Here is a 57,671-nt window from a genome sequence, read left to right as displayed (position 1 = left end):
CTTCACGCATGATCTGCCTTCTCATCAATGAGGCATTGCATGAATTGCAAGAAGGCGTCGCTTCTGCAGAAGATATCGACAGCGCAATGAGAATCGGATATAATTTCCAATACGGGCCGCTTGAAATGGCTGACCGTTTCGGCTTGGATTCCATACTTGCAGCGTTGGAGCGCATGTTCCGCGAGTTCGGCGATATTAAATATCGTCCGTCCGTATTGTTGAAAAAAATGGTGCGCGCAGGCCACCTCGGCGTGAAATCGGGCGTCGGATTTTTCAAGTATGATAAGGATGGGGATAGACTATGAAAATACTCGTAATCAATGCAGGCAGCTCCTCACTTAAATATCAGCTGTATGATATGCAGGAAGAATCGGTACTGGCAGCAGGCCGTGTAGAACGTATCGGAATGGATTCCTCCATTCTCATTCACGAACCGCATCACACGGATGAAATTACAGAAGTAAGCGAAATTCTTGACCATACGATTGCGATTCGTAAAGTATTGGACAAGCTGACAGATGCTAAGGTTGGCGTAGTTAAGACGATCAATGAGATTGAAGCTGTTGGACACCGTGTCGTTCACGGCGGTGAATCGTTCAGCAATTCCGTATTGGTTGACTCCGAAGTCAAAGCGGAAATCCGTCGTCTGTTCGATTTGGCTCCGCTGCATAACCCTGCTCACATGATGGGAATTAAGGCAGTAGAAACGAACTTGCCGGACGTACCGCAAGCCGTTGTATTCGATACTGCTTTCCATCAAACGATGCCTAAGAAGGCATACATGTACGCGATCCCGAAGGTGCTCTATAAGAAGCACAAAGTTCGTCGCTACGGCTTCCACGGGACTTCCCACAACTATGTAAGCCAACGTGCGGCCGAAGTTGTTGGACGCCCGCTCGAAGACTTGAAGATCATTACTTGCCATATCGGTAATGGCGGCAGCTTGACAGCGGTTGAAGGCGGCAAATCGATCGATACTTCGATGGGGATGACTCCGCTTGAAGGCTTGATGATGGGTACGCGCAGCGGTGACTTGGATCCAGCTGTCGTACCATTCACAATGATGAAGGAAGACTTGACGGTCAACGAAGTCAACTCCATGTTGAACAAGCATAGCGGCTTGCTTGCAATCTCTGGCTTGTCCAGCGACATGCGTGAAATTACGGATGCAATGGCTGAGGGCGAACCAAATGCTACTTTGGCATTCGAAATGTATGTATATCGCCTGCGCAAGTACATCGGTTCATATGCTGCAGCGATGGACGGCGTAGATGTGATCGTATTTACGGCAGGTGTGGGTGAGAACTCCATCGTAATCCGTGAAGCAACATGCGAGAAGCTGACGTTCTTGGGCGTTGAAATTGATCCGGAGCTGAATAAGATTCGTTCGAAAGAGCCGCGTCTCATTTCGACTCCGAATTCCAAGGTTCAAGTTCTTGTCGTTCCTACGAACGAGGAGCTTATGATTGCACGGGATACTTACCGCCTTGTACAAGAATCGAAATAATTAATGCGTAAGGGAGAGAGCGATCGATGACGACGACTTGTGTCATCCGCGAAGTTAGCCGTCATGTGGGCGAAGAAGTCCGCATGGGGTGCTGGCTGCACAACAAGCGTTCCAGTGGCAAGATTCAATTCCTGCAGCTGCGTGACGGTACTGGATTTATCCAGGGTGTTGTAGTAAAAAGTGAAGTGCCGGAGGAAGTCTGGGAAGCGGCGAAGAGCTTAACACAAGAGAGTTCCTTGTATGTAACCGGGACAGTTCGTGAAGAGCCACGTTCCAAGTCCGGTTTTGAAATGACTGTAACGAATGTGGAAATCATTCAGATTACAGAGAATTATCCAATTACACCGAAGGAACACGGTGTTGATTTCTTGATGGATCACCGTCATTTGTGGCTGCGTGCACCGAAGCAGCATGCCATCTTGACGATCCGTGGAGAAATCATTCGCGCGGTACAGCAATTCTTCGATGAGAAGGGCTTCACACTGGTGGATCCTCCGATCCTGACGCCTTCTTCTTGTGAAGGGACGACAGAGTTGTTCCATACCAAATACTTCGAAGAAGATGCATTCTTGACACAGAGTGGTCAGCTGTACATGGAAGCTGCTGCAATGGCACTCGGTAAGGTATACTCGTTCGGACCAACGTTCCGTGCTGAGAAGTCGAAGACGCGCCGTCACCTGATCGAGTTCTGGATGATCGAGCCGGAAATGGCGTTCGTCGATCATGAACAGAACCTGAAGGTACAGGAGCAATTCGTATCGCATATCGTACAATCTGTGCTGAAGAACTGCCGTCCAGAGCTGGAAACGCTTGGCCGCGACACTTCCAAGCTGGAGAAATGTGTAGCGCCATTCCCACGCATTACGTATGATGAAGCAATCAAATTCTTGCAAGAGCAAGGATACGATATTCCTTGGGGTGAGGACTTCGGTGCACCGCATGAAACGGCAATCGCTGAGAAGTATGAGACGCCTGTATTCATCACGCATTACCCAACGAACATCAAGGCCTTCTATATGAAACCAGATCCGAACCGTCCAGAAGTTGTTCTGTGTGCGGATATGATCGCTCCAGAAGGTTACGGAGAGATCATTGGTGGATCTCAGCGTATTGATGATCCTGCCTTAATGGAAGAGCGCTTCAAGGAGCATGAACTGTCTCCAGAAGCGTACCAATGGTATATGGACTTGCGCAAATACGGTACAGTTCCACATTCCGGATTTGGACTCGGGTTGGAACGTACAGTAGCTTGGATCTGTGGGTTGGATCATGTCCGTGAGACAATTCCGTTCCCTCGCTTGCTGTATCGCTTGTACCCATAAGCATATTGCTTGGTTTTACAGTTTATGAAGATCGTCCCGTATCGCAACAGCGATGCGGGGCGTTTTTTTCACTAGTGACAAAGCCCTATTTCTACTGTTTGAAAACGTTGCCAATTTAGTGCTTATCAAATAGCCGTTCGTATGAGACAATAGAGGGGTAGTGAAGCGGAGAGGGGATTTATTGTATGAGTGGAGACGCTTTTCGCACCTTTGCTAAAGGGATGGCGCTAGGCATGCAATCAGGCAGCATCAGTGTGCCGTACCATCTGCTGCGCTGTTATCGACAGTTGAAGCTGAACGATACGGAGGCTATGCTGCTCATTCAGCTTATAGGCTTTAAGCAGCAGGAAATGAAGGACTTTCCGACGATTGATGAGCTGCAGGAACGAATGGGAACAGCCCCAGAACTTGTGATCAAATCACTTCAGCGCCTGTTGAAAGATGGCTTTATCAGCATTGATGAGGAGATCGATGCGGCTACGGATATTCAATATGAGCGTTATAATCTGACTGGATTATGGGAGAAAATGGCTGTGCTCGTGACGGAAGAGATACGAACGGAACGTCAGCGACTCAGACAATCATCTGCCTTAACGGATTCGGATCAGCCGAATCTGTTCAATATATTCGAGAAGGAATTCGGTCGTCCTCTTTCACCAATGGAATGTGAGACGATAGCTGGGTGGATTGATCAGGATCACTATCCAGAGGAACTGATCTTATTGGCGTTGAAGGAAGCCGTCTTTGCAGGCAAGGTGCACTTCCGCTATGTGGATCGCATCCTGCTGGAATGGAGCCGCAACCGCGTTCGTTCGATTGAAGATGCGAAGGCTTATACACAGAAATTCCGTTCTAGTGGAAGATGAGGTATGAGCTCCTGTAAGTTTGCATGGGAAAATAATTTTGAGGTTGCTGCAGAGAGGCTGTAATGGTGTTTCGGCGGCAATCTCAGATAATAATCTTATTCGGTTCTGGTTCTACGATCATGTATCAATGGACGAACACTGATAGCTTGATATTGACCTTGATATGGAAATGTTTAAAAAATCTCCGCCTTTTACTTCTCATTTGATATAGCCTCTACATATATTGTTCTTATCTGGATCTTTACCTTTATTTGTTGACTTTCCTTTAGTAATTCGTAACGACGATATATTCAATCTGGAGCTCTCATTCAGCTTATATGTGAGTTTTGTTAGATCGCTATGGAGGAACAACGCATGATTTATTTTCAAAATAGTGCAGAAGGATCAGAAGGACTTTGCAATCAGTTAATGTCCGTTTTTCGTGCTGTTGGTGAAGCGCTATATCATGCGAGCGAGGGCTCTCCTGCAGGAATCCTATTACAAAATGTTCAAACGAGAACCTCGATTGATTTTGATGTTACTCCGTATTTTCGAAGCATAGCAATCGATTGCTTCGTTGATGTACATGCGTTGCGGCAATTACTGTCAAGTCGACAGATTGATGTGAAACGCGCTGAAGAAGTACATGCAGAAGTACGTAATCAAGCGGTTAACTGTAAAAGGTATGCCATCCGCCAGATGTCTGCAATCGAAAATAAAAATAGCGGATTGTTCATTGCCAATGCCTTTCCTTTCGCTAAGCATATCGTAGAATTATCTAATTTCATTATCGCTTCCGTGTCCGAGAAGCATCAGTGGATAGCGGCTCATCTAAGAATTGAAAAAGATTTATTGCTAATTTCCGATATAAAAAGTATGGGCCTAGAACATTATGCGGAAAGTCAGCTTCACTGTATTTATGCTTGTATGGAGGCTAAGCAAAAGGTATCAGCCATATATTTAGCATCCGGTTTATTGGATGAAGAGTATGCAGCTATAGCAAAAGGGACACAGGAAAAAAACGGGGATATTATGATTTATAATAAAAAAATAGTGTTAAAAGGATGCCCTGATCTGAAGCAGAAATTTGACTCCTTATGTTTAGAGGAACAAGCTTTGGTCGATTGGCTCGTATGTATTCATGCTCCTTATTTTATTGGCCCACATTCCTCATCCTTTTCTTATTTAGCGGGCTACATGCGTCATTATCGTGGTTATCAACCAGATACGCTGGAGTTATTTCCAACGTATCAACCCTATTGGGATATGTGGTTTCCTTGCATATAGGTGTTGTATTCCTACACATGAATTTTAAAGCCCTCTGTCTATTGTGACTGAGGGCCTTATTCAGTTTTATGGAACAATAGCTAGAATTTATTGATGAAGTGCTTGTTTGCGGTATACATATTCGAACAAAAATTCGAATGCCTCCAAATGACGTTTGGCCTCAAAGGCATTGGCACCCCAAGCATATATACCGTGCTTCCGCAGCAGAATACCCGGAATACGGGGGTTAAGAGACGCTGTAACACAGGGTACGATACGGGGGATATCAGCGTAGTTAGGTACAACAGGGATGTGAATTTTTGCGTCTTCCTCCCAAATATTAAACGCTTTAATTAATTCCACGCCTTCGACGGGTACAGCACCACGATCCCCATATAAATCAGATACGATCGTGTTGAATACCGTATGTACGTGGAAGATGGCACCACATCCAGTGAGTCGATAGATTTCACAATGAATTAAGGTCTCGGCACTAGGTTTGAGATGAGTGGCTTCCGTTGCACGGCCATTCTCATCGACGAACAGGAAATCTTCGGGAGTATGAACCGATTTGTCTTTGCCGCTGGCTGTGATGGCAAATTGGAAGTGTTCTTCCTGTATGTCGCCAACACGAACGGAGAGGTTACCGCTTGTTCCTGGGAACCAGTGGCGGCTGGCAAATTGCTCTTTGATTGTTCGCAGCTCGGCAAGTGCCCACTGCTTCTGCTCTAAAGTGAGCGTATGCGTATTCATTCTATAGGTTGGCTCCCTTCACTTATCCACTTTCTCAGCCGATCTACGGATGAGTTATATGTGTATTGGAATGACTCAAATGTTCAATAATATCATAAAACGTCTGGAACGGCGCATATGGGAGCTGAAGCTCATCGCATCGTTCGATTAATTGAGCTCTGGCAAACACGAAATCAGCTAACTTGGCTGCTGTAAAATCAGTGACGCTGTCGCCAATGACAATACGCTCATACTGATCCTTAGGGAAGCGGCGCACGATAGTTGTTTTGCACATCCCGCAATCATTCGTACATGGCGGCTGACAATAATGCGGCCATGTAATCTGAATCTTATCACCACGAAAGTCACTGCCATTGCAATAGATGTGATCGATAGATATTTGATAAGGCTTCAGCAGCGGATACACGAAGAAATCGATGCCGCCGCTTGTAATATATAATTCGATCCCTTCTGCTTGGCAGAACTGAACAAATTGCTCGAAACCAGGGCGAATACGTGCCTGTGTTACGGCGTATTGAATAACCTCTTCTTGCAATGAAGAAGGGAGCAGGGCGAACATTTCACCGACCCCTTGACGAATCGACTTGCGTTCATGGATGACGTCCTGCACGATTTTGTCCCATCCAGGCGGTTCGAAATGTCTTATAATCGACACGATGTTATCATTTTCAGTTATCGTTCCGTCGAAATCACAAAAGACAACTCGAAGCTTCTTCTCGATGCTCACTTCTTCACACCCCACAATCCAATTGCGGCAGCCAATGGTTCAGAAATAGCAGCTCGTGCTTCTAAGGTGTCACCCTTCAAGACGGCATCAATGGCATCGACAAACGCATACCCGCCTGCAGCTGTTCCCATTGGATGGCCGTGAATACCGCCTCCGGCATTGACAACAACATCGTTGCCGAAATCTTGAATAATAAACGGAACCAAGCCAGGATGTATACCCGCGGAAGGCACAGGGAAGCTTCTCTTATGTATCGCTCCAAATGAATCATTTACACTGGTAAGAGCGTGACGGATTCCTTGCGTCTCTTCTTTCGGCATTGTGACCGAACCATATGGGGAAGGGAAGAGTACGAGATCAGCACCAGCTAATCGCATGAGTTTGCCAAGCAGAAGTGGGGCGGCAATTCCATGCTCCTTCGCTGGGTAGTAGGCACCGGCAAGTGCAGGATGAGCGGCAATTGGAACTGTAATATCAGGATCTTGGCTCAATCCATGCAGGACATCGTATCCGTAGCTTAATACGTTGAAGAGCAAGGCATTTGCTCCAGCTTCGATTGCACGGAGTGCTTGTTCACGAAGGGAGAACGTAGACCCTGTTAGGTTTACGGCATATAGCAATTTCTTGCCCGTCACTTGTTCGGCACGAGCGGCAGCTTCCATACATGCGCGGACACGCATGTCGATCGGTGTGAGGGGATTTTCAAATAAAATCTCGTCATCCTTGATCAAATCAACTCCGCCAAGTGCTTGCTGGTAGAACTGCTCCTTCAATGCTGCTAGATCATGACCGATGACAGACTTGAAAATGCTCATTAACAGTGGACGGTCTTGGACGCCCAGCAGTTCGCGAACTCCATCGATTCCATACTTAGGCCCTTGAAATGAAGCTGTAAATGTATCGGAAAAATCAAGATCCAGAAGCTTAATCCGACCATCCATGGACAGCTTGCCGAAGGCCGTAACGAGCAGGGCAGGAATGTCAGGGCTAAAGTTAATGTCCGGATAAGCAATTGCAATATCCGCGTAGCGTTCCCCAAGGACATCTGATGGATGTTCCTCAATCGAGATTACCTTGCCGAGATGCTTCGACATCTCGGCCTTTCTCGCCTCAGGGAGCTCGGTCCAGCTCCCGACCGTCAATCCAACGGCAATTCCTTCGGCCTTCTTATGAAAGTCTGCACGATCATCGAACAGCCGATAGGTGGCGACGCAGTGATCTTTCATTCGATTTCCCTCCCAATTTGGTGTTCCATTTCCTGAGATCGTTCTGCAGCGCGGTGCACAGCAGAAACGATGGTTCTGCCTACATGATGGGTATTCATGACGTCTATTGCAGCTTGTGTCGTGCCGCCAGGGGAGGTCACCTTGCGGCGCAGCTCAGCAGGTTCTTCCTGTGTTAGCCGTACCATTTCAGCCGCACCTAGAACAGTCTGGACGGTTAAATCCCGCGCATCCTCTTTTGTAAGTCCCCCATCTACAGCTGCTTGTATCATCGCTTCCATGACGTAGTACAAATAAGCAGGGCCGCTGCCAGATAATCCGGTCACGATATTCATGTGCTGCTCTTCAACTTCAACTGCGATGCCGACTGCTTCGAACATCGCCATCGCGATGGCGCGCTGTGTGTCATTGACCGCATCCGAACAGCAGATTGCAGTCGCACCGAGACCAATCGTGCTCGATGTGTTCGGCATGGTGCGAACAGCGGCAACTGGACCAAGAATATGCGCAATGGCATGAAGCGATAGACCAGCAATCACAGAAATGATAAGCGTTCCGGGGCGGAGAAGCGGCTTCAACTCATGAAGTGCTCCTGCGGTATCCTTCGGCTTCATGCACAATACAATGACATCTGCTTCCTGCAAGAGCTGCTGTTTGCCTTCTGATGAGAGCTCAATCGTGACGCCATACTTCTGCTTCAACTGCAGAAGCCGTTCGTTATTGCTGCGATTGATCATGGAGATTTGCGAAGGCTCAGTCAGCTGCTTCGCAAGTACTCCTCTCACAATCGCTTCGGCAATTGATCCTGCACCGAAAATACTAAAGTGAAGAGACCGGAATGTGTCCTTCTCTTGTGTTTTTATTTCATTCATGATGTCCATTCCTCTCCCTTCTTGCCAACACTTAAATGGAAAATAGTACTGGCGTGCGATGTTACTCGCGAATTTGACCTTTGCCATATATCCGATACTTCGTGGACGTTAGGGCAGGTAGGCCCATTGGACCTCTTGCGTGTAGTTTCTGTGTGCTAATGCCGATCTCAGCACCAAATCCGAATTCAAACCCATCTGTGAACCGCGTTGATGCATTATGGTAGACAGCAGCAGCATCAACTTCCCTTAAGAAACGGCTGGCACGGTCTTTGTTCTCGGTCACAATACATTCGGAGTGCTTCGTGCCATAGCGAGCGATATGCTCAAGTGCTTCATCAAGCGAGTCAATGACGCGCACGTTCAGTACATAGTCGTTATATTCTGTTGCATAATCCTGTTCGGATGCTTTCTTAGCCCATGGCGCATAGGCGATTGTTCGCTCGCAGCCGCGCAGTTCAACACGATGTGTGTCAAATCCTTCAAGCAATCCTGTCAGATGGCGCTCTGCAAATTGTTCATGTACGAGCAGTGTCTCCATAGAGTTGCATACGGAAGGGCGCTGCACTTTCGCGTTGAATGCAATTGCTTCGGCCATCTCCGGATCAGCGGACTGGTCAATATAGGTGTGACAAATACCTGCTCCGGTCTCGATAACGGGTACAGTTGCATTTTGAACGACATTCTGAATGAGCGATGCACCACCGCGCGGAATGACGACATCCAGCAAGCCGTTACATTTCAACATCTCGTCAACAGAAGCACGATCCGCATCTTCGATTAGCTGCAAGGCTTCAACCGGAACAGAAGTGAGCTTTAGCGCTTCATGCAGCACAGCGACAATGCGCTTGTTAGATTCCAGCGCAGAAGAGCCTCCGCGCAGTACGACCGCATTGCCTGTCTTAAGACACAGGCCAGCCGCATCCACGGTGACATTCGGACGCGCTTCATAGATCATGCCAATTACACCTAGTGGCACACGGATTTTCTCAATATGCAAGCCGTTGGGACGGTCAATTTTCTCAAGAACATCTCCAACAGGATCTGTCAGTTCGGCGATCTGGCGCAATCCTTCTGCCATATCTTCAATTCTTGCCTCATTTAGTGCAAGGCGATCCAATAGAGAATCTGATGTTCCCTGCTGCTTCCCTCGTTCTAGATCTTTTGCGTTTGCTTCAATAATCGAATCTGCATGTTGGACAAGCAGATCCGCCATTCTCAATAATGCTTCATTCTTCTGATCGGTTGTCAGTCGGTTCATAACTGCGGCTGCTTCTTTCGCTAACGTAGCCTTGGAAAGTACTTCACTCATCGTACATGCCTCCCTCTATGATCGTAGTGTGACCCATTCATCTCGATGTATCACTTCAATGCGCGGAACCTCGATGCGATTGAGAACCTCATCCGTAGACCAGCCCGCTGCAATCTTTAATTGATCGGCTTCGTAATTGACGATGCCTCTGCCAATCACACGTCCATCCTCACCAGACACCTCAACCACATCTCCAGGGTGGAAGTCGCCTTCGACTCCTCGAATACCAGCAGGCAGCAGACTTGATCCTCGTGATATCAATGCCCGTTCAGCGCCTTCATCGACAATAATTTGTCCATGTGGGGTAGAGTGGAAGCCAAGCCATTGCTTCTTCATCGGCAATGCGTGCAGGTGAGTATCGAAATAGGTACCCTTGCCAATACCGTCCACAGCAAGGAGCAAATCACCTGGCTCATTGACCCGGCCAACAAAGGCAGGTACACCGCCACGCATGGCGATACGTGCTGCATCTAGCTTCGAACGCATGCCGCCCGTACCGACAGATGAGCCGGCTCCTCCAGCATATGCGTAGATTTCCTCGTTAATTTCCTCGACTCTGTCGAATCGCTTTGCATTCGGATTGGAACGGGGATCGGCAGTATACAACCCGTCCGTATCTGTAATAATCACTAGCCGATCAGCATGAACAAGATTCGCAACCAGTGCTGAGAGCGTATCGTTATCACCAAACTTGAGTTCCTCAACAGATACGGTGTCATTCTCATTAATGATAGGGACGACACGCTGCTTCAGCAGTTCCTCCATTGTCATCTGGGCATTATGGCCGCGCTTGCGATTGGCGAAGTCTGGCCGAGTTAACAGCAGCTGTGCTGAAGGAATGCTGTACTTCTGGAATTGTTCTTGGTAGGCCTGCATTAGCAGCGCCTGACCGACTGCAGCAGCAGCCTGCTTCTCATGGAGAAGCTTCGGACGAGTCATATATCCAATATGTCGAAATCCGGCTGCAACGGCACCTGAGGTGACGAGCACGACATGTGCACCACGTTCCATAAGAGAGACGAGCTCGTGTACGTAGAATTCAATATGTTCTCGATTTAAGCCGCCATGCTCAGAGGTAAGCGAGCTGCTTCCAATTTTCACTACAATTCGTTGACACTGTTCCATCATTCATTCACTTCCTGATTCTTTGACTCTCATGAGTATAAGTATCATACATCTCACGATTGCCGGTACCAGATTGTAATACGATGATGTGAATGGATCAAGGGAATGCCGAACAGTGATGTCGCGAAAACGGATTATGGGTATAAAAAAAGACCCTCGTCCTCTAAAGGACGAAAGTCACACTTCCGCGGTACCACCTTCATTGAGGGTTCCTAGAGCATATACCTGAACTGCGTTGATCGCAGATTCATGATCATGCAGAAACCATCCCACTTGATCGCCTATAACGGAGGCAGCCGTTCAGCTTCACGCGTAACGCTTATGCTGACCGCTCAAGGATAGGTTCTGTAATGGCTCTGCGGCGGATGCTTGCAGCCTATGGCATTCCGCTCTCTGAACGCGACCTTCATTACGTACTGGTCCTGTCATCACGATAAGGGTATTCACTCTGGCACCCGCTGCTCCATGAGAGCAATGAGTGTATTACGAATAGAATACCATGTGATTCCAATGGAGTAAAGAAGGCGAATCCTGTATAAAGGCAGGTGACAGAAGATTCCTTTAGTTAGAAACACAATGAAATTGTTGATAAGCCCGATCATGAACCGGGACAGCATCATTGCACTGATCTAGCTTAGAATAGCGATAGTCTTCCAATTCGCTCGGCAGCTTCGCATAATCGCTCCTCTGGCGCGAGTAGTCCGACCCGGACGTAGCCCTCTCCATGCTCGCCAAATCCGATGCCTGGCGCGGTTACAACATTGGAACGCTCCAGAAGCAAGTCTGCGAATTGGGCAGAGGTGAAATTCTTAGGCACTGGGAGCCAAGCGAAGAAGGATCCTGCCGATGGAACGGCTTCCCAGCCAATGCGATGAAGCTCCTTGAAGAATACATTCCTGCGCTGTTCATATGTCGCACACAGTTCATGAACTGGTTGCTGCGAACCGGTCAATGCGGCGGCAGCGGCAGCCTGAACAGCACCGAACAGGCTAACATACATGTGATCCTGCATCAGATTGATAAGGCGGATAAGTTCTTTATTGCCAACAGCAAATGCAACTCGCCACCCGGCCATGTTGTAAGTCTTAGACATCGTGTAGAATTCGATACCGACTTCCTTCGCGCCAGGCGTCTGTAGGAAGCTCACAGGCCGTTTTCCGTCAAATCCAATCGATCCATATGCGAAATCACTGGCAACGACGATATTATACTTCGCTGCAAATTGCACGGTGTCCGCATAGAAATCAGAACTTGCAGTCGCTGCCGTTGGATTGTTCGGATAGTTCAGGAACATTAGCTTAGCCCGTTCTAGCTGCTGCTTCGTAATCCGTTCATAATCTGGAAGGAATTGATTTTCTTCCAACAATGGCATCATGACCATGTCAGCACCAGCAAGGGCAACGCCAGACCAATAATCAGGATAGCCTGGATCTGGAACGAGGCAGACGTCGCCTGCGTTAAGCAGAATTTGACTGATTTCAACGAGTCCCGTCTTGCCTCCGAACAATACGGCTACTTCTGTATCGGGATCGAGATCCACATTATAGTCTTCCTTATACCGCTTGGCTATCGCTTCCTTCAAGTAGCGATGTCCACTGAATGGAGGGTATTTATGATTGATTGGGTCAGTTGCTGCTTCCTGCAGCGCAGTCACAATATGAGGAGCAGTTGGCAAGTCAGGATTGCCCTGACCAAGATTGATGACATCATGACCGTCAGCGATGCGAGCGTTCGTCCGCTGCACAAGCTGGGCAAAGAATTGCTTCGGAAGCCGGTTCATGCGTGCGGCCGGCTTGATCGAGATAGAACGGTATGTTTCTTCTAACATGTCTTATCCACTCCAGCAACCGGATTCGTTATCGGTTATCAAAATAATAACGATAATTTAGCATGTTTCCACTGAAGTGTATACCCTTTTTTTTCATCGATTTCCGTAGCTTACATACGGTTTTTCTTTAAATACAACTTATCCGCTCGATTTTTCAGCCTTTCCTGTCGGTTCTGTTGTCAATAGCTGCTGCATAAATGGTTTGACATCTAAATTTAATCGCAGCAAATAGGGCTTGCGTTCCTTCGAGAATACGAGCAGCAGCGGATCTTTATCTGGGCAATAGATAAGAAATACGTCTTTTATCTGCACCGTCTCTCTTGGAAGAACCACATCAGCCACTGATGTTAATGGGATACGTACGATATATCCACATTGATGCCCAATCGTGAGCTGAGGGGACAGTCCAGTTATCGACTTGAGCCAAGAAGCAGCGACTGCTTGGAACTCCTTGCTGTTAGGGAACGTCTTCACAATCCGTTGTGCCTTAATATCGAACAGTTGGATCTGAGGACTTGCAGCCGAATCGCTGCCTTCACTCGGTGCCCATGCGGATACAGAATTCGTCATCAGTGTACTTGTGCTGCATACAAGTAAGAGAGCAATAGCTACGACCCATTTGACCATACAACAACTGCGCATGCTACTTTTCATCCTTTCAAGACCGCGGTGGGTGATTATTCGTTGTTTATTTTTGATTCCGCTTGCTTCCTTAACGTACCCATCTTGACTCCAATCCATGAAAAGGTATGATGGATGGTAGAAAGTGCTACCGAAGAACAAATGCATGCTGAAAGCCGAGAGAAGGAGTGTATACGATGGAACAATTATGGAATGTGTGTGCGATTCAAATGGATGTTGCAATCGGCGAACCGGACAAAAATATGGAGAACGTTATTCAATGGATCGGCAAAGCAATGGAGAGAGATTCGAAGCCGGACGTCATTGTGCTTCCAGAAATGTGGAATACAGGTTATGCACTTGAGCGGATTCACGAAATAGCAGATGTAAATGGACAGCAGACGAAGCAAATGCTCACGATGCTTGCTGCACGATATGGTGTAAACATTGTAGGTGGATCCGTATCGGTTCGTGAAGGCGACCAGATCTACAACCGGGTGTATGCAGCAAATCGTAACGGCGACATTGTTGGCGCCTATGACAAGGTTCATTTGTTCCAGTTGATGGATGAACATGTTTATTTATCTTCCGGAAATGCGCTCGGGACGTTTACCCTAGATGGTGTGAAGTGTGGAGTTATTATTTGTTATGATCTCCGTTTCCCGGAATGGACCCGAACAATGGCGCTCCAAGGTACAGAAGTTCTATTTGTTCCAGCTGAGTGGCCGCATCCACGGCTTCATCATTGGAAGACGCTGTTGACTGCGAGAGCCATTGAAAATCAAATGTATGTGGTAGCCTGCAATCGAGTCGGTACGAGCAAGGGCGCTTCCGGACAAGAGACAGCTTTCTTCGGACATTCGGCAATTATTGATCCATGGGGGGATACACTTGCTTCATCAGGGGAACAGGAGGCATTTGTGCAGGCACCGATCTCTCTGTCGCTCGTACAAGAGGTGCGGGGGCGAATTCCTGTGTTCGCTGATCGTAGAGAATCGCTTTATCAATCTGCTACGGCTTCCTATGCTTCTGCTCCATTGCTTGATCGTGTATGATGTCGAGAAAAGAGCGGCATAAGCGGGCAGACACATCTCGTAAACGTCGTCAAGCACGTCTTCTTTTTCTCATTCTTGGATGTACAATAGGTGTGCTCCTTCTAGTCTGGTCTAGATATGGCGCTCATGTGGTAGATTGGGTGCTGGGTATAGATGGTGATGGTAGAGTCCTTCATCAAAACGGTACGGATGCGATCCAATTGAAGGGTTCGGATTTTTCATTTGACCAGAAAATTGTAAACGGCTCTGCAGAAGACAACATTCAAGTGGAAAAATGGCTGCAAGCACTCACCTTAGACGAGAAAATTGGCCAAATGTTTTTGGTTCACTTATCTGCGCTTACTGCTGAGAAGCCTAACCAAGCGCTGTCGAATATCCTTCATGAACTGGCTCCTGGAGGCGTTATTTTATTCAAAGATGACATCAAGACTGTGGGGCAAACGATTGAAGACAATGTCCAAATGCTCCGCTCATCCCGTATCCCACTCTGGATTGGCGTAGATCAGGAGGGGGGAGTAGTAAATCGTATCCTGTTCACTGGCGATTGGAATGGAAATATGGCGATTGCTGCGACTGGACAACCCCAGCTTGCGAAGGAAACGGCTATTGAAACGGGCAGCCTCATGCAGTTGCTCTCCTTCAACCTAAATTTTGCCCCTGTTGCTGATGTAAATGATGATCCGTACAATCCCGTCATCGGACTTCGCTCATTTGGCTCTGAGCCTAAACAGGTGTCTGCGTACGTACGCGCCTATGTACAGGGAGCACATTATAGCGGCATGCCCGCCATTGTGAAACACTTCCCTGGGCACGGCTCGACACGTACTGATTCGCATGTGGGACTACCTCAGTTGACTCATGACTTGAAGCGGTTCGAGCAAGTAGAATGGTTGCCCTTCAAGGCAGCCATTGAAGAAGGAGTGGATATGGTTATGTCCGCTCACATTCAGGTTCCTCAACTTGAGCCGAAGACAACCTCCTCTCAAAAAGATGGCTCACTCATCACGATTCCAGCTACACTATCTTCCCGTGTCCTTACAGATATTTTGCGTGATCAATTGCATTTTCAGGGGGCCATTATTACGGATGCATTGAATATGAAGGCGATCGCGGATCATTTTGGTTCGGATAAAGCTGCTGTAATGTCCATCCAAGCAGGTGCAGATGTGCTCTTGATGCCCCCTAAGCCGCATCAGGCAATAGCTGCGATTCATAAAGCGATAGAAGAGGGGACATTGACCGAGCAGCGCATTGATGAGAGTGTGCGTCGCATCTTGCACTTAAAGTTGAAGTATAAGGTGACGAATGCAAAGCAGGCTTCTCAATTAAATGTGGAACAAGCGATTGGGAAAGCCCAATCATTTATTGCTTCCAATCAGGCGCAGGGATTAATGAAGCGCATAGCGGAACAGGCTGCTACACGTTGGGGGACAGATTCTATTGTTAATCAGCCCAGTGAGCTGATTACATCCAGTATGAACCAAGTACTTCTGGTCGGTCATGATAGTGCCAGCTTGGAAGCGATGCAGCGTGCATTAGTAGCTGAGGTGAAGGGAAGACGAGATGTTGGGGCGGAGGAGAAGGAAGCTCATGCAGCAGCTAATCGCAACAAGGTGCGTTCGGCTGTGACAGACGTTCGAGTGAGTAAGCTTGAAGATACAGGATTGACCGATGCAATCAGAGCCGCAGATGCCGTCGTTATCGTGACGAACGATGTATACCGACAGCCTCGTAGAATCAAACTGCTTGAAAAGCTGGTAGCTCAGCTTGAACAAATAAAGAAGCCTGTTGCAGTCGTTGCAGCAGGACTTCCCTATGATGCTCAGGCTTTGGCTAACATACCAATCGGCTATGCGATTTATGGGCTGACGGATAGCAATGTGCGGGCTGCAGCACGAGTATTGCTTGGACGCGCAGCTGCATTAGGTCAATTCCCTGTTGCGGTTGCAGGATTGCCATAGTGCGAATCGATGAGCTGATTCGTACATAGAGATACGATCTCATTCAGACTTCTTAGGTTGATTCATCATTCCTCCGGCGCGAACTCGCGAGCCGAAGCGGGCTGTGATCGTATCTTGCAGTGTCTGCATGAAGGCTTCTGCCGCATGGGACATATAGCGGCCTTCACGATACGCGATAACAAGCGTACGGGAAGGTCTTCCTGTCAGAGGAAGATATAACGGAACAAATTCGCTTCGAGGAGCAGTCGCAATAAATGAAGGAACTAAGGCAACCCCCATACCAGCTGCTACGAGAGACTGGACGGTCTCAATGTTCGTGCTCTCGAATACGACATTCGGGGTAAAACCGGCTTCCTGGCACAATTGTACGGTAATTTGCCGGAATCCTTGACCACGCTTCAAGAGAATGAAGGGCTCGTCTCGGAGGTCTGATAAGGACACCGGACTTGGCTCAGAACATTCGCAATGCTGCTTGGCAAGAGAATGCTGAGGGGGGATTGCCAGCAGAATCTCCTCTCCCACGACAGGTCGATAGGTAAGAGTATCATCCGTTAAGGGCAGAGATAGCAGGCATAGATCATTTTTGCCTTGGGCCGTCATTCGCTCCAGGTTGGACGTCGAAGTATCCTCTACGAGTACCAGATCGATGGCTGGATAGCGTTTATGGAATTGAGGAAGGACATGGGGGAGGATATGGGATCCCGTAATCGGCATTGTCCCGATAACCACCTTTCCCCTCTTCGTTTGGCTGATATCGGCCATTTCGTTCTTCAACTGTTCCATCGCATCGAGCATCTTCTGCGCGCGGTCGACGAATATCTCTCCTGCATGTGTGAGTTCCACTGAATTGGTCGTCCGTTGAAATAAGAGGACGCCAATTTCCTTCTCTAGCTTCGACAACTGCTGGCTTAATGAAGGCTGTGCGATGTGCAGCTTCTCAGCAGCCCGGGAGAAGTTCCTCTCCTGTGCAATTTGGACGGCATAGAGCAGCTGTCTAAATTCCATGTCCGTTCATCCTTCCTCTGGATAGCTTATAGGTTAAACCTATTGTAATTATAGATATTATATCTTGGATCAATGAAGAAAGAAATGCTATATTTGGTGGCAAGAGAAATAGAGAGAGAAGCGTAAAATCGCGGAGAGGTGAAGGAAATGACGATAAAGAAGACCATGTACGAGAAGATTTGGGATCGGCACGTCATCGTGCAAGAAGAAGGCAAACCAAGCATTTTATACATTGATTTGCATTTGGTGCACGAGGTAACATCCCCGCAAGCTTTTGAAGGATTGCGCTTGAGCGGCCGCAAGGTAAGACGTCCGGATCTTACATTTGCAACAATGGATCATAATGTACCGACGAAGGATCGGTTCAACATAACAGATCCAATCTCGAAGCAGCAGATCGATACATTATCACAGAACTGTGCAGACTTTGGTGTTACGCTGTTCGACCTGGACAGCATTGATCAAGGCGTGGTGCACGTTATGGGGCCTGAGCTTGGTCTTACTCATCCAGGGAAGACGATTGTCTGTGGGGATAGCCATACGTCGACGCACGGTGCATTCGGCGCCCTTGCGTTCGGAATTGGCACAAGCGAAGTTGAGCATGTAATGGCTACACAATGCTTGCAGCAAGCGAAGTCGAAGACGATGGAAGTGCGCTTCGTTGGCAAGCGCAAGCCAGGCGTTACTGCGAAGGATATGATCTTGGGCTTCATTGCGCAGAACGGCACTGATTTTGCAACTGGGTATGTCATTGAATACACAGGCGAATCAATCCGCGAATTGACGATGGAAGAGAGAATGACTGTGTGCAATATGTCCATTGAAGCGGGTGCACGTGCTGGTCTAATCGCACCAGACGAGACAACATTCCAATACTTGCGTGATCGTCAGTATGTGCCTCAAGGCGAAGCTTTCGATGCTGCTGTTGCAGAGTGGAAGAGCTATGTAACCGATGAGGGCGCTGCTTATGATGTTGTTGTTGAAGTGGATATGGATCAGCTTATCCCACAGGTGACTTGGGGAACGAGCCCAGGTATGGGTACCGATATTACGTCGAATGTACCGAACCCTGCTGATTTTACAACCGAAAATGAACGTAAGGCTGCTGAGAAAGCGCTTGAATATATGGATCTGACACCTGGTACGCCGATGACTGAAATTGCTGTCGACTATGTATTTATCGGCTCCTGCACAAATGGTCGTATTGAGGATTTGCGTGCAGCGGCTGAGGTAGCTAGAGGCTACAAGGTGAGCGATAAGGTAACGGCTATCGTCGTTCCAGGCTCTGGCCGGGTTAAGCTTCAGGCGGAGAAAGAAGGATTGGATCAAGTATTCGTGGAAGCGGGCTTCGAATGGCGTGATGCTGGATGCAGTATGTGTCTTGCCATGAACCCGGATGTGCTCCAGCCAGGACAACGATGTGCCTCGACTTCCAACCGTAACTTCGAAGGACGTCAAGGCCGCGGTGGACGTACGCATTTGGTATCGCCAGCAATGGCAGCAGCAGCGGCAATCAAGGGGCATTTCGTTGATGTGCGCAACTGGGAAATCAAAGCGGAAGTATTGAACTAAGGGAGGAACGAATCATGCAACCATTTACATCATTGAACGGTCTTGTTGCCCCAGTTGATCGGGTCAACGTGGATACAGATGCAATCATTCCTAAGCAATTTTTGAAGCGTATTGAACGGAGCGGATTCGGCCAGTTCTTGTTCTACGAGTGGAGATTCGACGAGGCGGGCAACGTTATTCCTTCCTTCACCTTAAACCAGCCGCAATATGAAGGAGCTTCCGTATTACTGTCCCGTGCGAATTTCGGTTGCGGTTCTTCACGTGAGCATGCACCATGGGCGATTCTTGATTATGGCTTCCGCTGTGTTATCGCTCCATCATTCGCAGATATTTTCTACAATAACTGCTTCAAGAATGGTATTCTTCCTATTAAGCTGTCAGAAGAGCAGGTTGATGAACTATTCCGTCGTGCAGCGGAGAAGGACGGCTATCGTCTGGACGTGAATTTGGAAGAGAAGACAATTACGGATGAGTACGGATTGAACTACACTTTCGATCTGGATGAGCACCGTCGCCAATTTTTGCTGCAAGGTCTCGATGATATCGGATTGACGCTGAAGCATGAAGATGCAATTACTGCATACGAAGCTGCGAATGCGGGGCGTGTCGCTTACCCAGTCGTATAAGCACAGTTGATAATAAAAGGTATTACAATCCCTGGATTCGCTTCGGCGTTCCAGGGATTTTATTGTATAAGCGTCGAGTAGCAGATTAAGATTAGTAAGTAGCATGCGGCACATAACGGACTTTTTCCTATTTGAGAAGAAATACATATTGTAAAATAGAAAAGAAAATGGATTCCGGATTTCGTCCATGACAACGCATGGATATAGGAGATGAATAATAAATGAAGCAAAACAAATACGATGATGCGAATTTCTTTGCCGCATATGAGAATATGCCACGTTCTATCCATGGGCTAGAAGGAGCGGGAGAATGGCATGTATTACAGTCACTAATTCCAGATTTGCGCTACAAGAGTGTGCTAGATCTGGGCTGCGGCTTCGGCTGGCATTGTAGATATGCCCGAGAACAGCATGCCGACTCTGTAATAGGGGTTGATATTTCAGAGAAAATGCTGCAGAAAGCACGTGAATTGACAAATGATTCGTCAATCTCCTATTTACAAATGCCAATTGAAGACATTCAGTTTGCAGATGAGCAATTTGATGTGGTGATTAGTTCGTTAGCCTTTCATTATATTGAGTCGTTCGATACGATTTGTGACAAAGTCTATCACAGCTTAAAACCAGGGGGCGTGTTTCTGTTCTCGGTCGAGCATCCGATCTTCACTTCGCGCAATGAACAAGATTGGGTCTACGATGAGCAAGGGAATATCCTCCATTGGGCAGTGGATGGCTATCAGGATGAAGGGAAGCGTGAAACGGCCTTCTTAACGGAGGATGTCGTTAAGTATCATCGAACGTTCGCTACGTATATGAGTAACTTGATCGATGCGGGATTTACGATACGTGCAGTGAAGGAGCCGACTCCATCTGAGAAAATGCTGCGAGAAATACCCGGGATGACTGATGAGCTGCGCAGACCCATGTTCTTGATTATTTCTGCTACTAGAAGTTGATACTTTTAATGACGTGGAGACCGTTTTCTATTTGCACTTTTTGTATGATCAGGTGCGAAATAGAGAACGGTCTTTTTTTTATTGTTACGAATCATGTCAATATTTATGTTCAGATGTGCAATTTTTGTCTTGCCATGTGGGAGTAGGTGATTTACAGTGAAAACAAGGGATATTTTAGCAGGTTTATTTTAGCCAAAAAATGTAGAAACTACGCAACTTTTGTACTTTTTATACGTCTAATATTACGTCCGTTCTTAATAGACAAATAGAATAGTGCGGAACATGACGAAAGGATGTAGAGGTGAAGATGCAGAAAAAACAAAAATTTGCGGTTGGATTGCTATTAATGCTGTTGTGTTTAGTGTTTCCTACGCTGGGACAAGCTGCACCTAATACGAGCTTGTACTTGAATGGAAATTCTTTGGCGATGTCAGAGAATATTTTGATGCTGAACAATTCGGTCATGGTCCCGATTCGCGTCGTTTCTGAAGAGTTGGGTTATAAGGTTGATTGGAATCAGAAGGCGAAGACGGTAGCTATAAATGATAATAGCAGAAGCATGAATCTCACCGTCAATCAGAAGACGGCGACAGTTGACAACAAGAGTGTTACACTCGTTGCACCACCGGTTATTAAAGGCGAGACTACACTAGTCCCACTTCGTTTTATCGGGGAGAATATGGGATTGAAAGTGGATTGGGATAACTCAACCAAATCTGTGTACATGTTCACTTCTGACGAAGTAACGCCCCCAACACCTGATAAAGGCAATGAGGACAAGCCGACAAAGCCGGACAACGGCAATGGAGATAATGGCAGTAATGGTGGAGACCAAGCAAAGCCAGATAACAATGCTTCAGTCGTTACGAACTTTTCTTTTGACAATAATCAATTACATATTGCTTTAGATCGTAATGTAAGACCGAGCATTATGACGATGGACAGCCCTAACCGGGTAGTTATTGATTTGCCGAATGCAGTGTTCTCGGACGAGTTCTATGAAAAATATAGTTTCAATAAAGATGGGCAAGGGGAATATGTAGTATCAGATTACCCAGATGTTCAGCGCATTCGCTTTGCAATGTTCAGCGATAAGCCGAATACAGCGCGCTTCGTTATTGATTTGAACTACCCGTTGAATGGTGAAGTCACACTGAATGATCAAGGTTTGACGACCATTTCGCTGAATCAAAAGAGTGGAAATGACGATGGGAACGGCAATGGCGGAACAACGAAACCACCTGTAACGCCAAACAAACCAAATGGTACTTATACCGTTGTTATTGATGCAGGCCATGGAGGTAAGGACTCCGGTGCGCTTAGCTTGACGAAGAAGACGGAAAAGGACTTTACTTTGGCACTTTCCTTGAAAGTCGGAGAACTGCTTCGTAAAGAAGATAAGATCAATCTTGTCATGACGCGCGAAGACGATTCCTTCCCTGAATTATCGGATCGTTCATCGCTTGCGAACAAAATTGGTGCGGATATATTCGTATCGATACATGGAAACAGTGCGAAAAATAGCCCTTCCGTAACAGGTACGGAGACGTTCTATTATCACAAGAGCAGCGAAGCACTTGCCAAGACGTTGCACAAAAATTTATTGAATGGAACGCAATTTAAGGATCGGGGTATCAAATTTGGAGATCTCCATGTCGTTCGAGAAACGAAGATGCCGTCGGCTCTGCTCGAAATAGGCTTTTTGACGAGCACGAATGACGAACCAAAAATGTATGACGACCAGTTCCAATGGCGCGTTGCGGAGAACATTGTCAAAGGGATTAAAGAATATTTGGGCGTATCCTGATTCCATAAAAAATGCAACCTTTGACGATCTGTTGCGTTATGAACGATGTAAAGGAGGTCGTGCTTCATGAAGACACGAAAATGGTGGGCACTTGCTGCCGCAGTTCTATCCATTACAATTATAAGTGCATGCGGTGCTAAGCCGACAACAAATGGAGCTGCTCAACCTGAGCAGCCAACAGCTGAACAACCTACGACGGAGCAGCCGACAACAGAGCAGCCGAACGAGGAAAAGCCGTCAGACGAGACAACGAAGCCTGAGCAGCCAACAACTGACAAAGGTCAAGAAACGAAGTCTGACAAGCAAGAAATGTCGCTTGACGTATTTGTCTCTGATGATCAGCTGATGGAATTGAAGTCGTATAAGAAGATGATCCAGTTCTCTAATGATGACGAGAAGTATCAAGCTGCACTTTCAGCGTTGAAGACATCTGACAATGATAAAGATATTCCGTTGTGGGAAAAGATCGACTTCAAATCTGTGGGAATGGATAAGGGAACGCTAGTCATTGACATTCATATTCCGGAAGAGGGTCATCTTGGAGCAGGCGGAGAGGCTTTTGCATTGGATGCTCTTACTAAAACGCTGTTCCAATTCGATGAAGTAAAGGCAATTGATATTCTGGTAGATGGAAAGTCAGATGAAAGCTTGATGGGCCATGTTACGTTGAAACATCCAATCAAGCGTCCATAGAGATCTGCACGAATCATGTAATTGAACAAAATAATACCAACAATTATTCGAGAACAGGGGCAGGAATTGCCCCTGTTCTTGTCGAAAAAGAACATCTTACGAAGAAATATATGTGGAAGGGGATGCATCATGCAATTAAATTCTAAACCGTGTGTGCGCAAAGCGCGAGCATTAACAAGTGCATTATTGGCCGTATCCATGATGCTGACATCTATGCAATTCGCGATGGCAGCTGAATCAAATACCGCTACAAAGACGAATCAAGTTACATCAACTTCGAGTATAAGTCCGATATTCAGCGATGTTAAGCTTGGTTATTGGGCAGAGAAACATATACATAAGCTTGCAGCATTGGATATTTTAAAGGGGAATAACGGCAAGTTCCGTCCTGGTGACGATGTAACGCAGCAGGAAGCTATCACAATGGCAATTCGCTATATGGGACTTGAGGGTGAATTGAATGCTGCAGATTCCGTAGCACTACCTGCTGATTTTAAGGTCGGGAATTTCTTCAAGCCGTATATTGTTCTGGCATTCCAAAAAGGGCTGTTGGACAAAGAAGAAGAGATGGCGAAGCCGGATCCGAAGCAAGCATGGGGCGATCAAAAGGCAACCCGTGAATGGGTGACGAAAATTTTGGTTCGTGCTGTAGGAAAACAAGCAGATGCAGAGCGTGCAAAGACGAAGAAAACGACATTTGCCGATAATAGCAAAATTAGCGCGTCTGCATTAGGATATGTCAACACTGCTGTTGATCTGGAATTGACTACAGGAATGAGCGGCAACAAATTCGAGCCGCAAGGCAAAGTAACGCGCGCGCAGCTTGCAACATTCTTCAGTCGCGGAGAAAAAGTATCTAAGGTAAAGCACGCATTCGAATCATTCGGTTATGTGATGAGCCTAACGGATCAAGAGATTCGCTTGTATACGGAAGAGGGCAAGACAGCAACCTTCCGCCGCGATAAAAACACGATGTACTATAAAAATGACAGCGAGCAGGCGATCAATGCCTCCGATATTGGCCTATACATGAAAATCCGTGTCGCTGGACAATCGGGAAGCGCGGCATATGTTGAATTATTAGACGCTGAACCGAAGGTGGAAACTTCAACGGTTAAGCTGAGGTATGTTGCGCCTTCAGAGAAGAAGCTGTATTTCACGAAGGATGGCACTGATGCATTGTCTGATATTGTGTACGACAACAGCGCGACTGTATTCAAGGATGCCAGCGGCAACACGATCGATCCTTCTAAGCTGATGGCGGACAGTGAGCTTGTCATCAAGCGTGAAACGTTTACGAATGAACGCAAAATTATTGAGGTTCAAGTAAAGTCTGGGCCTGTCAACAAATCGGCCAAAGGTACTATTACTTCTATTGATGTGAGAAACCGTTCCGTGACGATCAAGAACGAACAAGGTGAGAGCGAAACCTACACGGTTGTGGAGGGAGCTTACGTTCGGTATAAGGATCAATTGTTATCCGGTCTAAGCAGTATCAAGGAAAATGACAGCGTCAATTATACGGTGAAAAATAGCGTCGTAACGGAAATCGAATTGACAAATGCCCAACAAGTTACGATTTCTGGTACGCTGTACGAAAAAGGTGCGACGAAAACGAGCATCACGATCCGAAAAGAAAACAATGAACTCGTGGCGAAGCTGCTTGCTCGTGATGTAAAGATTGAAATTGACGGAATGAACAATCCAACGTTCGACGATATTGTCGCAGGAGAATACGGAGATCGCGTCGAGCTGGCCATGAACAGCGAGGATCAGGTTGCCAACATCAAAGTAATGAACCGCAAGGCGGAAATGATAATTGGAGCTACAGTTGTAGATTTCGATAAAACGAACAAACTGTTAATGGTAACTGACGAGCGCAAAGAACCTCACGTCTTTAAGCTCACATATGAGACTCGCTTTGAGAATAACGGCTCCAAGGTTGGACTTGAGGATATCGCAAATCAGCTTAAGGATGGCAAACGCAAGGTGAATGTGCAACATACGGCCAAAAACGCGCTTCTGGTGCAGCTCGTCAACAAATTCGAAGGAACATTCGTCTATGCAAGCTCTACCGCGAAGACAGTGACGATGAAGCTTGCGAACGGACAAACGGTAACACTGCCTTATAAGGGGACTGAGCTAAGCGTAGAAAAGTATGGGAAAAACAATGTGACCTTGAATGATGTGAATAATGGTGATACAATAGTTGCCTACTTCACGGATGATCAATCCACACTATCGTCTCTCGCTGTTCGGCAAACGCTACAATTCGATATTGCGTATCGGGATGCGTCGGGGTATCGCCTTCGTCTGCGCTCGAGCGACTCGAAGGTTGAGGACTTTTATGTGGGAAATGCCAAGATCTATGATCTGAATAATAAAGAGATCAAGATTGCAGACTTGAAGGATAATGACTATGTCAACGTTGTAATGGACGGACGTTCTATCGTGGAAGTGCGTCAAGTTCAAGTTACTTATGGCCGAGTAGAGTCTGTGGATACAAACAACGGAGCAATTCGAGTACGCGACAATGCTGGCTCCTTATCTGTGCACCAAGTAGGCAAGAACGCGCAGATTCAGGTTGATAATTCTTCTTCTACTTCGAATTTGAGCGCTTTGAAAGAAGGAGACCGCGTAGAGGTGCGCAAGGACACAAGCGATCTTTCAGCTGTGAAGCTGGTCAGCGGAATGAAGCGCAGCTTCTGGCGCTATAATTCAAATACAAATGAATTGTATGTAAAGCGCACGATGGCTGAAAACAATTATATATTCAAAGTTCATCCGAATGCATCTATTCATTCGAAGGGCGAGAAAATCAGCCTGTCTTCCATCAAAGAAGATACCGATATTATGCTGTATATTATTAAGGATCAGGTTGTTGAAATCGAGAAAGTGTCTTAAACTACGATTAGGTTCACTTCGAACCGTCTCACCTTAGCGGGTGAGACGGTTTTTAGATGTGAATAGTCAAGCAGAATGGATAGAAAGGTGAGGTGACTTCCAGATGGCAACAAGTGCCCGCGTCCGACATATTCTCGATACGATTGGTCAGATGTACCCTGACGCGCATTGCGAGTTGACTCACGCCAATCCGTTCGAATTGACAATTGCAGTCCTGTTGTCAGCGCAGTGCACGGACGAGACGGTGAACAAAGTAACAGCTACGCTGTTCCAGAAATATAAAACACCGGAAGACTATCTAGCAGTTCCGCTTGAAGAGCTGGAGTCAGATATTCGGCGCATTGGCTTATTCCGCAACAAGGCCAAAAATATTCAAAAACTATGCCGCATGCTCATAGATAAATATGAGGGTGAAGTACCAAGGGAGCATGCTCAGCTAACAGAGCTTCCAGGTGTCGGCAGAAAGACGGCCAATGTGGTCGTATCCAACGCCTTCGGTGTTCCTGCAATAGCAGTGGACACACATGTCGAGCGCGTCTCCAAGCGCTTGCGACTTGCCAACGAAGACGATAGTGTGTTGGAAGTGGAGAAAAAGCTGATGCGTAAAATTCCCCGTGAGGAATGGACAGATACGCATCACCGGTTAATCTTTTTTGGACGTTATCATTGCAAAGCGCAATCCCCCAAATGTGACATTTGTCCGCTGTTAGATAGCTGTCGAGAGGGTAAAATACGTATGAAAGCGACCAAACCTAGAAAGACTGGAAACTATAAGAACGTGGATGGGAGTCGGTCGTGATGAAATGTATTTCGGTATACACGAATGATTTTGAACAATTCTCTAATATTTATGAAAAGATTATGCAAACACCTATGCAAGAGGATGAAGAACGTGAGATTGACGGCGTTACGGTATATGCAGCTGGACAAGTTCCTGATCAGTATGTAGAACGTATGCGTCAAAAACGTGATGTTGTCGTAATGCGCGTGAAAGATTCAGGCATTACTATTTTACAGCGCGGAGAACAATTCGAAATCATTCTCCCCGAACAGCAAAATATGGTACACTAGAAACCGAGTATAAGGCAAAAAGAGGAAGCCGATTACTCGGTTTTTTCTATGCGCAAAAATAACGACAATTCGTGTTCCGTTAGGATAAAAGCGGTGAGGGAGACGTGAATGGAGAAGATGAATGCGAGGTTGCACACCAATTCGGCCATTGTGGAAAGAGATAGCGATGAACTCGGAAAATGGCTGAAGCATACAGCGGATCAGATGCGGCATAGGGGAGATGTGCAGCACGCCGAGAAGATGACTGAGCTTGCGAAGAAGTGGCAGGAAGCGATTGTGATGGTCACGTTTTGTGGACACTTTTCGGCAGGCAAATCAAGTGTAATTAATGCATTATGCGGCAAGCAGCTGCTCCCGTCGAGTCCGATTCCAACGAGTGCGAACGTGGTTACGCTCCGCTACGGAGAGCGTCAGGCGCGGGTTCTACGCAGATCTGAACAAGATGGAACGGTTCTTGAAGAGCCTGTGCAATTCGAGCAGCTGGATGATGTGTGCCGTGATGGTGCTGGTATAGAACGTGTCGTTCTCTTTGATGAAATTGATTGGTTGAAGCAAGGCGTTGCTCTGCTGGATACACCCGGAGTAGATTCTACAGATGCGGCACATCGAGCAGCTACGGAGGAAGCCATGCATCTGGCTGACATTGTGTTCTATGTGACGGACTATAATCACGTCCAGTCGGAGACGAACTTCGCATTCGCGAAGGAGGTTGCAGATGCAGGTAAGCCGCTTATCTGGATTGTGAATCAAATCGACAAGCACAGGGAGCAGGAGCTTACCTTCGAATCGTATCAGAGCGATGTCCGAAGTGCACTTGATGCATGGCAGTTGAAGCCCGAAGGCGTATTCTATATCTCTGTAAGGCAGCCAGAACATCCATTGAATGAATGGAATGCATTAGAAGCCTATGTTCGTCAGACAGCGAGAGAACGGCTGCCGCTCGTTCGATATGGTATCTTACGTGCGGCACGTGAGCTCGTGTCTGCCCATGCAAAGGTTTTAAAGGAGCCGTTTGTAAGTAAACGTGAACAGCTAGTGGAACGTATAGGCGACGAAGCCTCCTTGGCTGCTTGGAAGGAACAGCTGCATCTAACGGAACAGCGCATTGCAGAGCTTACAGCTCAGGAGCAGGAAGTAAATGCATCGTTCCAGAAGCAAGTGCAACAGCTGCTTAGTAATGCGAATGTTACGCCTGCAGTAATGCGTGAACAGGCGCAGTCATATTTAGAATCCCGCAAGCCTGGCTTCAAGGTCGGTTTCTTATTCTCCAGTGCGAAGACAGACAATGAACGCACGCAACGACTGCAGTCCTTCACATCCATCTGGAAGGAAGGGTTGCGGGCAAATGTTGAGGTTCATCTCATCCAAATGATTCGCTCGCTGGCTGAAGAGGTAGGAGCAAACGAGCAGGAGGCATCGGCTGCGATGGAGCAAGCCATGCCTGATCTAGGTGATTCCTGGCTTGCTGATTCGGTGTCAGAGGGAGCGAGCGGTTCACCTGAGTATACCTTGAATTATTGCAGATCAATAGCTGATGAAGCACGCGCGATGCTGCGTAGAGCCGCTTTGACAGTGGCAGAGCCATTACTAGAGATCAAGCTCCGTCAATATCGTGAAGAGCTTACGCGGGCAGAATCTAAGCTTGCTTCCATGAGCGAGCTCTCCCTCGAATTCTCGGAAGTGGAGAATCGCCTACAAGCTACTACAGGGATAGAATCGGAATTGGTTCAAGCCATACAATTATGGCTGCCTGCTGATAAGCTGGAATGTGGCTGGATCGGTCTTCTTCCCGATATTCACAGCTTGAAGCAGGAAGCAAACAGCAAGGAGAAGGTAGTAGACCAGCAGCATGCTGCAGAGGCCAGGAACCAGGAACGCGTTCACAATGCTCCGGCCGGTAGTGGCATAATTGATCACGTACAGCAGAGACGTTCAGATAAGCAGGCAATCGTTGAATCATGGTTGGAGTTGTCTACAGAGGCTGATGGGCTTGGGACAAGCGGTAATCTGGATAGACATGCCCAAGATCAATCTTTTATAAAAGACCCTGAGCGCAATCTTACTGATCATGGGTCAGCTCCTAGTGGAACAGAACAGCGGTCAGAGGCTGCTGCTCCTAGCCAAGTTCGACGCAAGCTGATCTATACTGCTCAGAAGCTGGAGCAAGCAGCAGGTGTGCTTGAACGGCTGGAATCAATGCAGATGCTCGCAGCAGAGATGCGAGAGAAGGCTAAGCGGCTCGACGAGAATCGCTTTACGGTTGCCTTATTCGGTGCGTTCAGCGCTGGCAAATCATCGTTCGCGAACGCCCTTATCGGGCAAGATGCACTGCCAGTATCACCTAACCCGACAACAGCCGCAATTAATACGATCGAGGCAGCGACAGATGAGCATCCGCATGGCACGGCTCGCGTAACAATGAAGCGCGAAGCGAAGCTGCTTGATGACCTTCGCTATGCGCTGGAGACCTTGGGCGAGCCTAATGCATCTACCATGAACATGGATGAAGTGCTCCATTCGCTTGCGCGAATTCGTCCAGAGACAATTCATCCGTCTGGGCGGCCATATTATCGATTCATTCAGGCTGTGGATCGTGGGATAGATGAGGCTCGAGGCCTATTAGGTCAGGAGCTAATGGTTGATGAGGCACAGTATCGCTTATTTGTGAGTGATGAATCAAGATCAGCGTTCGTAGAGCGCATTGATTTGTTCGTAGACAGTGAGCTTACGAGACAAGGCTTCGTATTCGTAGATACTCCGGGTGCGGATTCCATTAACGCGAGGCACACGGGCGTTGCATTTGAATACATGAAGCAGGCGGATATCATATTGTTCGTGACGTACTATAACCATGCCTTCTCCCAAGCTGATCGACAATTCCTTACGCAGCTGGGCCGGGTGAAGGATGCCTTTGAGCTTGATAAAATGTTCTTTGTGGTCAATGCATCTGACCTTGCTGCCTCACCTGAAGAGCTGTCAAGTGTACTGGATTATGTGGAGGATCGTCTGCGCGAATTCGGTGTGCGCAGTCCGCGGCTATTTCCGATTTCGAGCTTGCAGGCATTGGAGGGCAAGCAGCAAGCACAGAAGGACAAGATTAGAACGTCGGGTATTGGTGAGTTTGAGCAGTCATTCCTAGAGTTTGCAGGCAATGAGCTGACTCAGCTCAGTATTCATTCGGCTCACAATAGTCTGGATAGGGCAGCAAGACAGCTGAAGGCGATGTGGGATGCCTCACATGCCGATGCAGCAGAGCGTGAACGGGAAGTCATTCGTTATCAAGCATTGGCCGAACAAGCGCGTCGCAGCTGCACGGAGTGGCTGGAGCGAGATGAATCAAGCCTATTCCAGCAGGAAGCAGATGAATTGCTCTACCATGTGGGTCAACGATTGCAATTCCGCTTCGGTGATATGTTCTCTCACGCCTTCAATCCGGCTTCCTTGCGCAGAGATGATCGGGATATAGATAATGCGCTGCAGCGCTGTTATGTGGAATGGATTCGCCTATTTAGCAAAGAGCTTGTGAATGAACTGTATGCAACCTCATTGCGGATGGAACAAGGAGCCAAGAAGCTCGTAATGAGCTATCACGATCGCCTGCAGCAAGCCATAATGGAGCAGCTGCCCGGGTACTCACCGGCTGATGTGGATATGAGGGCTTGGCCAACGCCTGAGGTATCAGGTGAGCTGGAATTGCCGAATGTAACAACGCGGTGGATTCGTGGTTATTTCCGCAATAGTAAGACCTTTTTCGAAGGCAGCGGACGCAGCGAACTTAGACAGGCGCTAGAGCTGCAGGCGATGCAGGCGGTTAAGCGGGTAACAGAAGCTCATCGGCAACAATTTATCGAACATATCCTCACTCACTATAATAAGGTCATTCAAAAGTCCTACAAGGAGCTGTCAGACGCATTGGATCTGTATATGGAAAGATTGAACAATGCGCTGCATGCAAATGTGGATGAAGAATTGCTTCAAGCTGTGATGAGTGCTTTGGAAGAGGTTATTACGACAGATTCATAAAAGCATCCAAGTGAAGAGATGAATTCACACGGAATTGATATCAAAACCGTATAAATTGCGTTCAAACGCTTACTGGGCATATGCTCGGTAAGCGTTCTTTGTTGAATAATGAACGACAAGTCAGTAAATCAGACGATTTAAAAGAAATGAATGGATATGTTACCGCAAAGCTCGGAAAAATCGGGCACAAACGGCATTATGATGAAATTGGCGTTTTGCTGTTGTGTTTTCATGATGATAAACTGCATTACATCTCACGAGAACGTAGAAAAGGGGAGGAGAAATCATGAACGTCTTCAAGCGGCTAAGCACTTTTTACTGGCCGAAAAAAGGCTACCTATTCGTATCTATACTTTGCTTGATGGCGGCAACAGCGCTCGGATTGGTGTATCCCAATATGCTGCGCATCTTGATTGACGACGTCATAGCAAAAGAACGATTCGATTGGGTGCCTTGGCTGTCATTGACGGTGGTCGTCGTTGTCAGCATCAAAGGCACCCTCACATTTTTACACGGCTATTTTGGCGGTCGTCTAGGCAACTATGTTGCCTACGAAATGAGAAATGCCTGCTATCGCAAGCTGCAATTCCTTTCATTCCGTTACTATGACAAGGCAAGAACAGGGGATTTGATGTCCCGCTTGACTGCAGATCTTGAAGGGATACGCAACTTTGTTGGGTTCGGCTTCGCACAAATTTTGAATATGGTGCTGATGGTTCTATTTGGTGCGGGAATGATGTTCTCAATTGATTGGAAGTTAACGCTAACAACGCTTATCCCAATACCGCTGTTAATTCTAGTCGCGCTTCGGTTCGAGTCCAAGATACATCCGGCCTTCCGTGAAATGCGCGTCGCCTTCAGCCGCCTGACAACGGCAGTACAGGAGAATATTACGGGCGTGCGTACGGTCAAATCTTTCGCGCGTGAAAGCCATGAAGTCGATAAATTCTCTGTACGGTCTGAAGCGTATAAGGAAAATCAAATTCATGCTGCGACACTATGGGGACGATACTTCCCTGTGATGGAACTTCTTGCTTGCTGCTGTGTGGTCATGCTGCTTGCGCTTGGAGGTACGAAGGTCATTAACAAGGAACTGACGCTTGGTGAGTTAGTTGCCTTCTTCAGTATGATCTGGTACATCATTGGCCCGATGTGGGGAATTGGCTTCCACATCAATAACTATACGCAATCGAAGGCATCTGGAGAGCGTGTTCTGGAACTGCTGGACACCCCAATTGACATTGCGAACAATGATCGTGCGGTTGTATTGAATGATGAAGAAGTTAAGGGACATGTTCAATTCAAAGATGTTACCTTCCGCTATGAAGGTGATGTAAACGCTCTTAGCCACATTACGCTAGACGCAACACCTGGGAAGGTGATTGGATTGCTTGGCGGTACAGGAGCGGGCAAGTCAACAATTATTCAACTGCTCATGCGCGCGTATGATGTGAAGTCAGGTAGCGTTATGCTAGATGGTCATGATATTCGAGACTTGGATGTGAAGAGTCTCCGCAGTCAGATGGCTACCGTATTCCAAGAGACATTCCTGTTCTCATCTTCGATCTATAACAACATTGCTTACGGACGAGATGATGTGACCGAAGAAGAAGTGGTTCGAGCAGCGAAGCTTGCGCAAGCACACGACTTCATTATGGAGCTGCCGCTTGGCTATGATACGATTGTGGGCGAACGCGGTATGGGACTCTCAGGCGGTCAGAAGCAGCGGATTGCGATTGCCCGCGCGCTGCTGAAGGATCCGAAGATTCTGATATTGGATGACGCAACAAGTGCCGTTGACATGGATACTGAACATGCGATTCAGGCTGGCTTCCAAGAGGTTATGCGTGGACGTACGGTATTTATAATCGCACACCGTATCTCGTCGCTGCGGCATGCAGATGAGATTCTGGTATTGGATCAAGGGAGCATCGCACAGAGAGGTACTCATGAGCAATTGATTGAGGTGCCGGGTACCTATCAAGATGTATATCGTATTCAGTATGCTGATAAGTTTGAGTCAGAAGATCAGATGGATTCTACCACCGATGGAACGTCGAACAGAGAGCAGGTGAGAGTATGAGTGGAGCACGATTCACAGCAGCATCCACGGCGGCGAGCCCGGCGAATGAAGACGAGAACACAGCTGCGGAGAACGCAGAACGTAAGCGTTCTCGATTCGTCTATCAAGATGATGAAGCAATAGAAAAGCCGTTCAACTGGGCTCAGATGCGTCGCCTGCTGGTGTACATGAAGCCGTATAAACGCCAACTGCTGCCGGTATTGTTGGTAATGATGGTTCTGGGTACGCTTACGAAACTGGCAATCCCATTTCTCATCAGCTATGCCATTGACCATGCGATACAGCCCGCTGACGGAAACCCATCGCTGCGTATGCTGTATATGATCGCGGGAACGGTGTTTGGACTTTATATTGTGCAGTGGGGCGCCAATGCGTTCCGCATCAAATTTATGAATGTGATTGGCCAGCGCATTATTCATGATTTGCGAGGGGATCTGTTCAAGCACATTCAGAAGCTGTCATTCCATTTCTATGACAAACGTCCAGCTGGTTCCGTGCTAGTGCGCGTGACGAACGACGTCAACTCCTTGCAGGAACTGTTCACGAACGGTGCTGTCAATACGCTAATTGATTGCATGCAGCTGGCAGGTATTATCATTATCCTCTTGTTTTTGAATGTTCAGCTTGCACTGGCAGTTATGATTACGGTTCCAATCATGTTCTTAGTGTCGACGAAGCTGCGGAAGAAGATCCGCTTCGCTTGGCAGGACGTCCGCATGAAGCAATCGCGGATTAATTCTCACTTGAACGAGGCGATCCAAGGCGTTCGTGTCACTCAAGCGTATACACAAGAAAAGCAGAACATGGAATTCTTCGATCATATGAACAATGTGAATAAGAAGTCTTGGGATCGCGCTTCTGCCATGAACCAATCGTTCGGCCCTGTTATCGAGATAACAAGCGCTGTAGGTGCATTTATTCTATTCATGTACGGTTCATATTTGATCCAGAGCCATGTGATTACGGTTGGGGTACTATTCGCATTTGCCCAGTACATCGGGAACTTCTGGGAACCTATTAATCGCTTGGGGCAAATGTATTCGCAAATGCTAATTGCCATGGCTTCTTCGGAACGCATCTTTGAATTTATGGATGAACAGCCATCTATTGAGGATACAGCGAAATCAAAAGTGCTTCCACCAATCCATGGCGATGTGGAATTCGAGAACATAATGTTCGAATACGAGAAGGGACGTCCCGCGTTGAAGGGCATTTCATTATCAGCCAAGGCAGGCGAGTCCATCGCGTTAGTCGGACACACAGGTTCCGGTAAGAGTACGATTATCAATTTGTTGTGCCGTTTCTACGATACGACAGAAGGCCGTGTCACCATTGACGGTCATGATATTAAGCAAGTTACAATTGAAAGTCTGAGGTCGCAGGTTGGTATTGTTTTGCAAGATACCTTCATCTTCTCAGGTACGATACGAGATAATATTCGCTTCGGCCGTCTCGACGCAACAGATGCAGAGGTAGAAGCGGCAGCACGGGCCGTGTATGCACATGACTTCATTGTAAGTATGCAAGATGGCTATGACACTGAGGTCGAGGAACGAGGAAATGTGCTGTCTATGGGTCAACGTCAGCTTATCTCGTTCGCACGTGCCTTGCTTGCAAACCCTAGAATATTAATTCTTGATGAAGCGACTGCAAGTATTGATACCGAGACCGAATTAAAGATTCAAGAAGCATTGAAGACGTTGCTGCAGGGTAGAACCTCCTTCATTATTGCGCACAGGTTGTCTACGATTCGCAATTGTGACAATATCGTTGTGCTTGACCATGGGGTTATTCAGGAACAAGGTACGCATGATCAATTGATGAATCTGCGTGGCACTTATTACAATCTAGTAGCGGCTCAGTATAAGTACATGTAGTCGCACCGCGTGTAGCGATGGAGCGATTCTGCTGCTTGTAATTGCTTCTGTGTCTTGTACAATCGTATAGGAAATTGATGAAAGAGGCGGCCGAATTGATCGGTCGCCTCTCTTGTTGCCAGGGAACGTGGTAACAGCAGATGACTCAGTTTGCAAATAGGAACCTGAACAGGTAATGTAAAGGGAGAACAGAGTTCAGGGATTGAGACAGGAGGACTAGGATGAGTCGTAAAACGGCATCGCGGCAATGGTTATGGATTGCTTCATGCGGCGTGGGATGTACGCTGCTCTTGCTCGTTGGCTTCGGACTTGGAATTGCGGATATTATCTATCCTGCTTCTGTTCCGTTTGCGGATGCGCCTGGGGTGAAGACTTCACCGACAACAGATACCGCCTCTCACTCGGAGCAAGAGATACGGATCGCTGCTCTTGGCGATTCGTTGACAAGAGGTACTGGCGACGGGACGGGACAAGGATATGTACGACGTGTGTTGAGTACGCTTGAGAAGAGCAAGGAGAAGCCGGTTACGCTTCTGAACAATCTGGCAGTGAACGGGCTTCGTGCAGATCAGCTTGTGGAACGAATAGAGAAGGATAGTGCGGGTTATGTATTGAAGCAAGCGAATGTCATCCTACTAACGATTGGCGGCAATGACTTATTCCAAGGTGCTCAATCGGAACAGATGAGCGCCAAGGAAATGCAGCTCGATACACTCATAGCCAAGGTGGATGCTGGCATTGTCCACTTGAAACAGGTGCTGACTCAACTGCGTAAATGGAACCCGGATGCGCTTATCATCTATGTAGGACTGTATAATCCATTCTCGGATCTGCAGGCGATGCGTGAAATAGGAAATGCCGTCGTTCAGAAATGGAACGATTCAGCTTATGCGTTTATCAATAAGGACAAGAATATGATGATGGTTCCAACCTACGATTTGTTCCAGCGGAACAGCAGCAAATATTTATCTTCTGATCATTTTCATCCTAATGGAGACGGATATGATGCCATTGCGAAGCGGATTGTGCAGAGCATTCAATAATAGAAGGACACTAGAGGACGGCCAGGAGGTGGCTTAGTGATGGAGCATGCGAAGGAAGTTATATTATCTGTAGAACATGTGAAGAAGAAAATAGGCTCTAAGCTGATTATCAAGGATGTAACTTTCGAGGTTCGAGCAGGCGAAATTTTTGGCTTCCTCGGGCCGAATGGGTCTGGCAAGACAACGACTATTCGAATGCTGGTGGACTTGATTACTCCCACTTCAGGCCGGATTCAAGTATGTGGTCTGGATGTGAATCGAGATCCGGAGCGGGCCCTGCGGCATGTTGGCTGTATCGTAGAGAACCCGGAAATGTATAACTTTCTGACAGGATGGGAAAATTTAGAACATTTCGCGCGGATGGTAAGTGGCATTGGTCAAGAACGCATTCAAGAAGTTGTCGAGATCGTTGGGTTGTCGAATCGAATTCATGATAAAGTGAAGACCTATTCGTTAGGGATGAGACAACGGCTTGGGATCGCGCAAGCATTGCTTGCTGAACCGGAGCTGCTCATTCTGGATGAACCCACGAATGGATTGGATCCACTCGGCATTAAGGAGCTGCGATCATTTATCCGTACGCTGGCTGACAGTGGTATGGCTGTGTTCGTCTCGAGTCACTTGTTAAGTGAAATTCAACTAATGTGTGATCGCGTTGCGATTATCAGCCATGGTGAAGTGCTTGCTGTAGATGATGTCGAACAGCTGCTTACGGGACGCAATCAGTTTGTAGTATGGCAGGCACAGCCTGCGGAGCGGGCTATGGAGCTGTTAGCAGAAAACGACAGGGTTACAATCTATAGCCGAGAGACAGCGCCGATTGACGAGTCTACCTTGATCGGGATACCTGATTACGCAATCGTAACGGAAACTGCACCGGACATCATTCCAGAACTGAATCGCAAGATGATGCATGCCGGCATCCAAATCGAAGGAATCCAGCATATTATGCCTACCCTAGAACAGCTATTTCTAGAATTAACGGAGGGTGAACGCATTGAGTAGCTTGCTGCCGCTTATCCACAATGAGACATTAAAAGTGTTGAAGAAAAAACGATTTTATGTCATCATGCTCATATTGATAGTGTTAATTCCTGTCTTCACATATGCGCAAATGAAGATGGCGGAAAATAGTAGGGAGAAGTTCAAAGAGGACTGGCGACTGGAGTTGCAGCAGCGCATCACCGATATTCAAAATTCGCTCGGAAGCGACCGAATACCCGAAGAGTGGAAGAAGTATCGGCTCATTATGCTGCAGCAGCTGCAATATTATTTGGACCATGATGTGAATCCGAGTGAGCCGAACGGGGTGACATTTACCCGTACTTTTATGGACAATGCAGTAACTCTGTTCATTCCGCTGCTTGTTATGGCGATTGCTTCGGACATCGTTTCATCGGAGCGGTCTACCGGCACGATCAAGATGCTGCTGACTAGGCCGGTTCGCAGGTGGAAGGTGTTAATGAGCAAATGGATTGTCCTGATGATGTTTACCGGAATCATTGTCGTGATGACAGCACTGCTTGCTTATTTGATTTCAGGGGCGGTCTTCGGGTATGGAGGCTGGTCTTTTCCGATATTTACCGGATTCTCGGTAGCGGGCACGAACGTGGATTTCAATGCCGTACATACGCTTCCCTCATGGCTGTACTTGCTTATGCAATGTGGCCTTATCTGGTTTTCCAGCATCGTAGTCGCAGCACTTGGGTTTATGATATCCGTGCTCGTCCGGAGCACAGCGGCAAGTATTGTAACCTTAATGGCTACCCTGATCGCAGGTACCATCTTGTATAATATGGCCTCTTCTTGGCCGACTGCCAAATATCTGTTCATGATTAACTTGAAATTGACGGACTATATGGCGGGTACACCGGCCCCTGTAGAAGGGATGAGCTTGCCGTTCTCGCTTGCTGTATTAAGTGTATGGGGCATTATTTCCCTATTCATTGCATTCCGTGTCTTTACGAAACAGGACATCTTGAATTAAAATATACAAGAATGCGAAACATCTGTTTGCATCCGGACGATATAAGTAATGGGGCATTTTGTTGTTCCTCTCGTCCGGCAGCGGCAGATTTTCTTTTGCCAACGAAGGTTGGAACGCTAATAAGGTAGCATTTTATTTGTGAAGTACGCATTTGGTATGAAGCACGTATTATGGTATGGAACACGCATGATTATTGATTATGCACTACATGTATTTTTGAAGGAGGAGCATGAATGGTCGAGCAAGTCGATATGTTCGGACAGTCGCCTGAGAATGGGGGGGCATCTGGCAACCGCAATTCTGAGTATGGGGCTGACGACATTCAAGTGCTCGAAGGGCTTGTCGCGGTACGCAAACGGCCAGGGATGTATATTGGCAGTACAAGCTCCTCGGGGCTGCATCATCTGGTATGGGAAATCGTAGACAACGCTGTCGACGAGCATCTCGCCAAATTTTGCTCTCAGATTGATGTGACAATTCACAAGGACCAGTCGGTCACCGTTCGAGACAATGGACGAGGAATTCCGACAGGTATGCATAAGACAGGGGTACCGACCCCGCAGGTCGTCTATACGATCTTGCATGCGGGTGGTAAGTTCGGTGGTGCAGGCTATAAGAAATCTGGCGGTCTGCACGGCGTTGGCGCTTCAGTCACGAATGCGTTATCGGAATGGCTTGAGGTGGAGATTTGTCGAGACGGCAAGATTCATCGCATGCGCTTTGAGACATGGACGGATAAGAAAGGCAAAGAACATGTCGGCGAACCGGTAACGGGGCTGGAGATTGTCGGTAATACGAATCGCACAGGCACGAAGGTAACATTCAAGCCGGATGCGAAGGTATTCCATGGCAATATTCATTTGAATTATGACAATCTTGCTGAACGATTGCAGGAGATTGCATTTTTGAACTCTGGCTTACGGGTCACATTGAAAGATGAGCGGACAGGGAAGGAAGAAACTTTCCTTTATGAAGGCGGAGCAAGCGAGTTTGTACGCTTTTTAAATGAAGATAAAAACGTGCTGCATGAAGTGATTCATTTCACTGCTGAGAAGGATGATGTTGAGGTTGAGATTGCACTTCAATATAACGATGGGTATACGGAGACAATCGTATCGTTTGTAAACTCGATCCCAACTCGTGGCGGCGGTACGCATGAGACAGGCTTCAAGACAGCCTACACGCGTGTGATGAATGAATATGCGCGCAAGAACAGCTTGTTGAAGGAAAAGGATAAAAACCTAGACGGCAACGACCTACGTGAAGGCATGATGTCGGTCATTAATGTGAAGATGTCCGATGTGGAATTTGTCGGTCAGACGAAGGATCAGCTCGGTAGTGCCATGGCTAGGGGCGCTGTAGATACAATCGTAGCAGAGCATATGAGCATTTTCCTGGAGGAGAACCCACAAATTGCGCAGATGTTAGTCAAGAAGGCCATTCAGGCGTCAAGGGCGCGTGAAGCGGCACGTAAGGCGAGAGAGGATGTGCGCTCAGGCAAGAAGCGCAGCGAGAGCTCAAACCTTAACGGCAAGCTGACACCAGCGCAGTCTAAGGATTATACACGCAATGAGCTCTTTATCGTCGAAGGGGACTCGGCGGGCGGTTCTGCGAAGCAAGGGCGCGATTCCAAGACGCAGGCAATCCTGCCGCTGAAGGGAAAGCCGATGAACCCGGAGAAGGCCAAGCTGGCCGACATCTTGAAGAATGATGAATATCGGACAATTATCCATGCAATCGGAGCAGGGGTAGGCTCCGACTTCGATGCGGATGAGAGCAACTACGCGAAGATCATTATTATGACAGATGCCGATACTGACGGTGCGCATATTCAGGTGCTGCTGCTCACGTTCTTCTATCGTTATATGCGTCAGCTTATTGATAAGGGCAAGGTATATATTGCACAGCCTCCGCTCTATAAGATATCGCATAAGAAGGGCAAGCACTCGACGGTTCGCTATGCTTGGACGGACGAGCAGCTTGCCAGCTACGTGAAGCAGTTCGGACAAAGCGCTGAAATTCAACGCTATAAGGGTCTTGGCGAAATGAATCCCGATCAACTGTGGGAAACGACGATGGATCCGGAGACGAGAACACTGCTGCAGGTGCAGATCGATGACGCTGCCAAGGCAGAGCGCCGTGTGACGACATTAATGGGCGACAAGGTGGAGCCGCGTAAGCGCTGGATCGTAGAGAACGTTGACTTTGCGGAGTTCGAGGAATAGAAAGGTGAGAGACACATGAGCGTATCGGAACAATTCAAACCCGCGTTCTTGGAAGACGTGGTTGGCGACCGGTTCGGGCGCTATTCCAAATATATCATTCAAGATCGTGCGATACCCGATGTCAGGGACGGTCTCAAGCCGGTACAGCGACGCATCTTGTATGCAATGTATGAATCCGGCAACACACCGGAAAAGCCATACCGTAAGTCGGCCAAAACGGTCGGGGACGTCATGGGTAATTACCACCCGCACGGGGATTCTTCAATATATGACGGCATGGTGCGCATGGCGCAGCCATGGAAGATGGGGCATGTCCTGATTGACGGTCACGGCAACTGGGGGTCAATCGATGATGATCCAGCAGCTGCAATGCGTTATACAGAAGCCAGATTGTCCTCCATTGCTATGGAGCTGCTTCGGGATATTGAGAAAGACACCGTTCCGTTCCGTCCAAATTTTGATAATACGGAAGAAGAGCCTGTTGTATTGCCTTCGCGCTTCCCGAACTTGCTCGTAAATGGCGTTAGCGGGATTTCGTCCGGCTTTGCAACGGAAATTCCCACACATAATTTGCGGGAAGTGATTGAGGCATGCATCGCCATGATCGACAAGCCCGAGATTGATCTGGATGAGATTATTAACATTGTGCAAGGTCCGGATTTCCCTACAGGCGGAATCATCATGGGTGCTGAAGGCATTCGCGATGCATATCGTTCGGGTAAGGGCCGCATTTACATTCGCGCGAAGACGGATATTGAGGAGATGCGCGGAGGTCGTCAGCAGATCGTCGTTACCGAAATCCCGTATCAGGTCGTGAAGTCGCGTCTCGTTACCGCAATGGAGAACATCCGATTAGAGAAGAAAGTAGACGGTATTGCAGAGGTTCGTGATGAAAGTGGACGCGAAGGGATGCGTATCGTCGTTGAGCTCAAGAAGGACGCGGATGCGAACGGCATTTTGAACTATTTGTTCAAGAAGACCGACTTGCAAGTGACCTATAACTTCAACATGGTAGCGATCGTGAACAAGGCTCCGATGCAAATGGGTATTTTGCCTATGCTCCAAGCCTACATTGAACACCAGAAGGAAGTTGTCACGAATCGTACCCAATATGACTTGTCGAAGGCAGAAGACCGCGCACATGTGTTGGAGGGCTTGGTAAAGGCACTTGATATATTAGATGCGGTTATCGCGACTATCAAAGCTTCGAAGAATCGTCAGGATGCACAGCATAACTTGATTGAACAATTTGGCTTCTCTGAACGTCAAGCTGATGCGATCTTGACATTGCAACTGTACCGCTTGACGAATCTGGAATTGACTTCATTGATGAAGGAATTAGAGGATATTCGAAAGAAGGTTGCCGACCTTCGTTCGATTCTGGAGAGCAGCAAGAAGCTGATGAAGGTAATTAAGAAGGAACTGACGGATATTCGTGATCGATATGGAATTGATCGCCGTTCAGTCGTGCAGGGGGAAGTCGAGGAAATCAAGGTGAACCTTGAGGTCATCGTAAATGCCGAGGATGTTCTCGTCACCTTGTCCAATGATGGATACATCAAGCGGACGAGTCAGCTATCCTTCACACGATCTGGCGGAGAATGGGATGCATCTGGTGTTAAGGAAGGCGACTACATCCGTCAAATTTATGAAGTGAACACCTTGGATCGCTTGCTTATCTTTACGCAGCGGGGACAATATTTCTCCTTGCCTGTCCATATGATTCCAGAATTCAAGTGGAAGGACAATGGTACAGCCATCGTCAATGTGATTCCGATTGCAAAGGAAGACTCTATCGTAGCTGTCATTCCAGTCAAGTCATTCGCAGACGAGTTGAGTTCGCTCTTGTTCGTTACGCGTCGTGGCCAAGTAAAGCGTACGATGCTCAAGGAATACGAAACCAACCGTACAGGGGCAGTCGCTGCTTGTAAAGTAGCAGACCAAGATGCGTTGTTGGCTGTCATGCTCAGTGATGGGGCGGCAGATCTTCTTCTCGTGACCGAGCAAGGAATGTCTATCCGATTTACAGAAGCGGAAGTGAATCCGATGGGACGCGCAGCTGGTGGTGTTCGTGGAATGCAGCTTAAGGATGACGATGCAATCACAGCAGCTCTTCGGGTCACTGGTGAAGAGGGCGAGATTACTGTTCTAACGGATATTGGATGGGGCAAGCGTTCGTTGCTGCTGGATTACCCAACACAGGGACGCGGCGGTAAAGGAATGGCTACATTCGAGTTCAAAGAAGGGAAGCGAGTGAAGCCGAATGGGAAGAAGTTAATTGGCGCTTACTTCAGTAAAGAGTCGTATCCGATTACGATCATTACGGAACAGGGACACTTGCATCAGCTTATTACTGAACATGCCCCTCTCATGGATAAGAGAGCGCAAGGCCGAAGCTTGGTTGCAATCGATAAGGAAGATAGTATTGTAAATACGATGATTATTAACCCACCATCCGTCTAATCGAATGGCTTATGCGGTGGATTCAACACATCGTGCAGGGTATTGATAATCTCTAATAGGACCCACAATGGTACGGGCTCATCGAGTCGTTCTATCCATTGTGGGTCTTTTATGATCCCGATCTCCATTGCTTTGCGGAAAATACCGGATTTGTCCTGATCCATTGTGTCCCCTCCTTGCAGTTAAAGCATCAAATTAGTGAGAAGTTGGTGTGACAGATGCCTATACAACAGTATATGTGCTAGTTGATTGCTTGGTTCCTGAACTTTCTTTGGCAATAAATTTGTAATTAAATGGCATTATGCTAAGATTAGGGATGTCCTATCTACTTTGCTGTGGTATAATTTAGGTGTTTGTAGATCGACATGGAATAAAGGGGGAGTCGTTTGCATGCATGCAACCGAATTTGCCAAGCTATGGTCGAAGTTATCCAAGGATTATAAGTCAATGATGGACGAGTCCCTGGCGCCAAGCTTGACAGAGAGCCAGTTAACCGTATTAGAACGAATTGCGGAATATGGGAAGGTTAAGCCTTCTGATCTGTTGCCTCACTTAGCTACGACTCCTGCTGCGATTACAACATTGATGGATCGGATGGAGAAGAATGCTCTAATTATTCGAGAGCGAGACCAGGATGATCGTCGAATTGTGTGGATCCAGGCAACCGAATTCGGAGAACAGGAAATGCGCCGTGGAGTCGCTATTCGAGAGAACTACTGGAATGAAATTTTACATCGGATCTCAACGCATAACCAGCAGCTGCTTATCCTTTTGCTTGGCAAGCTAACTCAGCCGCCACAACCGTCTACTGTTGAGAAAGAGACGGCTGCAGCGTCAGAGCCTGTTCGTGCAGGCCAATAATCTATGGTGAAGGCGAGACATTGAGTATAACCGGTACAGCCGATCTTGAGGCAAGATGGCTTGTCGCGCTGGTGAGCATCTTTTTCATTGCCTGATATTGCTGAGTGCTTAATCGATTGTCAGAATGTGATTTGATCGTTTGTTCCAGTGGGAGTACACGGTACTTGCGCTTGTCACGGGCACCTTCAATATGCACCCATGTTGGAATCGTTGTCACATTTTTTAGTTCGATTGTGCCTTCAGGCATATGCTTATTAATTTCTACACCGAAGATTACTCCAATATCAGTACCATTGCCAGTTTGATTGGATATAAAGTTCCCCATTGAATAAATAATAAGCCCATCGCGCTTAGAGCCGTCGGGCTCTCTTACCGTAATACGCTCATAGGGTTGAATGACATGTGGATGAGAGCCCAATATAATATCTGCTCCAGCTTGGATCAGCGAACGCGCCAGTCGAATTTGCTCTTGATTCGGCGTGTGCTCATATTCAGTGCCGAAATGAATGGCAATTGCGACAACGTCAGCTCCAGCCTTCTTCGTATTCTGAATATCCTGTATCATGCGCTTCTCATCAATGAGAGAGACAAGATAAGGCTTCTGCTTCGGGAGCGGGATGCCATTTGTTCCGTACGTATACGCGAGAATGCCTAGTTGTATTCCGTTTTTTTCAACTAATGTTGGCTGCTTGGATTCCCATAATGAGGCGGAGAGTCCCTTCGTTACCAGCCCTTTTTTCTTCAACACTTCCAATGTGCGCAGGGCTCCGGCTTCATATCGATCTAATGAATGATTGTTCGCCGCCGTTACAATATTGAAGCCTGCGAACTTCAAGGCATCTGCAAGCTCTGGTGGTGCGTTGAACATGGGGTATCCGGTATAGACCTTCTCGCCGCCTAGCAATGGAGTCTCCAGATTCGCCCAACACCAATCTGCTGTCTCGAGAATAGGCTTCACCTTAGTAAAATAGGTCTTGAAATTGTATGTGCCTGTCTTCTTATTGAAATAGGCAGGAAACTGAGGGGAGTGCATCATAATATCTCCTACCGCAAGAAGCTTGCTGGAAAGAGTATATGGCTTTGCCTTCGTGTTGTTAGGTGGCGTAGTGGCCGTACTAGCCGGGATGTTCGTAGAAGAGTTGAGATGATCGGCATCGGTCGATGAAGGTGAACTGTCCTTATGCTGAGCTAGTGCTGCTTTATGTGCCGGTTGAGGCTTTGTCTGCTGTTCGCTGCCCGTTGTTGATTGCGAACTAGATGCATCTTGATCGACAAGCTGTGATGGCGCGGCAATTGCGCAAGCAGTGGATAAAATCAAGAGAACAATTGCAATGACCAGCAATCCTGTTCGTACATACCGTCCTTTACTCATTTTCCTATTTTCCTCCTTTCATACACGAATAACACCATGCGTTAAATGAGCATGACTGAATGATGACTGTGTCTGCAAATGAACGCATCGTGTACAATCGCATCGAGAGAAGGTTGCTTCTCAGCAATGCGATCGTACAGTCACGGTGTTGCGTGCGATGATTATTTACCGAATCGGTAAGATTGCCCTAGCTTACTTGTTGATGTACATAGAAAGTACATCAACAGGAAGAATAGATTGCCGGATCCCAGAGATTCCATGGGTATTCCATGGGCGGCTGAGATCTAAACTCCATAACTTCCTTCGTAGTCGGATGGGGGAACGATAGCTGCACAGACCATAGAGCAATCTGCTGACCAGGCTTATTGCGATCAGCGCCGTACTTCTGATCTCCATATAATGGACAACCAATCGTTTTCATTTGTACGCGAATTTGGTGCGGTCGTCCGGTATGAAGCTCTATACGCACAAGCGTCATGTCGCCGCTCATGCCAGCTACCTCATAAGACAGGCGTGCCTCCTTGGCTCCTGAAGTTCCAGGAGCAACAGCGCGGACTGTGTTCGTGCGGACATCCTTCAGCAAATGGTGAGTTAGTGTCCCGTTGGTCTTAGCTGGACGGCCGTGAACGACAGCCATGTAAGTCTTGCCCAGCTTGTGTGTGCGAACGACATCAGATAAGCGTGAGGCAGCCTTGCTCGTCTTCGCGAATACCATGGCTCCACCGACAGGACGATCCAATCGGTGGACTAGACCTACATAGACATTGCCAGGCTTCGCATAACGCTCCTTCAAGTCTTGCTTCAGTAAGGTCACCATATCTGCATCCTGCGTATCGTCCGCTTGTGACAAGATATTAACTGGCTTCTCGACAACGATTACGTGATTATCCTCGTATAAGATGCCAATATGCGGAGTTGCAGGTTGGCTTAACATCTATCGTTATGCCTCCCATCTTCCCAATATACCGCAAGGGAGTACCATACCGGACTTCGTAATCGGGATGCCTATTTCACCTGAGGACAGCTTGCCGCCGTAGCGCTTTTTCATTGTCATACTCAGCATATTGCTTAGTACGGTAGGCGAGATCCCAGTCGTATATGAATTGATTTGCAGGAAAAGTGGATTGTCCGACATTATTGTCGTACAGAACTCAAGAAACGGATACAAGCTTTGCTCCAGCTTCCACGTTTCTCCGCCAGGTCCTCTACCATAGGAAGGGGGATCCATAATGATGGCGTCATATTTGTTGCCTCTGCGCTGCTCTCTTTGTACGAACTTGAATACATCGTCCGTGATGAAACGGATAGGGTGAGATTCCAAACCGGACAACGCGGCATTTTCCTTCGCCCACTGCACCATCCCCTTAGCAGCGTCAACATGGCAGACTTCGGCGCCAGCAGATGCACAGGCCACTGTTGCACCGCCAGTGTAAGCGAACAGGTTAAGAACTTTAATTGGACGATTCGCACTCTTAATTTTGTTCATCATCCAGTCCCAGTTTACTGCTTGTTCAGGGAACAGACCTGTGTGTTTAAAGTTCGTTGGCTTAATATAGAACTTGAGATGCTTGTATTCAATCGTCCAACGCTCTGGAATAGGCTTCTTCATATCCCATTGACCGCCGCCAGAGGAACTGCGATGATAATGGCCGTGTACATTGCGCCAAATATCTGTCTCCCTTTCAAGAGGCCATATGATTTGTGGATCGGGACGACGAAGCACAACATCTCCCCAGCGTTCAAGTTTCTCTCCGCCGCCTGTATCAATTAATTCATAGTCTTTCCAGTCAGTAGACATGTACATGTAATGTGACTTCCTTTCTTCTGTTCAAACTTCCTTAACACTAAGCGTTATTGTACTATAAACAAGCCCAAGCTTCCAGAAAGTTTACGAAAGCAATACCCGCATGAGATGAATTCATGCGGGTATTGGTGTAGAGCTGGTTATTCGGTTTGAAATTTGTACCCTACACCTCGTACGGTTACGATGTAGCGTGGGCGTGTAGGATCCGGTTCAATCTTCTTGCGTAGATTGCTAATATGTACCATGAGTGTTCGTGTATCACCGAAGCTCTCGGTATTCCAGATATGCTGATACAATTGTTCCAACTTGAATACTTTGTTCGGCGATTGTGCCAAATACGCGAGTAAGTCGAATTCTTTGGCAGATAGTGCAACAGCTTTGCCTTGTACGGTCACGGTGTGGCTCTGCAAATCCATCTCCAATTCTTCGTAGGACAGTCTATGTTGAGCCGAGCGTTGCAGTGCTTGAGCAGACAGAGAGTTGCGGCGCAAATGGGCCTTGACCCTAGCAACGAGTTGACTAGGGCTGAATGGCTTCGTAATGTAATCATCTCCACCGACTGTAAGACCTAATATAATGTCTACATCGTCACTCTTGCAGCTTATAAAGAGGATTGGAACATTCGATGTCTTGCGCACTTCCTTGCATACCTCAATACCATCTAGCGACTTGAGGAGGATGTCCAAAATAATTAAGTCTGGTTCAATTTCCTTCATCATCTGTAAGGCGGTATATCCGTTGTCTGCAACGTATACACGGTAGCCTTCCCTGCGCAAATATAAGGATATGAGTTCAGTAATCTCTATTTCATCATCTACGATTAATATTTTGCTCTCGTTCACTGCAGGTTATCACCTCCGCCACTTCTTTCATTATAGCGAAAATCGTCAGGATATGGCAATCTATTCCTAATTGCGACATGAAACCTTAATTCCTTGGATTCTTCTATCGTCAAATAAGAAAGTATGTTATAAAATGGAAGGGTTGAGGAGGGCGTCATCGATGCGTCGAATAACTTTTCATATTATGATGGCCATGATTATTGTAACTATAATTATTCTACATGTTGCAGGGGCGATTATTGATTCGAAGCGTGCTCCGAGCGCGGAAAATGGAATACTTGATTTGCGGAACTGGAATTTTGAAAAAGATGGAATTGTGCCATTGAACGGAATGTGGAAGATGAAATGGGGGAGCTTGCTTCCTACGGAGAAATTAACGGATTCCCCTTCAATGATGGCGGATGTGAAGGTGCCATCTTCTTGGAATCAGTTAACGAATCCGGGGTTCTCCAAGACGGGTACGGGAGTCGCGACGTATTATCTTACGATAAAGAAGAATGCGAAGGATAATCTGTTGGGTGTATGGCTCCCCAGCATATATAGTTCATATCGCATGTGGGTGAATGGTAAGCCGATTATTCATGAAGGACAAGTCTCCGAGTTTGAGGACTATTCTGTTCCTTCTATGAAGCAACGCATGGTTATGGTGAGTACTCCTGGAAACACCGCAGATATCGTTATCGAGGTTACGAATTTCTCGCATCATCGTGGAGGAATATGGCAGTCACTATACCTGGGTTCATCGGAGAAAATCATAAGCAAGAGCAGATTGGAATTGGTTAGGGACAGTATGCTGTTCGGCTGCTTATTAATGGTGGGGCTCTATCATATTGGTCTGTTCATAGAGAGGCGTAAGGATTGGTATACGTTTCTATTTGCGATTCTTTGTATTGCAATGGCAATCCGAATCCTAACGTCGGGAGATGCCATTCTGCTTACTTGGTTTCCTGGTTTATCGTGGTATTTCGTTATTCGCCTGGAATATGTGCTAATGATCGTGGCGACGATGGCAGGATGCGGATATGTGAGATATTTATTTTATGAGGACGCTTGCTATAGGACGTATACGATAATGAATGTAGCAGGAGCATTGCTAATTGGCTCCATTGTTTTCCTGCCTGTGCGTACGTTCACCTCTTACCTTCTGCTTTACCAATTATATGTGATAGCAGCGGCTTGCTATGTAATCATAATGAATATGAAGGCTGTCTATAATCATCGGATGGGAGCGCATATTGCATTATTCGGCTTTACTGTTTTCAATATATTGGTTCTTAATGATATTTTATATTATCATTCGCTTGCTCCCATTCGAGACTTGGCTCCAAGTGGACTTGTATTTTGCGTTTTCATGCAGTCGCTTATGATCTCAATGAGATATTCCAAGGCGATGTACGACGTAGAATCTGTAACGATCGAGTTACGAGAGTTGAATGCTAACTTAGAAGCGCGGATCCAAGAGCGCACAGCTGCCTTAACTCAAATGAACGCAAATTTAGAAATGAAAAATTATGAGTTAGAGCGGATGGAGACCTCCCGCAGGCATCTATTTACGAATATTTCACATGATTTGCGAACACCAATGACCTTAATTCGTGGTTACTTGGAGGCGCTCCAAGATGAGGTAATTCAGGATAGAGAGCAGCAGAAGAAATATATTCGCCTCATGCTAAATAAAATTAATGGCTTGAATCATCTGATTGACGATTTGTTTGAGTTGTCCAAATTAGAAGCAAGAAGGGTGCCTGTATCGATAGAATCTGTACTTCTTGAACATTTTATTTCGCATCTGGAAGAGCATTACGAGTTGGAATTGCGAAGCAGAGGGTTAATGTTCGCATGTTACAACTTGACGTACCGCAATGCTCCGCCTGTAAGTCTTATGCTGGAAGTGGACATTGATCGTATGATGCAGGTATTTGACAACATTATTTATAATGCGGTTAAATTTACGCCAATTGGCGGCTCGATTACCATTGAAGTGGACTATCTGAAACAGGAGCAAGCGGTGCATATTCAAATCACGGATACCGGAATTGGTGTGGGAGAAGAAGACTTGCCTTATCTATTCGACCGTTTCTACAAAAATGATAAGTCGCGAAATTCAATGACAGGCGGCAGCGGTATAGGGCTGGCAATTGCCAAAGAAATTGTTGAATTGCACTTAGGAAGAATCGGCGTTGAGAGTGTGCAAGGACATGGAACGACATTCTACATTATATTGCCTGCTCAAGTAAAATAGGGATGGTCGTAAACTCTATCGCTTGGAGTAGAGTGATTGCCTCATGAGCTGGAGTGTCTGCTGTCTTGAGTCGGCATCAAGCCCGTGCCATAGCTGTAGAAGCTGATTCGTCTCGCGTGATTCCAGATAGGAGTTATCATTGATTAGGTAATCCACGGATACATCAAATAAGACAGCTAGCTTAAGAAGGGTTGTATAGACGGGCTGCCGATTGTTAATTTCGTAATGGCTATATGCCGAACGAGTTAATCCAATATGTCGAGCTACTTGCTCTTGCGACATGTTGCGGGCCGTTCGTAAATTGCGTAAGCGCTCTCCAAAGGTCATAGCAGGACTCCTTTGTCATAAATATGCTAGAGTAGGATCGCAGATTCATAAGTTACGTTACACATACTTGTAATGTATGATACAAAATGTATCGTGTCAAGTTTGAATTTACAAAAGAATAACGTGTAAAGATTGCAAAAGGCGTAATTCCAAAAAGGAATTACGCCTTTTGCAATGATCTATCAAAACAATTCTGTCGGAATTCAAATGCACGAATGATTAATATAAGGACAATGCTACAGTGTCCATTTCACGTCTTGAATGCAAGATTGCCTCTGAGCCGATAATTTCAATACTGATCAAGGTTTCAAGACAGGTCTTGATCGCTCGCTTGCCTGTATTCATCTTGCGGTTAAGTGCATCCATAAGTAGTGAGAATGTATTTTTGTGGGACATATTTGTGCAAAACACGGGTATTTTTCGTTGTTGGAATTCAATATAAACTGTTTTCATCTGGCAACGGACCTCCTTCTATTGATCTATTTCCGTTAATACAAATAATACGAAAGGAACATTAAATGAACATTAAAAACTGAAGACAATGTTGTTACATTTACGAAATGTAACAAAGAAATCTATGAATATCGTAGAATTTGGACGACATGATAGCGTTGAAGTCAAAGGAACCCATTTCCGACATGCACGACTGGGCTATTTGCGGCATATATCGTTTGTAGCGATGTGAAAAGGGGATGGGAAGTTGGAGAAGCGACTATCATTATGCATGATCGTTAAGGATGAGGAGACATTTATCGGCATTTGTCTGGACAGCGTCAAGAATGTTGTAGATGAAATCATTATTGTCGACACGGGATCATCCGATCAGACGATTCCAATATGCCAATCATATGGAGCGAACATATATGAAATGCCGTGGAATGACAACTTTGCCGAAGCTCGCAATTATGCCCTGAAGCAAGCAACTGGCGACTGGATATTATGGATGGATGCGGATGAGAGGCTGGATTCAGATCAAGCCATGTTGATTCGAGATATATTGCAAGAAGAGCAAGCTCACATCGGTGTAATTCAGCTGTTGAACTACATTGGGGAAGACACACCTAGCAGTGAGAAAACATACTTAATTGGTCAGCATCGGCTGCTTCGCAATCATATGGGTTTCCAGTTCGTCGGAGCGATCCATGAACAGGTAAATGTACATGAGGTTCTGGGCGAGCAATTCGATGTTAAAATCTTGCCGGTACAACTTCATCACTATGGCTACCTAGAAGTAGTAACTCATTTGCGGAACAAGTCGGAGCGGAACTTGCGATTGTTACAGATGGAGAAAGACAAGCCGGACTACAACCCGTGGGTCGATTATCATATTGCAAGTGAGCAGTATCGGCTGAAAAAGTATGCTGAAGCTTATGAGTCTGTAAATACTTCTGTTATGCGGTTTGTAGAACAGGGGAAGCTGCCACCGTCGCTTCTATATAAATTAAAATATGAGCTTATGTTGATCATGGGCAGTTATGAAGGGGCATGGCCTTCGATCGATAAGGCGATCGCGTTATATCCAGATTACGTTGATCTCCATTTCTACAAGGGGATCATCTTGTATTTAAAACAAAAGGTTGAACATGCATTGCCTGTATTTCAGTACTGTGTTGAGCTGGGGGAACAAAATATCTATCATCTTACGCTGCGAGGAGTTGGAAGCTTCCACGCTTGGTATTATGTCGGGAAGTGCCATGAAGTTCTTAATCATCGGGAAGAAGCGATACAGGCCTATGAGAATTGTCTAGAGGTAGATCGCAGCCATAAAGAAGCCAGAGAAGCGCTTGACCTGCTGCTAGCTCAGTCTAATCAGGTACAGCTAGATTCACATATTGAGGAGGCAGAAATGACGATGGATCAGTCTGCATCAATCACGATTAGTCTATGTATGATTGTACGTAATGAGGAGATTGCACTAGCGCAATGTCTTGCATCAGTCCATAACATTGTTGATGAGATCATTATTGTTGATACGGGATCTACAGATCGGACGAAGGAAATTGCAGGACAGTATCAAGCCCGTATATTTGATTTTGAATGGATTGACGATTTTGCTGCTGCACGGAATTATGCCTTCAGTCAAGCTACTCAAGAATATATTCTATGGCTCGATGCGGACGATGTGATAGAGAGTAAGGATCAACGCCTACTAGTAGAGCTGAAGAAGACACTCACTCGTGATGTTGATAGTGTGACCATGCACTATGTATTAATGGTTGATGATAAGGGGAATGTTACGTCTAGTCTGCGGCGAAATCGCTTAGTTAGGCGTGATCGTGGGTTCAAATGGTATGGGCCAGTGCACGAATATTTGGAAGTAGGCGGACATATTATTCATAGTGATGTGTGTGTCACACATAAGAAGGATAAAGCATATACCGATCGCAATTTGCGAATTTACGAGAAGAGACTTGCCGAGGGAGAGCAATTTACGCCTCGCGATCTATACTATTTTGCGAATGAATTGCGAGATCATTCCCGGTTCGAAGAAGCAGCACACGGATATATGAAGTTCCTCGAAACAGAGCAAGGGTGGGTAGAGGATAATATTCAGGCGTGCAGAAAAATGGCGGAGTGTTATGGCAAGTTGGGTCAACGTACCGAACAGTTTATGGCGCTGTTCCGCAGTTTCGTCTATGATAAGCCGCGAGCGGAAATATGCTGTGCGATTGGGGCCATGTGGGTGGACTCGGGGCATTTTCAACAAGCGAAGTACTGGTTCGAGCAAGCTACACTGCTTCCAGCAGATGAAGCGCAAATGTCTATGGTAGAGCCATCCTCATGGACGTGGGTACCGCATTTGCAGCTATGTGTATGTCATGATCGTCTTGGTGACATCGAGAGGGCTTGCTATCATAACGAGTTTGCACTCAGCTACCTTCCCTCTCATCCAAGTATGCTTCATAATCAGAAATATTTCCGTGAGAAGCTTGGCGAGGAACGATACGAACAGTTGAGAATCAAATTGTAGAGGCATTTCATTAATTACAGTCATATTTCCCAAGTATGTGATTGCGAAGTGAGGGGATTGTGTTGAAGGTCAGTATTGTGATACTCACGTTGAATCAATTTGCTCATACGATTCGATGTCTAGAAAGCATTCGTAAGTATACGACGGAGCCTTACGAGTTAATTGTCGTTGACAATGGTTCGACGGACTTAACGCTTCCCTATCTGAGACTGCAGTCGGATGTAATCTTGATTGAAAACGCGGTGAATGCAGGATTCTCAAAAGGATGCAATCAAGGAGCAGCTCTTGCGACAGGGGATCATATTCTTTATTTGAATAATGACACCATTGTCACGCCAAATTGGTTGACCAATATGCTGCGCGTGCTTCACTCCAGTGAAGATGTAGGCATGGTCGGACCGTTTACGAATTATTCGAGTGCTCATCAACAAATCCCGGTAACGTATACCGATTTATGGGACTTGAACAATTTTGCGAGGGAACATGAACATAAATTTGCTGGAACGGTGACAGAAGTTCGCCGACTTGTTGGATTTTGCATGCTGATGAAGCGAAGTGTTGTCGAAGAGGTAGGGGGCTTCGATGAACGCTACGGATTAGGAAATTATGAGGATGATGATCTATGTTTGCGGACAGCGAATGCGGGTTATCGTATGCTAATTGCGAATGATTCCTTCATCCATCATGTGGGCCATGTGACGACGAATCAGCTCGAGCAGTCAAGCTTGATGATGCTGCTGCATACGAATCGGGAGCAAGCACGCCGGAAGTGGGGGGCTGATATATTTGACCTGTTGTACAAAGCAGAGTCAACCATTACCTTCTGCATTCGCTGGAGAGCACGAACAGAGCCATTGCAAGCTTGCATCGCTTCGATTCATGAAGTGGCAAATGAAATTATCATATGTAATTGTACCGGAGAACAGCGGGAAGACGTTGAACTGGAGACGTCTGTTCCCATTCGGTGGATCGATGCAACGGAAGATATGGATGCAGGTGAAGCATACATCATACAACAAGGATCAGAACAGGCCACACAGGATTATATTTTTCTGATCGATGCGTCAGAATATCTTCCTGCACCTGAACGCAGGCAGCTTCGGGCACTCAAACGCTCCCTAAATCCTGAAGTGAATGCGGTGTGGATGGTGGGAGAGGCTAAGCGGGATGGCCTGCATGAGACTAGGGCAGAACGATTGAGATTGATTCGCCGCAATGTCCAGGTGCCGAATCTGAATGGGATCAGTTTAACGGATTATGATGCGAAACAAGGCGATACAACGCAGCATATCAAGAGTGAGATCCGAGTTGCTAGCTTCGTCTGAAAGCTTGAATGTCAAAAGCCTGAACCTTCACTGCCAGTGATACACTGACGGAGGGTTCAGGCTTTTTTTATATAAATTATGAAATTGGTGATGGTTGTTCGTGCAAATCAGGATGAGAGACGAGCAACTGTTGAAGTGCAAGATTGGCAGGCTCATATTCAGGATAGAAGTTCAGGGCTGAACGATAAGCTGACCATGCATCTTGTGGCTGATTTAATTGCTCATAACATTGTCCCTTATAATAATAGGCGTGGAAGGTAGCGCTGCCGTGAAGGGTTAAATGGTTCAGCTGTTTGTCGCCTAATGCAATACAATGGTCGAACGTTTCGAGTGCCTGTTCGTGTTTGCCCAGTTGATGCAGGATGACACCCTTGTATAAATGAAGATCTACATAATCGGGGTAAAGCACTAATACCTTGTCAATGGCTGGCCAAGCTCCCTCTATACTTCCTGTCTCCAGTAGAATCGAATATTTCAGCTTATATACAAGCGATGGCGGCGTAAGTCCTTCGGATAGGAATCTAACAATTGACCAATTCACGTATTTAAAAGCAAAATCATACTGCTTCATACGCGAATATTCACTCGCTAAGTGATACTCCAGCCATGGATTTGGCTCTTTGGCTTCGATTGCTTTGAGCAATAACGTTATATTGCGCTCGCTTTTGTTCTTGGCATAAGTTACATCATTCAAATAACCGTAATGGTACACTTTGACTGGCAATGTATCGATCTGCGATTCATCTTGATCTGGCAGCACTTCATGAACATTCAATGTCTCGTGAATACTGAACTGGAACTTAAATCCCTTGTGATTTCGAAAGAGGCGAGCATGAGCAATATGAAATGATTCATTCGCTTGAACAGTTGTTCCAATGTAATTAACTAAATGAATCGAGTAGATATCCTTGTCTAAGGTAGGAAGCAGATTCTTCATTGTCTGACGATCATCCACATCCATTTCCTCATCAGCATCCATCCACATAATCCATTCACCTGATGCCTGCTCTAATCCATAATTGCGTGCCAATGAAAAATGATCCTGCCACTCATGTCTAAGCACGGTTGCGCCGAACTCCTGGCATATTTCGATTGTACGATCCGTTGATCCTGTATCCACAACAATAATTTCATCTGCGATAGGCTTGATGCTCTGCAGGCAGCGAGCGATGACATCCTCTTCATTCCGCGCAATCAAGCAGATGGATAAAGTAGGAGATTGCAATCCATTCACTCCTTTTCAGCTTCGTATAAGATAAGTAACTGTATGCAGTGCCTGAAATTGATATTCGGGTGAGAACAGATTAAAAAGCATTGTTCAGAATTTAGCATATGAGATAAACCCTCAGACATAGGATGAGTAACGTAAGTTGCAATGAGGTGCTTGCAAAGGAAAAGAGAGAGGTGAACAGTTTTGTCACAGGCTAATATTCCAAATATTACTCCGACTATTACGATTACCCTTGGCCAAACCGTAACGTTGCTTTTGGCTTCTATCGCTCTGGAAGAACTGGCTCTTGCTCACATCGTGAATGCAGAGGCAGAGAAAATTCAACTCGTTGTTGGTACACTTGCACCTGGCATCACCCCAGCGGCAACGGTTGCGGAATTGCTGGCGATTGACGACAGTGTAAGAAAAACATTGCAAGATGTAATTAAGAAAGAAATGCTTCTTCAATTTAAGTTAGACAATATACTTAGCAGCTTCCCTGGATTGTAAACTACCTGCAGGTATAGTCATCTAAACTGTCAAGCACCTCGTTGCGCTTACATCTCCTGTGGAGTGGAATAATCTGCAGGAGAATGTACTTTCTTTTTACAAGTTGATCATGTTCAATGGACAAACAAAGCTCGAAACTCAGCATGATGTATTTGTCTATGGCATAAAAATATGAGGAATCGAACTGTAAATGTCTGTGAGTAGCACCTCAATAAGGAGGAGATGTATCATGTCCATGCCAAATGTTCCGGATATAAAACCGGAAATTATTCTGAAACGAAAAGAAGTTGTGAACCTGCTGCTAACCTCAATCGCCCTTGAGGAAATTGGATTGTCTCATATTATCAATGCGGAAGGCGAAAAAATTCAGGCCATACTTAGAGATCGGGATGTATGCTTGTCCGAAGCGCTTCAAATTAATGAAAGTGTTGATCGCATGCTGAGAAACGTTGTGAAAAATCAGATTCTGTTGCACTTTAAGCTGGAAGATGTGATTCGACTTGAGAAGCAGCATGACTGTTTTGAGGATTGTGAAGAATAGCATTTCGCCCATATCCGGAGAGAGAGGAGGGAGAACATGAGCATTCAAAAAAATGATGATCATATTCCATCAATTGACGAGGCAGTTGCGCATCTACTGCAATCGCTCTCTCTGGAAGAAGGTGCCCTTGGACAGCTGCTCCTTACCGAGGCTGAGAAAGCAAAGGCGTTCGTTGGCAAGGATAAGAACTTCCCAACTCATCCGACACCTAAGGAAATTGTGGATTACAACTCCTCTGTTGTACAAATTCTGGATTCGATGCTAATGGCGGAGTGGCTGCTGCTGAAGAAGCTGAATATGGTCGTACATATGGAATTCCAAGCACAAACAAGAGATCCTGCTGTCAAGACCAGCGCCCCGATCACAAAGCAGAATGATATAGGCGAAGAGCTGGATTCTGATTCAAACGAATTCGATTATTAATAGATGGATCGAGGTGGATGATGATTAAGACCTTTCAACCTTTGTCTCAAATGCTGCTATCGGTGTTCCATCTCATCCACGCGTTGGATATGAGATGGGATCAGAAAAGTAAAGAATTGCATGTTATACAAATCTTGTCAATGGTAGATACGCTGCGTGAGCTTCACCTGTGTACGTATCGAAGGGTGCAGGTATATAAGCAGACGGTAATCGATACACATTCTGAACAATTGGAAGATGATCAGATCAAGGAAGTGCTCGACTCCGTGCATCGCACACAATTTCTGCTCGGTAGATGGATGCTAACGAATCGCTTACTTGTCGAGCAGCTGCAAGAGCACTTACGGTATCTGGAAGACTACTATAAATCTTTCAATCAAGCTTTCAATCAAGCTTATAAACAAGCAAAGCCGGAACAGATAACGAAGGAAGTGAAGGAAGTCGTTCAACCGATTCAAACTGTAAATCAGGTGTCGAAAGAAATCGTTCAACCG

Annotated in this window: 48 protein-coding genes and 1 pseudogene (1 of these 49 running past the window's edge); 32 read left to right on the top strand and 17 right to left on the bottom strand. The window is 46.6% G+C overall.

Annotated features, from left to right (window positions below; genetic code table 11):
* The 5 genes from BBG47_RS10115 to BBG47_RS10095 form a co-directional block, all read left to right on the top strand.
* Positions 1-305: the end of a 3-hydroxyacyl-CoA dehydrogenase family protein gene (locus tag BBG47_RS10115; protein ID WP_021254644.1), read on the top strand. It extends 568 nt beyond the left edge of the window; only the last 305 of its 873 coding nucleotides appear in the window; the start codon falls outside the window, past its left edge; its stop codon occupies positions 303-305.
* Positions 302-1,507, top strand: a complete 1,206-nt coding sequence (locus tag BBG47_RS10110) for an acetate kinase (protein ID WP_065291644.1) — start codon at positions 302-304, stop codon at positions 1,505-1,507. Before BBG47_RS10115 ends, BBG47_RS10110 begins: the two co-directional genes overlap by 4 nt.
* 26 nt (positions 1,508-1,533) lie before the next feature.
* Entirely contained in the window at positions 1,534-2,829 is a 1,296-nt protein-coding gene (asnS, locus tag BBG47_RS10105; protein ID WP_021259164.1) for an asparagine--tRNA ligase, read from the top strand.
* Between the two features lie 185 nt (positions 2,830-3,014).
* Positions 3,015-3,695, top strand: coding sequence for a DnaD domain-containing protein (locus BBG47_RS10100; protein WP_021254641.1), 681 nt, complete (start codon positions 3,015-3,017; stop codon positions 3,693-3,695).
* Positions 3,696-4,049: 354 nt separating this feature from the next.
* A complete protein-coding gene (locus tag BBG47_RS10095) occupies positions 4,050-4,961 on the top strand; it encodes an O-fucosyltransferase family protein (protein ID WP_065291643.1) in 912 nt (303 codons plus the stop codon).
* A gap of 87 nt (positions 4,962-5,048) precedes the next feature.
* Here the strand turns inward: BBG47_RS10095 and mtnB are convergent, their stop codons facing one another.
* The 8 genes from mtnB to BBG47_RS10055 form a co-directional block, all read right to left on the bottom strand.
* Positions 5,049-5,693 carry a methylthioribulose 1-phosphate dehydratase gene (gene mtnB, locus BBG47_RS10090; protein WP_065291642.1) on the bottom strand — a complete coding sequence of 215 codons (645 nt, stop codon included), beginning with the start codon at positions 5,691-5,693 and terminating at the stop codon, positions 5,049-5,051.
* 43 nt (positions 5,694-5,736) lie between these two features.
* The gene (locus BBG47_RS10085; RefSeq protein WP_065291654.1) at positions 5,737-6,414 is read right to left on the bottom strand and encodes a 2-hydroxy-3-keto-5-methylthiopentenyl-1-phosphate phosphatase; all 678 of its coding nucleotides are present in this window, start codon (positions 6,412-6,414) and stop codon (positions 5,737-5,739) included.
* Positions 6,415-6,416: 2 nt separating this feature from the next.
* Entirely contained in the window at positions 6,417-7,646 is a 1,230-nt protein-coding gene (locus BBG47_RS10080; protein WP_065291641.1) for a 2,3-diketo-5-methylthiopentyl-1-phosphate enolase, read from the bottom strand.
* The gene (gene proC, locus BBG47_RS10075) at positions 7,643-8,524 is read right to left on the bottom strand and encodes a pyrroline-5-carboxylate reductase (protein ID WP_083189212.1); all 882 of its coding nucleotides are present in this window, start codon (positions 8,522-8,524) and stop codon (positions 7,643-7,645) included. The genes BBG47_RS10080 and proC overlap by 4 nt, the downstream gene beginning before the upstream one ends.
* A 52-nt stretch (positions 8,525-8,576) precedes the next feature.
* Complete coding sequence (locus BBG47_RS10070) at positions 8,577-9,824, bottom strand: glutamate-5-semialdehyde dehydrogenase (RefSeq protein WP_065291640.1); 1,248 nt, start codon at positions 9,822-9,824, stop codon at positions 8,577-8,579.
* A 15-nt stretch (positions 9,825-9,839) separates the two neighbouring features.
* Complete coding sequence (proB, locus tag BBG47_RS10065) at positions 9,840-10,949, bottom strand: glutamate 5-kinase (RefSeq protein ID WP_065291653.1); 1,110 nt, start codon at positions 10,947-10,949, stop codon at positions 9,840-9,842.
* Between the two features lie 634 nt (positions 10,950-11,583).
* Positions 11,584-12,777: a pyridoxal phosphate-dependent aminotransferase gene (locus tag BBG47_RS10060; RefSeq protein ID WP_065291639.1), complete on the bottom strand. Its 1,194-nt coding sequence runs from the start codon at positions 12,775-12,777 to the stop codon at positions 11,584-11,586.
* Positions 12,778-12,915: 138 nt separating this feature from the next.
* A complete protein-coding gene (locus BBG47_RS10055; protein WP_065291638.1) occupies positions 12,916-13,419 on the bottom strand; it encodes a type IV secretion system protein VirB6 in 504 nt (167 codons plus the stop codon).
* A 176-nt stretch (positions 13,420-13,595) separates the two neighbouring features.
* Here BBG47_RS10055 and BBG47_RS10050 point away from each other — a divergent pair, with 176 nt between their 5' ends.
* On the top strand, positions 13,596-14,453 hold the full coding sequence (locus BBG47_RS10050; protein WP_065291637.1) for a carbon-nitrogen family hydrolase: 858 nt from the start codon (positions 13,596-13,598) through the stop codon (positions 14,451-14,453).
* Complete coding sequence (locus tag BBG47_RS10045) at positions 14,450-16,414, top strand: glycoside hydrolase family 3 N-terminal domain-containing protein (RefSeq protein ID WP_083189210.1); 1,965 nt, start codon at positions 14,450-14,452, stop codon at positions 16,412-16,414. The genes BBG47_RS10050 and BBG47_RS10045 overlap by 4 nt, the downstream gene beginning before the upstream one ends.
* Before the next feature lie 39 nt (positions 16,415-16,453).
* Here BBG47_RS10045 and BBG47_RS10040 read toward each other — a convergent pair whose 3' ends face one another.
* A complete protein-coding gene (locus tag BBG47_RS10040; RefSeq protein WP_065291635.1) occupies positions 16,454-17,419 on the bottom strand; it encodes a LysR family transcriptional regulator in 966 nt (321 codons plus the stop codon).
* Between the two features lie 147 nt (positions 17,420-17,566).
* On the opposite strand from BBG47_RS10040, the gene leuC reads away from it, so the two are divergent.
* The 16 genes from leuC (at position 17,567) to gyrA (ending at position 42,749) form a co-directional block, all read left to right on the top strand.
* Positions 17,567-18,991: a 3-isopropylmalate dehydratase large subunit gene (gene leuC / locus BBG47_RS10035; RefSeq protein ID WP_021259150.1), complete on the top strand. Its 1,425-nt coding sequence runs from the start codon at positions 17,567-17,569 to the stop codon at positions 18,989-18,991.
* 14 nt (positions 18,992-19,005) lie between these two features.
* Positions 19,006-19,617, top strand: coding sequence for a 3-isopropylmalate dehydratase small subunit (gene leuD, locus BBG47_RS10030; RefSeq protein WP_065291634.1), 612 nt, complete (start codon positions 19,006-19,008; stop codon positions 19,615-19,617).
* A 221-nt stretch (positions 19,618-19,838) separates the two neighbouring features.
* The gene (locus tag BBG47_RS10025) at positions 19,839-20,573 is read left to right on the top strand and encodes a class I SAM-dependent methyltransferase (protein ID WP_065291633.1); all 735 of its coding nucleotides are present in this window, start codon (positions 19,839-19,841) and stop codon (positions 20,571-20,573) included.
* Between the two features lie 307 nt (positions 20,574-20,880).
* Positions 20,881-22,380 (top strand): N-acetylmuramoyl-L-alanine amidase family protein, encoded by a 1,500-nt coding sequence (locus BBG47_RS10020; RefSeq protein WP_065291632.1) that lies wholly within the window; start codon positions 20,881-20,883, stop codon positions 22,378-22,380.
* A gap of 66 nt (positions 22,381-22,446) precedes the next feature.
* Positions 22,447-23,073, top strand: a complete 627-nt coding sequence (locus BBG47_RS10015) for a GerMN domain-containing protein (RefSeq protein WP_065291631.1) — start codon at positions 22,447-22,449, stop codon at positions 23,071-23,073.
* 129 nt (positions 23,074-23,202) lie between these two features.
* Positions 23,203-25,977: an S-layer homology domain-containing protein gene (locus BBG47_RS10010; RefSeq protein ID WP_065291630.1), complete on the top strand. Its 2,775-nt coding sequence runs from the start codon at positions 23,203-23,205 to the stop codon at positions 25,975-25,977.
* 103 nt (positions 25,978-26,080) lie between these two features.
* Entirely contained in the window at positions 26,081-26,776 is a 696-nt protein-coding gene (gene nth, locus BBG47_RS10005; protein WP_065291629.1) for an endonuclease III, read from the top strand.
* Complete coding sequence (locus BBG47_RS10000) at positions 26,776-27,048, top strand: hypothetical protein (protein WP_021254621.1); 273 nt, start codon at positions 26,776-26,778, stop codon at positions 27,046-27,048. The genes nth and BBG47_RS10000 overlap by 1 nt, the downstream gene beginning before the upstream one ends.
* 108 nt (positions 27,049-27,156) lie before the next feature.
* Positions 27,157-31,071, top strand: a complete 3,915-nt coding sequence (locus BBG47_RS09995) for a dynamin family protein (RefSeq protein ID WP_254659794.1) — start codon at positions 27,157-27,159, stop codon at positions 31,069-31,071.
* A gap of 286 nt (positions 31,072-31,357) precedes the next feature.
* Positions 31,358-33,154, top strand: coding sequence for an ABC transporter ATP-binding protein (locus BBG47_RS09990; protein ID WP_065291628.1), 1,797 nt, complete (start codon positions 31,358-31,360; stop codon positions 33,152-33,154).
* Complete coding sequence (locus BBG47_RS09985; RefSeq protein ID WP_065291627.1) at positions 33,151-35,031, top strand: ABC transporter ATP-binding protein; 1,881 nt, start codon at positions 33,151-33,153, stop codon at positions 35,029-35,031. Before BBG47_RS09990 ends, BBG47_RS09985 begins: the two co-directional genes overlap by 4 nt.
* A gap of 221 nt (positions 35,032-35,252) precedes the next feature.
* On the top strand, positions 35,253-36,074 hold the full coding sequence (locus tag BBG47_RS09980) for a GDSL-type esterase/lipase family protein (protein WP_065291626.1): 822 nt from the start codon (positions 35,253-35,255) through the stop codon (positions 36,072-36,074).
* Positions 36,075-36,113: 39 nt separating this feature from the next.
* Positions 36,114-37,079: an ABC transporter ATP-binding protein gene (locus tag BBG47_RS09975; RefSeq protein WP_065291625.1), complete on the top strand. Its 966-nt coding sequence runs from the start codon at positions 36,114-36,116 to the stop codon at positions 37,077-37,079.
* Entirely contained in the window at positions 37,072-38,061 is a 990-nt protein-coding gene (locus BBG47_RS09970) for an ABC transporter permease (RefSeq protein WP_021254615.1), read from the top strand. The genes BBG47_RS09975 and BBG47_RS09970 overlap by 8 nt, the downstream gene beginning before the upstream one ends.
* Before the next feature lie 233 nt (positions 38,062-38,294).
* Positions 38,295-40,286 (top strand): DNA topoisomerase IV subunit B, encoded by a 1,992-nt coding sequence (gene parE, locus BBG47_RS09965; RefSeq protein WP_065291624.1) that lies wholly within the window; start codon positions 38,295-38,297, stop codon positions 40,284-40,286.
* 15 nt (positions 40,287-40,301) lie between these two features.
* Entirely contained in the window at positions 40,302-42,749 is a 2,448-nt protein-coding gene (gyrA, locus tag BBG47_RS09960; RefSeq protein WP_065291623.1) for a DNA gyrase subunit A, read from the top strand.
* Here gyrA and BBG47_RS29880 read toward each other — a convergent pair.
* Complete coding sequence (locus tag BBG47_RS29880) at positions 42,746-42,913, bottom strand: hypothetical protein (RefSeq protein WP_021254612.1); 168 nt, start codon at positions 42,911-42,913, stop codon at positions 42,746-42,748. The two genes, gyrA and BBG47_RS29880, sit on opposite strands and share 4 nt — an antisense overlap.
* Before the next feature lie 226 nt (positions 42,914-43,139).
* On the opposite strand from BBG47_RS29880, the gene BBG47_RS09955 reads away from it, so the two are divergent.
* Positions 43,140-43,610, top strand: coding sequence for a MarR family winged helix-turn-helix transcriptional regulator (locus BBG47_RS09955; RefSeq protein ID WP_021254611.1), 471 nt, complete (start codon positions 43,140-43,142; stop codon positions 43,608-43,610).
* A gap of 1 nt (position 43,611) precedes the next feature.
* Here BBG47_RS09955 and BBG47_RS09950 read toward each other — a convergent pair whose 3' ends face one another.
* The 4 genes from BBG47_RS09950 to BBG47_RS09935 form a co-directional block, all read right to left on the bottom strand.
* Positions 43,612-44,982, bottom strand: a complete 1,371-nt coding sequence (locus BBG47_RS09950) for a CapA family protein (protein WP_065291622.1) — start codon at positions 44,980-44,982, stop codon at positions 43,612-43,614.
* A 220-nt stretch (positions 44,983-45,202) separates the two neighbouring features.
* Positions 45,203-45,916, bottom strand: coding sequence for an RluA family pseudouridine synthase (locus BBG47_RS09945; RefSeq protein ID WP_065291621.1), 714 nt, complete (start codon positions 45,914-45,916; stop codon positions 45,203-45,205).
* Positions 45,917-45,922: 6 nt separating this feature from the next.
* On the bottom strand, positions 45,923-46,786 hold the full coding sequence (locus BBG47_RS09940) for a class I SAM-dependent methyltransferase (RefSeq protein ID WP_065291620.1): 864 nt from the start codon (positions 46,784-46,786) through the stop codon (positions 45,923-45,925).
* A 140-nt stretch (positions 46,787-46,926) separates the two neighbouring features.
* A complete protein-coding gene (locus BBG47_RS09935; protein ID WP_065291619.1) occupies positions 46,927-47,628 on the bottom strand; it encodes a response regulator transcription factor in 702 nt (233 codons plus the stop codon).
* 160 nt (positions 47,629-47,788) lie between these two features.
* Here BBG47_RS09935 and BBG47_RS09930 point away from each other — a divergent pair, with 160 nt between their 5' ends.
* The gene (locus BBG47_RS09930; protein WP_065291618.1) at positions 47,789-49,870 is read left to right on the top strand and encodes a sensor histidine kinase; all 2,082 of its coding nucleotides are present in this window, start codon (positions 47,789-47,791) and stop codon (positions 49,868-49,870) included.
* 15 nt (positions 49,871-49,885) lie between these two features.
* On the opposite strand, the gene BBG47_RS09925 is transcribed toward BBG47_RS09930, so the two are convergent.
* Positions 49,886-50,197 (bottom strand): helix-turn-helix domain-containing protein, encoded by a 312-nt coding sequence (locus tag BBG47_RS09925; RefSeq protein ID WP_021259129.1) that lies wholly within the window; start codon positions 50,195-50,197, stop codon positions 49,886-49,888.
* A 219-nt stretch (positions 50,198-50,416) separates the two neighbouring features.
* Entirely contained in the window at positions 50,417-50,650 is a 234-nt protein-coding gene (locus tag BBG47_RS09920) for a hypothetical protein (RefSeq protein ID WP_021254604.1), read from the bottom strand.
* 271 nt (positions 50,651-50,921) lie between these two features.
* Here BBG47_RS09920 and BBG47_RS30675 point away from each other — a divergent pair.
* The 3 genes and pseudogenes from BBG47_RS30675 to BBG47_RS09910 all read left to right on the top strand — a co-directional run.
* Positions 50,922-51,248: pseudogene (locus tag BBG47_RS30675) on the top strand (glycosyltransferase family 2 protein); the annotation flags it as partial.
* A gap of 801 nt (positions 51,249-52,049) precedes the next feature.
* Positions 52,050-53,168 carry a glycosyltransferase family 2 protein gene (locus BBG47_RS09915; protein ID WP_065291652.1) on the top strand — a complete coding sequence of 373 codons (1,119 nt, stop codon included), beginning with the start codon at positions 52,050-52,052 and terminating at the stop codon, positions 53,166-53,168.
* A 62-nt stretch (positions 53,169-53,230) separates the two neighbouring features.
* Positions 53,231-54,493 (top strand): glycosyltransferase family 2 protein, encoded by a 1,263-nt coding sequence (locus BBG47_RS09910; RefSeq protein ID WP_065291617.1) that lies wholly within the window; start codon positions 53,231-53,233, stop codon positions 54,491-54,493.
* Positions 54,494-54,569: 76 nt separating this feature from the next.
* Here BBG47_RS09910 and BBG47_RS09905 read toward each other — a convergent pair whose 3' ends face one another.
* Positions 54,570-55,727, bottom strand: coding sequence for a glycosyltransferase family 2 protein (locus tag BBG47_RS09905; protein WP_483310713.1), 1,158 nt, complete (start codon positions 55,725-55,727; stop codon positions 54,570-54,572).
* A 180-nt stretch (positions 55,728-55,907) separates the two neighbouring features.
* On the opposite strand from BBG47_RS09905, the gene BBG47_RS09900 reads away from it, so the two are divergent.
* The 4 genes from BBG47_RS09900 to BBG47_RS09885 all read left to right on the top strand — a co-directional run.
* Complete coding sequence (locus tag BBG47_RS09900; protein ID WP_021254600.1) at positions 55,908-56,213, top strand: alpha-helical endospore appendage domain-containing protein; 306 nt, start codon at positions 55,908-55,910, stop codon at positions 56,211-56,213.
* 229 nt (positions 56,214-56,442) lie between these two features.
* Positions 56,443-56,754: an alpha-helical endospore appendage domain-containing protein gene (locus tag BBG47_RS09895; RefSeq protein ID WP_021254599.1), complete on the top strand. Its 312-nt coding sequence runs from the start codon at positions 56,443-56,445 to the stop codon at positions 56,752-56,754.
* A gap of 36 nt (positions 56,755-56,790) precedes the next feature.
* Complete coding sequence (locus BBG47_RS09890; protein WP_044357194.1) at positions 56,791-57,177, top strand: alpha-helical endospore appendage domain-containing protein; 387 nt, start codon at positions 56,791-56,793, stop codon at positions 57,175-57,177.
* A 17-nt stretch (positions 57,178-57,194) separates the two neighbouring features.
* Positions 57,195-57,671 (top strand): hypothetical protein (locus BBG47_RS09885; protein ID WP_175400511.1); only part of this gene is annotated, 477 nt, incomplete at its 3' end.

Source organism: Paenibacillus sp. KS1 (assembly GCF_001680695.1).
Classification (GTDB): Bacteria; Bacillota; Bacilli; order Paenibacillales; family Paenibacillaceae; genus Paenibacillus_B; species Paenibacillus_B suaedae.
The sequence above is the reverse complement of the archived record's forward strand: the minus strand, read 5'-3'. Positions and strand labels throughout refer to the sequence as shown.

Excerpts from the sequence above, each read along its gene's own strand:
- BBG47_RS10110 (WP_065291644.1), top strand. The coding sequence starts at position 302 with ATGAAAATACTCGTAATCAATGCAGGCAGCTCCTCACTTAAATATCAG.
- asnS (WP_021259164.1), top strand. The coding sequence starts at position 1,534 with ATGACGACGACTTGTGTCATCCGCGAAGTTAGCCGTCATGTGGGCGAA.
- BBG47_RS10100 (WP_021254641.1), top strand. The coding sequence starts at position 3,015 with ATGAGTGGAGACGCTTTTCGCACCTTTGCTAAAGGGATGGCGCTAGGC.
- BBG47_RS10095 (WP_065291643.1), top strand. The coding sequence starts at position 4,050 with ATGATTTATTTTCAAAATAGTGCAGAAGGATCAGAAGGACTTTGCAAT.
- mtnB (WP_065291642.1), bottom strand. The coding sequence starts at position 5,693 with ATGAATACGCATACGCTCACTTTAGAGCAGAAGCAGTGGGCACTTGCC.
- BBG47_RS10080 (WP_065291641.1), bottom strand. The coding sequence starts at position 7,646 with ATGAAAGATCACTGCGTCGCCACCTATCGGCTGTTCGATGATCGTGCA.
- proC (WP_083189212.1), bottom strand. The coding sequence starts at position 8,524 with ATGGACATCATGAATGAAATAAAAACACAAGAGAAGGACACATTCCGG.
- BBG47_RS10070 (WP_065291640.1), bottom strand. The coding sequence starts at position 9,824 with ATGAGTGAAGTACTTTCCAAGGCTACGTTAGCGAAAGAAGCAGCCGCA.
- proB (WP_065291653.1), bottom strand. The coding sequence starts at position 10,949 with ATGGAACAGTGTCAACGAATTGTAGTGAAAATTGGAAGCAGCTCGCTT.
- BBG47_RS10060 (WP_065291639.1), bottom strand. The coding sequence starts at position 12,777 with ATGTTAGAAGAAACATACCGTTCTATCTCGATCAAGCCGGCCGCACGC.
- BBG47_RS10055 (WP_065291638.1), bottom strand. The coding sequence starts at position 13,419 with ATGCGCAGTTGTTGTATGGTCAAATGGGTCGTAGCTATTGCTCTCTTA.
- BBG47_RS10050 (WP_065291637.1), top strand. The coding sequence starts at position 13,596 with ATGGAACAATTATGGAATGTGTGTGCGATTCAAATGGATGTTGCAATC.
- BBG47_RS10045 (WP_083189210.1), top strand. The coding sequence starts at position 14,450 with ATGATGTCGAGAAAAGAGCGGCATAAGCGGGCAGACACATCTCGTAAA.
- BBG47_RS10040 (WP_065291635.1), bottom strand. The coding sequence starts at position 17,419 with ATGGAATTTAGACAGCTGCTCTATGCCGTCCAAATTGCACAGGAGAGG.
- leuC (WP_021259150.1), top strand. The coding sequence starts at position 17,567 with ATGACGATAAAGAAGACCATGTACGAGAAGATTTGGGATCGGCACGTC.
- leuD (WP_065291634.1), top strand. The coding sequence starts at position 19,006 with ATGCAACCATTTACATCATTGAACGGTCTTGTTGCCCCAGTTGATCGG.
- BBG47_RS10025 (WP_065291633.1), top strand. The coding sequence starts at position 19,839 with ATGAAGCAAAACAAATACGATGATGCGAATTTCTTTGCCGCATATGAG.
- BBG47_RS10020 (WP_065291632.1), top strand. The coding sequence starts at position 20,881 with ATGCAGAAAAAACAAAAATTTGCGGTTGGATTGCTATTAATGCTGTTG.
- BBG47_RS10015 (WP_065291631.1), top strand. The coding sequence starts at position 22,447 with ATGAAGACACGAAAATGGTGGGCACTTGCTGCCGCAGTTCTATCCATT.
- BBG47_RS10010 (WP_065291630.1), top strand. The coding sequence starts at position 23,203 with ATGCAATTAAATTCTAAACCGTGTGTGCGCAAAGCGCGAGCATTAACA.
- nth (WP_065291629.1), top strand. The coding sequence starts at position 26,081 with ATGGCAACAAGTGCCCGCGTCCGACATATTCTCGATACGATTGGTCAG.
- BBG47_RS10000 (WP_021254621.1), top strand. The coding sequence starts at position 26,776 with ATGAAATGTATTTCGGTATACACGAATGATTTTGAACAATTCTCTAAT.
- BBG47_RS09995 (WP_254659794.1), top strand. The coding sequence starts at position 27,157 with ATGGAGAAGATGAATGCGAGGTTGCACACCAATTCGGCCATTGTGGAA.
- BBG47_RS09990 (WP_065291628.1), top strand. The coding sequence starts at position 31,358 with ATGAACGTCTTCAAGCGGCTAAGCACTTTTTACTGGCCGAAAAAAGGC.
- BBG47_RS09985 (WP_065291627.1), top strand. The coding sequence starts at position 33,151 with ATGAGTGGAGCACGATTCACAGCAGCATCCACGGCGGCGAGCCCGGCG.
- BBG47_RS09980 (WP_065291626.1), top strand. The coding sequence starts at position 35,253 with ATGAGTCGTAAAACGGCATCGCGGCAATGGTTATGGATTGCTTCATGC.
- BBG47_RS09975 (WP_065291625.1), top strand. The coding sequence starts at position 36,114 with ATGGAGCATGCGAAGGAAGTTATATTATCTGTAGAACATGTGAAGAAG.
- parE (WP_065291624.1), top strand. The coding sequence starts at position 38,295 with ATGGTCGAGCAAGTCGATATGTTCGGACAGTCGCCTGAGAATGGGGGG.
- gyrA (WP_065291623.1), top strand. The coding sequence starts at position 40,302 with ATGAGCGTATCGGAACAATTCAAACCCGCGTTCTTGGAAGACGTGGTT.
- BBG47_RS29880 (WP_021254612.1), bottom strand. The coding sequence starts at position 42,913 with ATGGATCAGGACAAATCCGGTATTTTCCGCAAAGCAATGGAGATCGGG.
- BBG47_RS09955 (WP_021254611.1), top strand. The coding sequence starts at position 43,140 with ATGCATGCAACCGAATTTGCCAAGCTATGGTCGAAGTTATCCAAGGAT.
- BBG47_RS09950 (WP_065291622.1), bottom strand. The coding sequence starts at position 44,982 with ATGAGTAAAGGACGGTATGTACGAACAGGATTGCTGGTCATTGCAATT.
- BBG47_RS09945 (WP_065291621.1), bottom strand. The coding sequence starts at position 45,916 with ATGTTAAGCCAACCTGCAACTCCGCATATTGGCATCTTATACGAGGAT.
- BBG47_RS09940 (WP_065291620.1), bottom strand. The coding sequence starts at position 46,786 with ATGTACATGTCTACTGACTGGAAAGACTATGAATTAATTGATACAGGC.
- BBG47_RS09930 (WP_065291618.1), top strand. The coding sequence starts at position 47,789 with ATGCGTCGAATAACTTTTCATATTATGATGGCCATGATTATTGTAACT.
- BBG47_RS09925 (WP_021259129.1), bottom strand. The coding sequence starts at position 50,197 with ATGACCTTTGGAGAGCGCTTACGCAATTTACGAACGGCCCGCAACATG.
- BBG47_RS09920 (WP_021254604.1), bottom strand. The coding sequence starts at position 50,650 with ATGAAAACAGTTTATATTGAATTCCAACAACGAAAAATACCCGTGTTT.
- BBG47_RS09915 (WP_065291652.1), top strand. The coding sequence starts at position 52,050 with ATGGATCAGTCTGCATCAATCACGATTAGTCTATGTATGATTGTACGT.
- BBG47_RS09895 (WP_021254599.1), top strand. The coding sequence starts at position 56,443 with ATGTCCATGCCAAATGTTCCGGATATAAAACCGGAAATTATTCTGAAA.
- BBG47_RS09890 (WP_044357194.1), top strand. The coding sequence starts at position 56,791 with ATGAGCATTCAAAAAAATGATGATCATATTCCATCAATTGACGAGGCA.